The sequence below is a fragment of the Streptomyces sp. NBC_01525 genome (assembly GCF_045040405.1).
In the GTDB taxonomy this organism is placed as follows: domain Bacteria; phylum Actinomycetota; class Actinomycetes; order Streptomycetales; family Streptomycetaceae; genus Streptomyces; species Streptomyces benahoarensis.
This window is the reverse complement of sequence record NZ_CP109397.1, coordinates 662672-719292: the sequence shown is the minus strand read 5'-3', so window position 1 is coordinate 719292 and position 56621 is coordinate 662672. Positions and strand designations below refer to the sequence as shown.

The window sequence follows — 56621 nt, the reverse complement described above, 5'->3', positions numbered from 1 at the left end:
TCGCCGACGTCGTCGTACCGGAGCTGGCCGACCTCGCCGCCGTCGACGTCCTCGACAGCGTCCTGGAGGGCCGCAGCCCCCTCCCGCCCGTCCCGGACGGCCCCGTGCGCTTCCGGGCGCTCGCCGTCGCCAGCGCCCGGCCCACCGAGGCCGAGCAGGCCGTCGACCCGGCCGGGCAGCTCGCCGCCTACGACGCCGAGCGCGTCATCACCCAGTGCGTGACCACCGGCCGCCCGGTGCTCCTCGCCCGGGTACGCCCCGCCGACCTGCCGCGGATCGCCGCCGACGAGGACGGCGCCGCGGCCCTGGCGCGCGCCGGGCTCCGCTCCTACCTCGGGGTCCCGCTGATCGCCCGCGGCGAGGTCCTCGGCGCGGTGTCGCTCTACCGCGTCCGTCACGACGCGCCGTTCGACGAGGACGATGTGGTGCTCGCCGTCGAACTCGCCGCCCGCGCCGCCGTCTGCATCGACAACGCCCGCTCGTACCAGAGCGAACGCCGCACCGCGCTGACCCTCCAGCGCCATCTGATGAGCGAGGCGCCCGCGCAGCCCGCCGGGATGGCCATCGCCCACCGCTACCAGCCGGCCCGCGCCGCCGTGGAGATCGGCGGCGACTGGTTCGACGCCCTCGCGGTGGCCGGTGACAAGACCGCCCTGGTCGTCGGCGACGTCATGGGCAGCGGCATCAACGCCGCGGCCACCATGGGGCAGTTGCGCACCACCACCCGCGCCCTGGCCGACCTCGATCTGGAGCCCGCTGAGGTGCTGCGCCACCTCGACCACGCCGCCGCCGGACTCGATCCCGCCTTCGCCACCTGCATCTACGCCGTCTACGACCCGCACGCCGGGGAGTGCCGGATGGCGAGCGCCGGGCATCTGCCGCCCGTCGTCGTCCGCCCCGGGCCGCGCCCCGCCCTCGTCCACCTGCCGACCGGCGCACCGCTCGGCGTCGGCGGCGTCCCCTTCGAGCAGACCGCCGTCCCGCTGCACCCCGGCGACCGCCTGGTGCTCTACACCGACGGACTGGTGGAGACCCGCGACACCCCGATCGACCGCCGCCTGGGCTGCCTCGTCGACCTGCTCGCCGCCCCGCACGACGACCTGGAGGAGCTGTGCGACCACCTGCTGGCCGCGCTGCGCCATCCGCAGGACCACGACGACGTCGCCCTGCTCATCGCCCACGCCACGGGCCTGTCCCCGCGCACCTGACCGCCCGGCGCGCGGGGGACGCCGTCGTTACTTCACCGCCCCCAGGGACAGCCCCTGCACCAGTTTGTCCTGGGCGGCGAAACCGGCGGCCAGCACCGGCAGCGAGATCACCGTGGCCGCCGCGCAGACCTTGGCCAGGAAGAGGCCCTGGCTGGTGACGAAGCCGGTCAGGAACACCGGCGAGGTGCCCGCCACCACGCCGGTCAGCACCCGCGCGAAGAGCAGTTCGTTCCAGCTGAAGAGGAAGGAGATCAGCGCGGTGGCGGCGATACCGGGCAGCGCGACCGGGCCGACGATGCGCAGCAGCGTGGTGGCCAGACCCGCGCCGTCCAGCGACGCCGCCTCCAGCATCTCGACCGGCACCTCCGCGAGGAACGACCGCATCATCCACACCGCGATCGGCAGGTTCATCGAGGTGTAGAGGACGACCAGCAGCCAGATGTCGTCCAGCAGCCCGGTGTTCTGCGCGACGAGGTAGACCGGCAGCAGCCCGGCCACCAGCGGCAGCATCTTCGTCGACAGGAAGAAGAACAGGACGTCGCTCCACTTGCGCACCGGCCGGATCGACAGCGCGTACGCCGCCGGGACGGCGAGCAGCAGCACCAGCAGCGTGGAGAGGACCGACGCGGTGAGCGAATTGACCAGCGGCGGCCAGGGGCTGAGCCCGCCGCCGCCCGCGCCGAAGAACTCGCGGTAGCCGTGGAGCGTCAGCGGGGCGGTGAGCGAGGGCGGGTTGGTCGCCGCGTCCTGCTCGCTGTGGAGCGACGTCAGCACCATCCAGGCGACCGGCAGGAAGAACGCGATCCCGCAGAGCCAGGCCACCAGCCCCAGCAGGCCGTTGGCGCGGCGGCGGCGCCGCAGGGAGGCGGGCGCGGTGGTCGGGGTCATCGGGTGATCTCCTCGCGGAGCAGGGACGACACGGTGCGCAGCGCGAAGGTCGCCACCAGCAGCGAGCACAGCACGACCACCACCCCCTGCGCGGACGCCCGGCCGTAGTCATGGGCCTGGTAGAAGGTCTGGTAGAGGGTGTACGGGAGAGTGGCGGTGCCCAGGCCGCCCGAGGTGATCGTGAACACCGCGTCGAAGTTCTGCACCACGTACACCGTGCCCAGCAGCGCCGCCAGCTCCAGGTAGCGGCGCAGATGCGGCAGCGTCAGATACCGGAAGATCGCGAACGTCCCGGCGCCGTCCATCCGCGCCGCCTCGATCGCGTCGGCCGGACGGGACTGGAGCCCGGCCAGCAGGATCAGCATCATGAACGGCGTCCACTGCCAGATCAGCGCCGTCTCGACGGCGGCCAGCGGCGACGACGTCATCCAGTCCGGCTGCGGTGCGCCGTCACTGCCGAACAGCCGCCACACCGCGGTCAATGCGCCGTTGAGCAGCCCGTACGACGCGTTGTACAGCGCGTGCTTCCACAGCAGCGCGGCGGCCACCGGGACGACGAGGAACGGCGTGATCAGCAGCGTGCGCACGAGGCCCCGGCCGAAGAACTTCCGGTCCAGCAGCAGCGCCAGCCCCAGCCCCAGCACCAGGCTGACCAGGACCACCGTCACCGTCAGCAGCACCGTCGTGGCGACCGAGGCGCGCAGCGCCGGGTCGGTGAAGACCGCGGCGTAGTTGTCGAGGGCGGCGAAGCCGCGGCGGTCGGGGGCGAGCGCGTTCCAGCGGGTGAAGGAGAGCACCACCGTGGCCACGAACGGCAGTTGGGTCACGATGATCAGGAACACCAGCGCGGGCAGCAGCGGCGCGCGCCGCGCCCACTCCTTCGCCCGCCGGGCGGCCGCGCCCCGCACGGGCACGGCGCCACCGGACGCGGCGCCACTCCGCACGGTCTCAGCGGTCGGTGTAGGCATCGGACACCTCCTGGGCGAGCCGCCGGCTCTCGGCGAGGGCCGCGGCCACGCTCTGCTTGCCCGCGAGGGCCGCGCTGATCTCCTGGGACACCTTGGTGCCCAGGTCGGAGAACTCGGGTATGCCGACGAACTGGATACCGGGCGCCGGACGCGGCTGCACCCCCGGGTCGTCGGGCCGCGCGGTGCGGATCGCCTCCTCCGTCGCGGCGGCGAAGGCGCCCGACTCCTTGCGGTACTCGGGGTCGCGGTAGAGCGAGGCGCGTTTGCCGCCCGGCGCCCGCGACCAGCCCCACTCCTTGCCGACCAGCCGCTCGTAGCCCTTGCCGGACGCCCAGGAGACGAACTTCCAGGCGGCGCCTTGATGGCGGCTCGCCTTCTGCACGCCCCAGGCCCAGGTGTAGAGCCAGCCCGCGCTCTTCGTCTTCTCGACCGGCGCCGGCACGTAGCCGATCTTCCCGGCAACCTTGGAGCCGTCGCTCTCCAGCGACCCGGCGCCCGCCGTCGCGTCGTACCACATGGCGACCTTGCCCTGCTGCATGTCGTTGAGGCACTCGGTGTAACCCGCCTGCGGGGCGCCCGCCTCGCCGTGCTCACGGACCAGATCGACGTAGAACTGCGTGGCCCGGGTGAACTCGGGGGAGTCGACGCCCGGTTTCCAGTCCTTGTCGAACCAGGTGCCGCCGAAGGTGTTGACGACGGTGGTCAGCGGCGCGGCCAACTGGCCCCAACCGGGCTGGCCGCGCAGGCAGATGCCCTTCATTCCCTTACGGGCGCCGTCCAGCTTCGCGGCCAGCGCGGCGACCTGACGCCATGTCGGACGGTCGGGCATGGTCAGGCCCGCGTCGGCGAGGACGTCCTTGCGGTACATCAGGAACGATGACTCGCCGTAGAACGGCTCGGCGTAGATCTTCCCGTCCGCCGCGGTCAGCGAGGAGCGGACCGGCGCCAGGATGTCCCGCTGGTCGAACTCCGGGTCCTTCGCGGCGCGTTCGCCCAGCGGGGTCAGCCAGCCGTTGCGGGCGTAGATCGGCGTCTCGTAGTTGCTGAGGCTGGCGACGTCGTACTGTCCGGCCTGGCTGGAGAAGTCCTGGCTCATCTTGTCGCGCAGATCGTCCTCCGGCAGCAGCGTGAAGTGCACCTTGATGCCGGTCTTCGCGGTGAAGTGCCGGGCGGTCAGCCGCTGGAGGTCGACCATCTGCGGGTTGTTGACCATCAGGACGTTGATCGTGTCGCTGCCGTCGTTGCCGGTGTCACCGGCGCCGCGGTAGCAGCCGGTGGTGGTCAGCGCCAGGGCCAGGGCGAGGGCGGCCGGTGCCGCCGTGCGGGCCCGGCGGTTTCCGGGGGAGCGTGCTCTCACGGCTCGTACCTTTCTGGACGTGTCCGGGCCGCCGCGCCCGGGGACGCGACGGCCCGCACGGGGCGAGGGGCGGCCGACGGCCGCGGCGGCGGACGGAGGCGGCGGTGCCGGGCGCGGCCCGCCCGGGTCAGACCCGGAGCACCTGCGGCCCCAGGAGGGAGTAGCGGTGGGCCTCCGGCGCGGACAGTCCGGCGTCGGTGACGACGGTGTGCACGTCCCCGATCTCCGCGAACCGGCAGAAGCTGCTCGCCCCGAACTTGCTGTGCACCCCCACCAGCACCCGCCGCCGCGAGGACCGCACGGCCTGCTCCTTGACCTCGGCGACCGCCGGATCGGGCGTGGTCAGTCCGCGTTCGCGGGAGATGCCGTTGGCGCCGAGGAACGCCAGGTCGATGACGAACCGGGCGAGCATGTCCCGCGCCCAGGAGCCGACGGTCGCCTGCGTCCCGCCACGGACCCGGCCACCGGCCAGCAGCACGGTCGTGGACTCGTTGGCCGACACCAGGGACGCGGTGCGCAGCGACGGGGTGATCACGGTCAGCGGCCGGTCGGCCGGGAGCAGCCCGGCGACCAGCTCCGGGGTGTACCCCTCGTCGACGAAGACCGTCTCCGCCTCGCCGAGCAGCTGCGCCGCGGCCGCCGCGATCCGGCGCTTCTCGGGGACCTGCTGGGTCTCCCGGCGCGCCAGCGTCGTCTCGAAGCCCGCGCTCTCGACCGGGTAGGCGGCGCCGTGCGTGCGCCGCACCAGGCCGCGCCGCTCCAGCTCGCTCAGGTCCCGCCGTACGGTCTCCCGGGCGACGGCGAACTCCTCGGCGGCGTCGGCGACCTCCACCCGGCCGGTCTGCCGGGCGAGCACGAGGATCCGGTGCTGGCGTTCCTCGGCCCTCATGGCTCTCTCCTGCGCTGTACGGTCGGCCCGCTCGGGCACGGATCAGGGGGCGCGCGCCGATCCGTTCGGTCATGGACCTGCCCGTTTCTGCCCGCCCGAGGTTTATAGCAACCGATCCTGGGCGTCTCGCTGCCCGCAGGGAGAGAAAAGTTGCCTGCTTCTGCCCGCACTTTTCCGCTCCGTGACGGCCTTGTGATTCGATGGCTGCCCGTTTGGCCGCTCCGGGCGGTCCGCGGACATCTGCGGGCGCGCGGACCCCGGCGAATTCCGGCCGGACCGGCTGACCGAATCGCTCCCGAATGACCGTAAAAGATCATCCAGGGCCCCGGATGATCACTCGTGCGAGGGGTTCGGCACGCCCCTGGAACGGCCCTGAGCGGCGGCGGAGCACCCGCCCGCACCGCCGCACACCGGCCCGCCCGCCGGGGGCACGCCCCGAGCGCGCTCCCGGCCGCGGCGGCGAGGCCCACCGCCGGGCCGCTTACGCTGGACGGCATGAGTGCGGATATGCGGTCGCTGGCGGTCACGGCACTCGTCCAGGCGGACGAGTGCGCCGTGCTGCGTGTCACGGGGGAGCTGGATCTCCGCACCGAGCAGGCATTTCTCGCCGAGGCCCGGTCCGTCGTCTCGGCCGGACACCGCTTCCTCGTGCTCGATCTGACCGCGCTGCGGTTCTGCGACTCCCGAGGCCTGAGCTGCCTGCTCGCCCTGGAATGGCTCTGCCGCCGCCTGGAGGGCCGCCTCCTCCTCGCCTCCCTGGGCGTGCGGATGCTGCGCCTGCTGGTGGGCACCCAGTCGCTCGGCGTCTTCTCCTGCTTCCCGACCGTCGGCCACGCCCTGACGGCCGTCCCGTACGCCAGCCGCCCCGTCTGGCCCCCGGAGCCGGACGACCCGCAGACGCCCGACGCCACGGACCGGGAACCGCACACCGGCGGCCCGGCCCCCGCCTGACCGCGGGCCCCGCTTCGCGCCCGCCGGACGGCACCCGGCCGTGTCATGTCCGATTGATACGCTGCGCCCGGCCGTAACGGGGAGAGGGGCATCAGGTGCCGGGTGCTGAGGTGGCGCAGGCGCGCCGCGGACGGTCGTCGCTCCGCCAGGAGGTCGCGGACGAGATCAAGCGCCATATGCTCGACAACCGCATGCGCCCCGGCGACCTCCTCCCCACCGAGTCCGCACTGTGCGCCACCCTCGGCGCCAGCCGCTCCAGCGTCCGCGAGGCGGTCAAGTCCCTCGCCGCGCTCGACATCGTCGAGGTCCGCCACGGGCACGGCACCTACGTCGGCGGCCTTGGCCTTTCCGCGCTCGCCGAGAGCGTCACCTTCCGCGGACTGCTCAGCCCCGACGACGACTTCCGCGCCTACGCCGACCTCGTCGACGTCCGGGAACTCTTCGAACGCGGCAACGCCGATGGCATCGTCGCCGCCCTGACCCCCGCTCAGCTCGACGCGCTGGACGACCTGGTCACGGAGATGGCCCGCCACCCCGCGGGCGGCGACGGCTTCACCGCCGCCGACCGCGCCTTCCACACCCTCCTCGTCGCCCCTCTCGGCAACGACCTCATCAGCCAGCTCACCCAGGCGTTCTGGGACAGTTACGCGACCGTCGGCCCGCAGCTGGACATGGTCACCCTCGACGACGAACGGCAGACCCTCGCCGCCCACCGCGCGATCGTCGACGCGGCCCGCTCCGGCGATGCGAGCGCCTTCGCGGCGGCGATCGGGGCGCATTACGCGCCGGTACGGGGGCGGGTGGCGGCGGCTCGGGGGCCTGCGGCGCGTTCGTAGCCGTCGCTGGTCGCGGTACTCGTCGGCCTGTCCGCACGGCCTTCGGCACCGGGCCCTGGGATCTCCTGCGGTGCTCCCGGGGCCGGGGAAGGCGGCGCGCCGTCCGTGGAGCCCGCGCCAGGGGCGTCCGGGCCGTCCGGGGCCGGGGGATCCGCCGGGCCGCCCGTACGGTCCGCGCCAGGGGCCTGGGGCGCGTCGCCCGACCCGCCCGCGTCCGGGAGCGCCGCCGCGGCGCCCGGCCCGCCCGCCTCCTGGAACCCCACCGCGCCCTCCGGCACCGCCCCCTCCCCCAACGCCCTGATCAGCGCCGCGACCGGTGGACGCCGCCGGGCCACCGCGTCCACCGCCACCACGAGATGCCGTTCCAGCGCGTCCGTCAGCGGCACCACGGTGACGCCCTCCGACCGCAGCCGCAGCATCAGATCCGTCACCGGTGCCACGCCCAGCCCCGCCGCGACCATCGCCAGTGACGTCGCCGTGTCGGTGACCTCGTGCGCCACCCGCGGCTCGAACCCGGCGCGGCGGCACGCGGTGCGCACCGCCCGCCCGTAGTACGACGCGGGCGCGGGAAGGATCCATGCCAGTTCCGCCGCCCGGGCCAGCCGCAGCGCGCCGCCTGACGGGGCGGGCACCCGGCCGGGACCGCCAGCGCGAACCGCTCGGTCCGCAGCCGCACCAGCTCCACCTTTCCGTCGCGCGGCAGCGGAGCGTCCGGATAGTCCAGCCCCAGCGCCAGATCGACCCGCCCCGCGCACACCTCCGCGTACGCCTGGTCCACGTCCACCTCGCGGCTCACCACCCGTACCGCCGGATGGCGCGACCGCAGCCGGTGCAGCGCCGGTGGCAACAGCACCGCCGCCGCGCTGCCGAACACCCCCAGCACCAGCCGCCCGCCGACCTCGCCCCGCCCGCGCTCCACCGCCGCCAGCGCCTCCGCCTGCGCCGCGAGGATCCGTTCGGCGTGCACCGCGAGGGTGCGTCCGGCGTCGGTCAGCTCCACCCGGCGGCCCGCCCGCCGCACCAACTCCGCGCCGGTGGCCCGCTCCAGCGCGGCGATGTGCTGCGACACCGCGCCGGGCGTGTACCCGAGCGCAGCGGCGGCCGCGTCGCGACCGGGCGGCCGCCGCCCTCGCCCGCTGCGGCGCCACCCTCGCCCTCGATCCCGCTGCCACCCCGCCCGGCGCCGCGCTCACTGCCCGTACGCCGCTGACCGGCGGCATCCTCGGGACGCTGCCGGCCACCGGAGCCGACGAGGCGGACGCCGCGCTCGCCGACGCCCACCGCGCCTTCCACGCCTGGCGGACCGTCCCCGCGCCCCGCCGCGGCGCGTTCGTCAAACGGCTCGGCGCGCTGATCGACGTCCACCAGGACGACCTCGCCGACCTGGTGACCATCGAGGCGGGCAAGATCCGCTCGGAGGCGCTGGGCGAGGTCCGCGAGATGACCGACATCTGCGACTTCGCCGTGGGCCTCTCCCGCCAGCTGTGCGGCCGCACCATCGCCGGTGAACGCCCCGGCCACCGCCTTGGCGAGACCTGGCACCCGCTCGGCGTCACCGGCGTCATCACCGCCTTCAACTTCCCCGTCGCCGTATGGTCCTGGAACGTCGCGCTCGCCCTCGTCTGCGGCGACCCCGTCGTCTGGAATCCGTCCGAACTCACCCCGCTCACCGCCCTCGCCTGCACCGCCCTGCTGGCGCGGGCGGCCGCCGGCACCGGCGCGCCGGACGGCCTGCACCATCTGCTGCTCGGCGGCCCCGACCTCGGCGCGCTCCTCGCCGATGACGCCCGGGTGGCGCTGGTCAGCGCGACCGGCTCGGTACGGATGGGCCGCGCCGTCGCGCCCCGCGTCGCCGCCCGCTTCGGCCGGACCCTGCTGGAGCTGGGCGGCAACAACGCCGCCGTCGTCGCCCCCTCCGCCGATCTCGATCTCGCCGTCCGCGGCATCGTCTTCGCCGCCGCCGGGACCGCGGGCCAGCGCTGCACCAGCCTGCGCCGCCTCCTCGTCCACGAGGACGTCGCCGACTGCCTGCTGCCGCGCATCGCCGACGCCTACCGCGGCCTCACCGTCGGCGACCCGTTCGCCGACGCCACCCTCGTCGGACCGCTCGTCCACCGCGCCGCCCGCGACGCCATGGACGAGGCGCTGGCCGCCGCGCGCCGCGACGGCGGCACCGTCCTCGCCGGGGGCGAGGCGTGCCTGACCGGCGAGGCACCGGACGCCGCGTACGTCCGCCCGGCGCTGGTCCGCATGGACCGGCAGACCACCGTCGTCCGCACCGAAACCTTCGCCCCGATCCTCTACGCGCTGACCTACCGCACCCTGGACGAGGCCATCGCCCTCAACAACGCGGTCCCGCAGGGTCTTTCGGCGAGCATCTTCACCCGCGACCAGCGGGAGGCCGAACGCTTCCTCGCCGCCGACGGCTCCGACTGCGGCATCACCAACGTCAACATCGGTACCTCGGGCGCCGAGGTCGGCGGCGCGTTCGGCGGGGAGAAGGAGACCGGCGGCGGCCGCGAATCGGGCTCCGACGCCTGGCGCGGCTACATGCGCCGCGCCACCAACACCGTCAACTACTCCGACGCGCTCCCGCTCGCCCAGGGCGTCACCTTCCTGTGACGGCACCGCTCCCGGGCCCGACCGCTCCCGGGCCCGACCGCTCCCGGGCCCGACCGCTCCCGGGCCCGACCGCTCCCGGAACCCGGGCCCGCCCGGGACCCGGGAGCGGCCGGTCAGCAGGGTCCGCCCAGATCTCGTACCAGCGTCGGCGAGGGCCGCGGGATCTCCCCGAAATCCTCGTCGTCGCCGTCCACCGTCAGCCGGTTGATCACGCCCTCCAGCGCGGGCGGCAGCGTCGGCGCGAGCCCGCTGTGCCACTGCACGAGAAGGTTGTGGCGGGCGGCGTCCGGCAGCAGCTGACGGGTGTCGAACGCCGGGATCTGCCGCCGCTCCTCGTCGGGGGAGTGCGCCGCCTGCTCCCGCCAGTACGCCGCGTCCCGGAAGTCGCCGTTGCGGCGGTGCGCCAGATAGAGGCAGTACGCCGCGGTCCGGCTGCCCGCCCCGGCACCGAAGTGCCACCAGAAGTGCGCCGCCTCGCTCCGCCCCGTGATGTGCAGCAGACACGCGAAGACCAGCGCGCCCTCCGGGTCGATGCGGTGCTCATCGACCAGCCGCTCCAGACTGGCCGCCGCCGCTGCGGCGTTCACCACCAGCGCACACGCCAGCTCCAGCTCGTGCGTCGCCTCGTCCCGCGCACTGGGATACGCACTGGGCGCGCCCCGCTCGGGCCGGACCGCCGGGGGCACGCCGGGCGCCGCACCCGCCCCCGGGCCGTCGCCGTCCAGCAGCCCGAAGCCGTCGAGGACGCCGCGGTCGTCCAACTCCCCGAAACTCTCCAGGTCATCGATGTCGGCGACCGCCGCGGCGGCGTCGAGCAGCGCCTCGACGGTGTCACGCCGACCGGTCCCGTGCGTGAAGGTCATGGCCGGTTCCCCCTTGCGTTTCCCTGATCCATTCCGAGCGCCGCGGCGAGCCTGCGCCTGCCCCGGCTGGCGTGCGAGCGGACGGTGGCCTCGTCGACGCCCAGCAGCGCCGCGATCTGCGCGTCGCCGTACCCGATCACATGCCGCAGCACGATCACGTCGCACTGCCGCTCCGGCAGCCGGGCGATGGCCGCGTACAGCCCCAACTGGCTCTCCAGTAACGCGAACTGCGCCTGGAATTCCCGCAGCAGCGCCTTGGTGACCACCGCGAAGGCCGCGGTCTCGGTGAGCGCGGTGGGCTGCCGGTGGTCGTACAGCCACTCCACGACGCACTCCTTGAGAAGCGCCCAGGCGAATGCCTCCACCGACGCCTGCCGCAGCGCGTGCGGCCACACGGCGGCCAGCCGGCGGAAGGCGCCGCGGGTCACCTCGACGGCGGCGTCGCGTCCCCCGGTGTGCAGATAGGCGTACTTGAGCCACTTCCGCGCATGGGTGGCGTGGAACGCCTCGAAGGAGAGGGACAGGTGACGGTCCGTCTCGGTGCCCTCATCCGTGTCCGTGGTCCCGAAGACGCGCGGCCCGGCGTACCGGCTCATGTACGCCCCTCGCCTGCGCGCCGGGTATGTCGCTGCCGGGCGCGCTGGCACGCCCCGCGTACGCCGGTGGGGAAAGGGGAGCGCGCGGGCAGTTCGGTGCGGGCGGCGGCCGGGGGCCGCCGGGCCCTGGTGGCCTTCCGCCGCGCCGCCGCCGGATGGGCGTGCGCCCCCGCGGATACGGGCGGGAGCCGGTGCCGGTATGCGCTCACGAGCCGTCCTCGTTCCGTTCGCCGTGCACCGCCGTCCCCGGCGCGTCAGATGGCGGGGGAGCGGCGGGAGGACGGTTGTCCTCCCTTCCAATCAACAGGAAAGTGCACCCATTTGTGGCATGGGGGCGAAGAAATCCGCCGCCGGGTATTCATATGACCGCGCGCGACCGGGGTGCGGGCGCCGGGCATCCGCGCGCGCCCCGCGCACGCCGTCCACCCCGCCGTGCGCCCCGGCCGTCCAGGTGCCACGGTGCGGTCCGCGCGGGCCGTGACGGGGCGAGCCCCGGTGTCACAATCGATCATGGTCGCCGGTGCGGCGGCTCACCGGACAGGGGAGGCTGCACACGATGAGCGACCACACCGCATCAGGGGTGGACCTGCGGTTGGACCGGGCCCATTCGGCCCGTATCTACGACTACTTCCTCGGCGGGAAGACCAACTTCCTGGCCGACCGGATGGCGGCCGGAAGCGTCCTCGGCGTCTTCCCCGCGGCGCTGGTCGCCGCCCGTATCAACCGCGAGTTCATGCACCGCGCCACCCGCTTCCTCGCCGAAGCGGGCATCCGCCAGTTCCTCGACATAGGCACCGGCATCCCCACCTCGCCCAACCTCCACGAGATCGCCCAGTCCGTGGCGCCCGACGCCCGCGTCGTCTACACCGACAACGACCCGATCGTCCTCGCCCACGCCGCCGCACTGCTCCAGAGCACCCCCGAGGGCCGCACCGCCTACGTCCAGGCCGATGCCCACGACCCGGGCGGCATCATGGCGGCCCCCCCACTCCTCGAAGCCCTGGACCTCACCCGGCCGGTGGGCCTGAGCCTGAACGCCCTGATGCACTTCGTCACCGACGACGGCCGGGGCCGCGCGCACGCCATCGTCGACACCCTCAAGGACGCGGTGCCCAGCGGCTCCACCCTCGCCATGACCCACGCCACGCCCGACTTCGCGCCCGAGGCGATGCGGGGGATCATCGAGATCTACGCCGACGCCGGGACGGAGCTGCAGTTCCGCTCCCGTACGGAGTTCGCCCGCTTCTTCGACGGCTGGGAACTGCTGGACCCCGGCATCACCCTCTCCCACCAGTGGCGCCCCGACCGCCCCGAGGACGCCACCCACGTCACCGACGCCGAGGCCGCCTGCTACGCGGCGATCGCTCGCAAGCCGTAGGTCGCGGGGCGCGTCCTGCTCGTGTCCGACCCCGGCCCTCCGCCGATGGCGCCCTCACTCCTTCCGGTACCCGTACGCCTCCCCGGCCGCGGCCGACACCGCCACCAGGTCGGCGCCGGTCGACGCGGTGACCACGGCGGCCACCGCGCCCTCCAGGAACGGCGCGTCCACCAGCCGCGCCCCCTCGGGCAGTTCATCGCCCTCCGCCAGCATGGCCTTCACCGTCAGCACCGCGCTGCCCAGATCGACGAGGAGCGCGACGCCCGCCCCGCCGTCCACCGAGCGCGCCGCCTCGGCGATCAGCTCCGCGCTGGTGCCAAGACCGCCGTCCGGTGTGCCGCCCGCCGGGGCCACCGGCGCGCCCGCCCCGGCGCCCGCCAGCCCGGTGGCGAGCGCCGCCACCGACTCCGCCACCGGCCCGCTGTGCGATACCAGCACGATGCCGACCGTGCCTGCCACCGCCGCCCGCCCCGTCACCGCGCCACCTCCGCGAGCGCCGCGAACAGCAGCGCCGACGACGCCGCCCCGGGATCCTCGTGCCCGATGCTGCGCTCCCCGAGATAGCTGGCGCGCCCCTTACGGGCCTGGAGCGGTACGGTCGCCCGCGCGCCCTGCCCGGCGGCCTCGGCCGCCGACGCGAAGCCGTCCGCCAGCGCCGTGACCGCCGGGTCCAGCGCGTCCAGCATCGTCTTGTCGCCCGGCGCCGATCCGCCGAGCTGCCCGACCGCGTCCACCCCGGCGCGCAGCCCGTCCCGCAGCTGCTCCAGGTCGACCCGTTCCGCGTCGCCGAGCGTTTTGCCGGTCCGCCGCAGCAGCGTGCCGTACAGCGGACCGGACGCACCGCCGACCGTGGAGACCAGCGTCCGCCCCGCGGCCATGAGGGCGGCGCCGGGCATCGCCGGGGGCTCCTTCTCCAGGAGGGTGCGCACGGCGGTGAAGCCGCGCTGGAGGTTGCTGCCGTGGTCGGCGTCGCCGATCGCGGAGTCCAGGTCGGTGAGGTGACGGGCCTCCCGGTCGACGGCGGCGGCGACCTCCGTCATCCACCGGACGAAGAACGCGGCATCCAGGGCCGTTTCGGGCACGTGACTCTCCTCTGCTCGTAGCGCTGCGGGCGGTGCGAACGGTACGGGCACCCGGGCGGCGCCCGGGCGCGGGACGGTGACGCGGCTCAGCGGCCCCATCGCAGCCCCGCGGTCTGCACCGGCGCGTCCCACAGCCGCAACAGCTCCTCGTCCACCTGGCAGAGCGTCACCGAAGCGCCCGCCATGTCCAGCGAGGTCACATAGTCGCCGACGAGGGTACGGGCCACCGCCACCTCACGGTCGGCGAGCCGCCGGTGCACCTCGGCCGCGAAGCCGTACAGCTCCAGCAGCGGCGTCGCCCCCGCGCCGTTGACCAGCACCAGCACCGGCAACTCCGGTTGCAGATCGTCCAGGACGGCGTCCACCGCGACCTCGGCGATCTCCCGGGACGTCATCATCGCGCGCCGCTCCCGCCCCGGCTCGCCGTGGATGCCGACCCCCAACTCCAGCTGCCCGGACGGCAGATCGAAGGTCGGGCTGCCCTTGGCCGGGGTGGTGCAGGCGGCGAGCGCCACCCCGAAGCTGCGGGACGCCCCGACGACCCGCCGGGCGATTGCCTCGACCCGCTCCAGCGGCGCGCCCTCCTCGGCCGCCGCCCCGGCGATCTTCTCCACGAAGAGGGTGGCGCCGGTGCCGCGGCGGCCCGCGGTGAACGTCGAGTCGGTCACCGCCACGTCGTCGTCGACCAGCACACTGGCGACCGTGACGCCCTCGTCCTCGGCCAGTTCCGTCGCCATCCGGAAGTTCAGCACGTCGCCGGTGTAGTTCTTCACGATGAACAGCACGCCCGCGCCGCTGTCCACGGCGGCGGCCGCCCGCACCATCTGGTCGGGCACCGGGGAGGTGAACACCTCCCCGGGACACGCCGCGTCCAGCATGCCCGGTCCGACGAACCCGCCGTGCAGCGGTTCGTGCCCGCTGCCGCCGCCGGAGACCAGCGCGACCTTCCCGGCCACCGGCGCGTCCCGCCGCACCACCAACCGGTTCTCGACGTCCACGACCAGCTCGGGATGGGCCGCCGCCATACCGCGCAGCGCGTCGGCCACGACGGTCTCGGCGACGTTGATGAGCATCTTCAACGGTTCCTCCTGCGGTGGGTCCCGGCGGCCCCGTACGAGGTCCGGCCGGACGGCGGACGACACCGTCCAGTATCGAAGAGCCGGGCCCGATCGGTGGGGCGACGCGGGGATTCCGTCGCCCGGACGGTCCGGAAGCGGCGGCGACGGCCCGTCCCGCCGGTCTCAGCGGGTCGTGTAGCCCCCGTTCAGGAAGAGCGTCCGACCGTTGGCCCACCAGCCGTCGGTCAGCAGCATCCGCACCCACGGTGCGATGTCCTCGATCCTGGTGAGGTCGCCGTTCATCGCGGACGCCTTGTGGAACGCGACGGAGTCGTCGTCCTCCGCCGGATAGAAGAACGGGGTGTCCATCGGCCCCGGCGCGATGTTGTTGACCGAGATGTTCCGCCCGAACAGCTCCTTCGACAGGGCCCGCGCGAAGTGCTCCACGGGCGCCTTGCTCCCCGCGTACGAGGAGTACAGCCCGGTGTAGGCGGCCAGCAGCGAGGTGACGATCGTGACGATCTTCCCGCCGTCCTCGATTCGCCGGGCGGCCTCCTTCATCACGAAGAACGCCGCCTTGGAGTTGACCGCGACCAGGGCGCCCTCCGCGCCGAGCGTGCCGGCGATCAGCCCGCCGAGATTGCGCGACGCGCCGCCGATGAAGGCGGCCTTCCCCTGGAGCGTGATGTCGGGCTTGCTGACCACGTCGGCCTCCTGCGGTGGTGGCGAACGGTGTGGCACGGCCCGGCCGTGCCCTTGTCCCACCAGCCTCATCGGCCCCGGCGCCGCCGGTCTTGAACGTTCCGCTCACTGCCGTTGGCGCCCGCCGTCGCGCAGCACCTGCGGGGTGGCCCCTTCGTAGCGCCGCATCATCCGCGTCGGCCCCCTGCCACGGCGGCCGGCTCCGCCGGCGTGATCCGCCGCCCGGCCCGCACACGGCAGCGGCGGCCCGGGGAGGTCCCCGGACCGCCGCTGCGGCCCGCCGGTGGCGACGGACCCGCGGGCGTTCCCGCCCGTCAGCCGTTGCAGCGCGCGGCCTCGGCGAGGTAGCGCTCCGCCTCCTGGTGGTAAGCCTGCGCCTTCTCCTTGTACGCGGCGGCCTGCTGTGTGTTGCCGCGGGCCGCTTCCTCCCGCGAGCGGGCCTCGGCCTCGTCGGACAGGCGCCGGTACTCGTTCGCCTTGTCCCGCAGCTGCTGCGCGTCGCAGGAGAGCTTCGCGGCGGGGGCGGAGACCGTGGCGGCGGGCTGCGCCGCGCTCGCCGAGGCCGCGCCGACGGCGACCGGTGCCGTCGCCGCCACCGTGACGACGGCCGCGGAGACGAGAACACGCCTGAACTTGCGCATGAAACGCACCTTTCGTTGGTGGTGTGCCGTGAGGGTTTCTGCCGAAGCCGGCCCCCTCGGGGCGAGAGTAGCGGGGCGATGGATTGCGAGGACGCGAGGTGACGGGCGGAGGTGCTTTTGGAGACGGAAGCCCAATACGGCGCATTCGTAAGGGCGTTGACGGCTCGTCCGCGCGCCAGGACGCCGAGACCGGCGCCTGCCGCCCGCGCCCCTCACCCCGCCAGCCCCAGCTCCCTCGCCAGCCGCCCCCGGTGCCAGGCCGCCGACCCGAAGAGCTGGGCGGAGGTGTAGGCGCGTTTGAAGTAGTGGTGGGCCTCGTGTTCCCACGTGAGGGCGATGCCGCCGTGGAGCTGGAGCATTTCGCCGGCCACGGCCGTGAACGCCTCCGAGCAGGCGGACTTGGCGGCGGCGGCCAGGCGGGGCAGGGCGGGGGAGCGGTCGTCGGCGGCGCAGGCGGCGGCCAGGGCGGCGGTGCGGGCGGCCTCGACCTGGACGTAGGCGTCGGCCAGCCGGTGTTTGATCGCCTGGAAGGAGCCGATCGGGCGGCCGAACTGGCGCCGCGTACCGGTGTAGGCGACGGTGCGTTTCAGGCAGTGTGCGGCGGCGCCGGTCTGTTCGGCGGCGAGGGCGGTGGCGGCCAGGTCCAGGACGCGGGCCAGCACCCGGGTGCCGTCGCCGTCGGTGCCGAGCAGCCGCCCCTCGGCCCCGTCGAGGACCATCCGGGCCTGCGCCCGTGTGGAGTCGACCGGGACCAGGGCCTCGCGCCGGGCCCGCGGGTCGCCGGCGGGGACCTCGAAGAGCGCGACGCCGTGCGCCGTCCGCGCCGCCACGAGCAGCAGCCCGGCATCGGCGCCGTCCAGGACGTGTTCCTTGACGCCGGTGAGCCGCCAGCGCCCGTCCGGCCCGGCGACCGCCCCGGTCCGGATCCGCACCGGGTCCCACGATCCGTCCTCCGCCCAGGCCAGGGCGCCCACCACCGCCCCGGACGCCAGGCCGGGCAGCAGGCGGGCGCGGGCCCGTTCGTCCCGGGTGGCGAGGACGGCCTGCGTGGTCAGGACCGCCGAGCCGAGGAACGGCAGGGGGCTCAGCGTCCGGCCCAGCTCCGTCAGCACCACATGGAGTTCGCGGGCGCCGCCGCCGGAGCCGCCGTACGCCTCGGGGACGCCGAGCCCCGCGACGCCGATCTGTTCGGTCAGCGGCCGCCAGGCGTCCGCCCTGCCGTGCCGGGCGAGCACCGCGCGTACCGCGGAGCCCAACTCCCGTTGTTCCGCCGTCAGTCGCACCGTCCACTCCTTCGCTGATGCCGCGGTGCCGGTTCCCGTACCGGACCGGTCGTCACGGGGCCAGGACGCGGGCGCGGTGCGCCGCGGGGGTGCCCCAGGCGTCGCGCAGCGCGCGTGCCTTGCGGATCCACAGGGACAGGTCGGGCTCCTCGGTGTAGCCGAGGGCGCCGTGCAGCTGGAGCGCGGTGCGGGCCGCCGCGTACGCCGCCTCACCGGCCGCGACCTTCGCCGCCGGGACGCTGCGGTCGTCCGCCGCGCCCCGCGCCAGGGCGAGCGCCGCCGCGTACACCAGCGGCTCGGCGAACTCCAGGCCCAGCAGCGTGTCGGCCAGCCGGTGCTTGACCGCCTGGAACGAGCCGACGGGCACGCCGAACTGCCTCCGGTCGCGGACGTACCCGACGGTCGCGTCGAGCAGTGCGCGGCCCAGCCCCAGCGCCTGGGCGGCGGTCGCCAGCGCCGCCACATCGGCCGCCCGGTCCGCCGCCGCCCGCACCCGTGGCCCGCGCGCGAGGACGGGCCCCGGGCCCGGCCGGGCCAGCCGCCGCGCCGGATCGGCGGAGCGCTGCACCGGGCCCGCGGACTCCGCCCGTCGCAGCGCGTCCCCCTCGACGACCAGCACCGCGTCGGCCGCGTCGGCGTCCAGCGCGTACGGCTGGGCCGGGGTGAGGAGGCAGAGGGAGACGAGGGAGTGCCCGGCCGCGATACGGGGGAGGAGGCCGGCCGCGTCGCCGCCGGGGCGGGAAACGGCCCGGCCCGGCCCGCCCGCGGGGGCGTCCAAGGCGGCCAGCAGCGTCGCCGCCGCGACCGTCTCGACGAGCGGGCCCGGCACCGCATGACGCCCCAACTCCACGAAGACAGCGGCCAGTTCAACAGGGTGCGGGCCCAGGCCGCCGTCGCGTTCGGGGACAGCGAGAGCGAACACCCCAACGGCGGCGAGCTTCCCCCACAGGGCGCGGCCGGGCCCCGGATCGCCGGCCGCCCAGGCCCGTACCGCCGCGGGGGTGTCCGCCGCGCCGAGCATCGTGTCCAGCGTCCGGGCGAACTCCCGCTGCTCGCGGTCGAGGAGGAACCGCATCAGCGTCGTCCCTTCGGCAGGCCGAGCAGCCGCTCGGCGATGATGTCGCGCTGGATCTCGTTGGTGCCCGCGTAGAGCGGACCGGCGAGCGCGAAGACGTATCCCTCCGCCCAACGGCCGTGCGCGGGCGCCTCGTCGGCGTCGTCGGCGAGTGCGCCGTACGGGCCGAGCAGATCGAGCGCGGTCTCGTGCAGCGCGAGATCCAGCTCCGACCAGAAGACCTTGTTCAGGCTGGACTCCGCGCCGATCGGCTCCCCGGCGGCGAGCCGGGCGGCGGCCGCGTGGGTGAACAGGCGGTACGCCTCGGCGCCGATGACCGCGTCGGCGACCCGGTCGCGCAGCGCCGTGTCCTCCGGGGTGCCGCGCTCGTGCCACAGGGCGGCCAGCCGGTGTGCGGCGGCGGTGAACCGGCCGGGGCTGCGCAGCGTCAGCCCGCGTTCGTTCCCGGCGGTGGACATCGCGACGCGCCAGCCGTCGCCGGGGGCGCCGATGACGTCCTCGTCGGGGACGAAGACGCCGTCCAGGAAGAGTTCGGCGAAGGCGGGTTTGCCGTCGAGGCGGCCGATCGGCCGGACCGTCACCCCGGGCGCGTCCAGCGGGAACATCAGATACGTCAGGCCGTGGTGCGGGCGGGCGCCGCGGTCGCTGCGGAAGAGGCCGAAGGCGCGGTCGGCGAAGGCGGCCCGGGACGACCAGGTCTTCTGCCCGTCGAGCAGCCAGCCGCCGTCGGTGCGGGTCGCCGTCGAGCGCAGCGCGGCCAGGTCCGATCCGGCCTCCGGCTCCGACCACGCCTGCGCCCAGATCACCTCGCCGCGCGCCATCGGCGGCAGGATCCGGGCGCGCTGGGCGTCGGTGCCGTGCTCCAGCAGGGTGGGGGCGAGGAGGTTGACGCCGTTCTGCGCGACCCGGCCGGGGGCGCCCGCCGCGTGGTACTCCTCCTCGAAGAGCAGCCATGCGACGATGCCGACGCCCCGGCCGCCGTACCGCTCGGGCCAGGACACCGCCGACCAGCGGCCGGCGCCCAGCGTCCGCTCCCAGGCACGGTGGGCGGCGAAGCCCCCGGCCGTCTCCAGGGACGGCAGCGGCGTCGTGGGGACATGGCGGGCGAGCCAGGCGCGGGCCTCGTCGCGGAACGTGCACTGGGCCGCGGTGAGATCGAGATCCATCAGGATCCGGCCTCCTTCATGGCGCGGATGTCCATGCCGCCGAGCGCATCCCGTGAGGTCTCCGCGTTGTGCGCGTGCGCGAGGTGGTGCAGGCCGAAGACGGAGTCCAGGCCGGTGTGCAGGCCCTGGAGGTCCTCGGCCTGGTTGACCGCCCGCTTGGTCAGCGCCAGCCCCATCCGCGGCTGACCGGCGATCCGGGTCGCCAACTCCACGGTGTGGTCGAGGAGTTGGTTGCGGGGGACGACGCGGTTGACCATGCCCAGCTCGTAGGCGCGGGCGGCGCTCATCCGGTCGCCGGTGTAGAGGAATTCCTTGGCGATACGCGGCGGCATCACCCAGGGATGGGCGAAGTATTCGACGCCGGGGATGCCCATCCGGACCACCGGGTCGACGAAGAACGCGTCCTCGGCGGCGATGATCAGGTCGCAGATCCAGGCCAGCATCAGCCCGCCCGCCACGCAGGCGCCCTGGACGCAGGCGAGCACCGGTTTGGGCAGCTCCCGCCACCGTCGGCACATGCCGAGGTAGATCTCGGACTCGCGGGCGTAGCGGCTCTCGGCGCCCTGCTTGTCCGAGTGGTCCCACCACAGTCCGGCCGCGCGGTTGAACGGGAGGTGGGCGTCGCGTTCCGGGGTGCCGATGTCGTGGCCGGCCGAGAAGTGCGCGCCCGCCCCGGCGAGGACGACCGCGCCGACCGCGTCGTCGGCGGCGGCACGGTAGAAGGCCCGGTCCAGCGCGTACGTCATCGCGGAGTTCTGGGCATTGCGGTAGGCGGGGCGGTCCATGGTGATCAGGGCCACCGGGCCCCGGGTTTCGTAGCGGACAGGCTCCGTCGGGGCAGTGGACATCCGCCCTCCTTCCCTAACAAGTGTTTGGTAGGTTAACGTACCGGCCGGTGGCCGTCGAGATCCGTGGGGGAGCCGGCAGATGAGCGCGGTGGAGGAGTTCCGGACACGGGCGCGGACCTGGCTGGACGCGCAGCTCACCGGCGCGTTCGCGGAGCTGCGCGGCCTCGGCGGGCCGGGCCGGGAGCACGAGGCGTTCGCCGAACGGCTCGCCTGGGAGCGCCATATGGCCGCCGCCGGGTGGACCTGCGTCGGCTGGCCCGAGGAGTACGGCGGCCGCGGCGCCACCCTGGAGGAGCAGGTCGCCTTCCACGAGGAGTACGCGGAGTCCGGCGCGCCCGCGCGCGTGGGCCACATCGGCGAACAGCTGGTCGGCCCGACCCTGATGGCGTTCGGCACACCGGAACAGCGCGCCCGCTTCCTCCCGGCCATCGCCGCCGTCGACGCACTGTGGTGCCAGGGCTACAGCGAACCCGACGCCGGATCCGACCTCGCCGCGGTCCGCACCCGCGCCGAGCGGGACGGCGACGCATGGGTGCTCACCGGCCGCAAGATCTGGACCTCGCTGGCCCGCGAGTCCCGGTGGTGCTTCGTCCTGGCCCGTACGGAGCCGGGGTCCACCCGCCACCGGGGCCTGTCCTACCTCCTGGTGCCGCTGGACCGGGACGGCGTCGAGATCCGGCCGATCACCCAGCTCACCGGCACCGCGGAGTTCAACGAGGTGCTGTTCGACGGCGCCCGCACCGACGCCGGGAACCTCGTCGGCGAGGAGGGCGGCGGCTGGGCGGTGGCGATGGCCACCCTCGGGTTCGAACGCGGTGTCTCCACCCTCGGGCAGCAGGTCGGCTTCCGCCGCGAATGGGAGGCGCTGGCCGCCCTCGCGGTCCGCACCGGCGCGGCCCGCGACCCGCTGATCCGCGACCGGCTCACCCGCTCCTGGATCGGCCTGGAGACCATCCGCGGCAACGCCCTGCGGATGCTGGAGGGCGCCGCCGCCGGGGCGCCGGGCCCGGAGGCGTCCATCGGCAAGATCTACTGGGCGACCTTCCACCGCGAACTGGGCGAACTCGCCATGGAGATCCGCGGCGCGGGCGGCACGCTGGCCGCCGGGGCGCCGTACGACCTCGACGAGTGGCAGCGGCTGTTCCTCTTCTCCCGCGCCGACACGCTCTACGGCGGCTCCAACGAGATCCAGCGGAACATCATCGCCGAGCGGGTGCTGGGACTGCCCCGGGAGGCCCGGCCGTGACGGGTGCCGCGCGGCGCCCGGATCCGCTCACGGGGCCGCGGGCCGCCCCGCGCCGGACCGTCCGCTCCGCTCCGTACGCCTCCGGGCCCGGCCCGGTCCCGGCGCCGCGCGGGCGGGGGACGACAATGGCGGTGTGCCGAAAAGCAACGCGCCCGACAGCGGCAAGAAGAAGACGATGACCCCCTCGCCCGCGCGGCGCCGGGAACTGCTCGGCGTGGCCGCCGACGTGTTCGCCGCGCAGGGGTACAACGCCACCACCGTCCGCAAGATCGCCGACGCGGCCGGGATGCTGGCGGGGAGCCTCTACTACCACTTCGACTCCAAGGAGTCGATGCTCGACGAGATCCTCTCCACCTTCCTCAATGAGCTGTGGGCGGGCTACGACGCCGTCCTGGCCGCCGGGCTCGGCCCCCGGGAGACCATCGAGGCGCTGGTCACCGAGTCGTTCCGGGAGATCGACCGGCACCACTCGGCGGTCGCCATCTACCAGAAGGAGTCCCGCCACCTCTCCGTCCAGCCCCGGTTCACCTATCTCGCCGACTCGCAGCAAAAGTTCGAGAAGGCGTGGCTGGGCACCCTGGAGCGCGGCGTCGCCGACGGCGTCTTCCGCGCCGACCTGGACATCCGCCTCACCTACCGCTTCGTCCGCGACACCGTCTGGGTCGCCGCGTCGTGGTACCGGCCGGGCGGACTGCACAGCCCCGACGAGATCGCCCGGCAGTACCTCTCGATGGTGCTCGACGGCATCGCCCTCGGGGAGCGCACCCCCTGACGCATCTTCCCTGAGGAGCCCCCGATGCCCGAGGCGTATCTCGTCGAAGCGGTCCGCACTCCCGTCGGCCGACGCGGCGGCGGGCTGTCCGCCGTCCACCCGGCGGACCTCGGGGCGCAGGTGCTGACGGCCCTGATGGCGCGCTCGGGCGTGGACCCGGCCGCGGTGGAGGACGTCGTGTTCGGCTGTGTGGACACCGTCGGACCGCAGGCGGCGGACATCGCCCGCACCTGCTGGCTGGCGGCCGGACTGCCCGAGGAGGTGCCGGGCGTGACCGTCGACCGGCAGTGCGGCTCTTCCCAGCAGGCCGTCCACTTCGCCGCTCAGGGCGTGCTCTCCGGCACCCAGGACCTGGTCGTCGCGGGCGGCGTCCAGAGCATGTCGCAGATCCCGATCGCCTTCGCCGGCCGCCGGGCGGCCGAACCGCTGGGATTCACGGAGGGTCCCTACGCCGGATCGACGGGCTGGCGCGAGCGGTACGGGAACCGGCCCGTCGACCAGTTCCACGGCGCCGAACTCATCGCCGCGCAGTGGGACATCGGCCGCGAGGAGATGGAGGAGTTCGCGCTCCGCTCGCACCGGCGGGCCGCCCGCGCCCTCGACGAGGGCCGCTTCGCCCGCGAGACCGTGCCGTACGGCGCCGTCACCGCCGACGAGGGGCCGCGCCGCGACACCAGCCTCGCGAAGATGGCGGCGCTGGCACCGCTGACCGAGGGCGGCCGGCTCACCGCCGCCCTCGCCTCCCAGATCTCCGACGGCGCCGCCGCCCTCCTCCTCGCCTCCGAGCGCGCCGTCCGCGACCACGGGCTGACGCCGCGCGCCCGCGTTCACCACCTGTCGGTGCGCGGCGAGGATCCGATCCGGATGCTCTCCGCGCCGATCCCGGCCACCGCGTACGCGCTGCGCAGGGCCGGGCTGACGATGGATGACATCGATCTGGTGGAGATCAACGAGGCGTTCGCCTCCGTGGTGCTCGCCTGGTTGCGGGAGACCGGCGCCGATCCGGCGAAGGTCAACGTCAATGGCGGCGCCATCGCCCTGGGCCACCCCCTCGGCGCCACCGGCGCGAAGCTGATGACCACGCTCCTGCACGAACTGGAGCGCACCGGCGGCCGGTTCGGCCTCCAGACCATGTGCGAGGGCGGCGGCCAGGCCAATGTGACGATCATCGAACGGCTGTGAGGGGTTGGGGGTGTCCGGGGCGGGCGGGCCCGACGCCCGCACCGCCTCACCCGGGCGGCACACGGCCCGACGCCCGCTGGGACCACGCCCGTACCGCTCCCGCGACGCTCAGCCCCTCGTCTCCCGCGACGCGACGAACGCCTCCCGGTGGCGGTCGGCGACGCCGCTGAGGTTGGCCTCGAAGGTGAAGCCCTGCTCGAAGCGGTAGCTGCGGCGGACGTCGACGGGGTCGATGCCGTTGAGCGCGGCCTTCGCCAGCCGCAGCAGCGCCCCGTCCTTCGCGGCGATCTCCCGCGCCAGCTCCAGCGCCGCCGCCCGCAGCTCCGCCCGGGGCGCCACCCGCCACACCGAGCCGTGCGCCCGCAACTCCTCGGCGGTGACGGTCCGGGAGGTGTAGTACAGCGTCCGCATCAGGTGCGCCGGGACCAGCCGGGCGAGATGGGTCGCGGCGCCGAGCGCCCCGCGGTCCAGCTCCGGCAGGCCGAACACCGCATCGTCGCTCGCCACGATCGCATCGGCGTTCCCGGCCAGCCCGACCCCACCGCCCAGACAGAACCCCTGGATCGCGGCGACGACCGGTACCTCGCAGTCGTAGACCGCGGCGAACGCCGCGTAGCAGCCGCGGTTGGCGCCGAGCAGTGCGGTGTGGCCGGGCGTGCGCTGCATCTCCTTGAGGTCGACCCCTGCGTTGAAGCCGCGCCCCTCGGCGGCCAGCACCACACAGCGCGCCCCGGGGTCGGCGCCCGCGGTGCGCACCGCGTCGGCGAGGTCGTACCAGCCCTGTACGGGAAGGGCGTTGACCGGCGGGACATCGACGGTGACGACGCGGACGCCCTCTTCGGGACGGGAGACGGAGACACCCATGAGGCGTTCGACCACCTTTCCATCTAACGTTTGTTAGGTACGCTAGCAGCTCGACGGACGGCGGCGGAGGGGTCGGCGCCCGTCGTCATCAGTGGACGGAGGGAACGCCATGGCCGGACTGTGCGCGCAGCGCGTCGTCGCGATCACCGGAGCCGGACGCGGACTGGGCCGCGCGCACGCGCTCGCCTTCGCCGCCGAGGGGGCGCGGGTCGTCGTCAACGACCTCGGCGTCGGGCTCGACGGCACCGGCGCGGTCACCGGACCCGCCCGGCGGGTCGCCGAGGAGATCCGGGCCCTCGGTGGTGAGGCGGTGGCGCACGACGGCGACATCGCCACACCCGAGGGCGCCGCGTCCCTCGTCGCCACCGCCCTGGAGTCCTTCGGCCGCCTCGACACCCTCGTCAACAATGCCGGATTCCTGCGCGACCGGATGCTCGTCAACCTCGGCGAGGACGACTGGGACGCCGTCGTACGGGTCCATCTCAAGGGGCACTTCCTGACGCTCCGGCACGCCGCCGCGCACTGGCGGGCGGAGGCCAAGGCAGGCCGTACCCCGCACGCCCGGATCGTCAACACCAGCTCCGGAGCTGGTCTGTTGGGCAGCGTCGGGCAGGGAAACTACGCGGCCGCCAAGGCCGGGATCGTCGGGCTGACGCTCGTCGCCGCCGCCGAACTCGCACGCTACGGCGTCCAGGTCAACGCCCTCGCCCCCGCCGCCCGCACCCGGATGACGGAGCACGCCTTCGCCGAGACGATGGCGGCCCCGGCGCCGGGGGAGTTCGACGCGATGGCCCCGGAGAACGTCTCCCCGCTCGTGGTCTGGCTCGGCTCCGCCGACTCGGCGGGCGTGACCGGCCGCGTCTTCGAGGCCGAGGCCGGACGCATCACGGTCATGGAGGGCTGGCACCCCGGCCCGAGCGGCGACACCGGCGCCCGCCGCACCCCCGCCGAGGCCGGTGCCGCGGCACGTGCCCTGCTGGCGACGGCCCGGCCGCCGCTGCCGGTGTACGGGGCGTGAGCAACCGTCAGCTTGCGGGCCCCGGTCGTCCGGTCAGATGGCGGGCGGGCGGTTCGCCGCCGCCGTGGACGGCCAGATCCGCGCCGTTGATGTACCCGGCCGCCGCGCCCGCCAGGTAGAGGCAGGCGTCGGCGAGGTCGGAGGGGAGCGCCAGGCGGCCCAGCGGGACGATCCCGGCGAGGGCCGCCTCGCGCTCCGTCCCTGGGGGAGCGGTCCGGACCGGCCCGGCGCTGAGGTGGTTGACCCGGACTGCCGGCCCCCACTCCAGGGCCAGCGCCCGGGTGAGCATCAGCAGACCGGCCTTGGCGGCGGAGTAGGCGGCGGTGCCGGGCTGCGGATGGTGCGCCGAGACGCTGCCGATGTTGAGGATGCAGCCGCCGCCGTCCTGGCCGTGCATATGGCGGTGCGCGGCCTGGGACGCGTAGAACGGCGCGAGCAGATTGAGCGCCACCACCTTCTCGACGAAGCGCGGGGAGACGGTGGCCGCGTCGGCGTCCGGTGAGCCACCGGCGTTGTTGACGAGGACGTCGAGCCGCCCCGAGCGGCGGGCCGCGGCGTCGACGAACTCCCGGGCCGCGGCCGGGTCGCGGACATCGGCGCACATCACGTGCGCGGTGCGCCCGCCCGCGCGCGGCGGTGCGGACGGCGCGGTGCGCCCGCAGACCGTGACCTCCGCACCGGCCGTCAGAAATGCCTCCGCGAGGGCCCGTCCGATGCCCTTGGTGCCGCCGGTGACGGCCACCGCCCGGCCGGTGAAGTCCCGCGGATCGCCGCCCATGGCCCGCCCCTCTCCGTCCGTGTCACGGTGCCCGGCCGGGCACCGCGGGCCCTTGACACCTGGCCGCGCGGCCACCGTAATCTCTCTACCAAACGTTTGCTAGGTGCATGCGGCATGGAGCCGCCCGGCACGAGCCCGCCCACGGCACACACCGTCAGGAGCTGCGTATGGCCGACAAGACGATGACCGCGCCGGAGGTGGTCGCCCGGCTCCGCTCCGGTATGACCCTCGGCATCGGCGGCTGGGGCTCGCGCCGCAAACCGCTCGCCCTGGTCCGCGAGATCCTCCGCTCCGATCTGCGCGATCTGACCGTCGTCTCCTACGGTGGCCCCGACGTCGGCCTCCTCTGCGCCGCCGGGAAGATCCGCAAGCTCGTCTTCGGCTTCGTCTCGCTCGACTCCATCCCCCTCGATCCGCACTTCCGCGCCGCCCGGCAGAGCGGCCGTATCGAGGTCGCGGAGTACGACGAGGGGATGCTCCAGTGGGGTCTGTACGCCGCGTCGCTGCGGCTGCCGTTCCTGCCCACCCGCGCCGGACTCGGCTCGGACGTCCTGACCGTCAACCCTGAACTGCGGACCGTCGCCGACCCCTACGGCGGCGGTGAGGAACTGCTCGCCATGCCGGCGTTGCCGCTGGACGCCGCGCTGGTCCACCTCCACCGCGCCGACACGGCGGGCAACGCCCAGTGCCTGGGCCCCGATCCGTACTTCGACGACCTCTTCTGCGGCGCCGCCGAGCACGCCTTCGTCTCCTGCGAACGGATCGTCCCCACCGCCCGCCTCACCGAGGACGCCCACCCGGCCACCCTCGTCGTCCGCCGCCTCGCCGTCGAGGGCGTCGTCGAGGCGCCCGGCGGCGCGCACTTCACCTCCTGCGCACCCGACTACCCGCGCGACGAGGCGTACCAGAAGGAGTACGCCGACGCCGCCCGGTCGCCTGCTGCCTGGGAGGCGTTCCACCACCGCTATCTCACCGGCGACGGTCACCACCGCGCGCTGGGCCACCACGGAGAGGGGCAGCCGGTATGAGCGACGCGACCCGGGCCGAGATCTGCGCCGTCGCCTGCGCCGAGGCGTTCCGCGGCAGCGGCGAGATCCTGGCCAGCGCCTTCGGTACCGCCCCCACCCTCGGCGTCAGGCTGGCCCGCGCCACCTTCGCCCCCGACCTGCTGCTCACCGACGGCGAGGCCCGGCTGGTCCAGGGGACCTGGCCGCTCGGCGCCGCGCCCGACGGGCCCGTCGAGGGCCATGCGCCCTTCCGCACGATTTTCGACCTGGTCTGGAGCGGGCGGCGGCACGCCATGATGATGCCCACCCAGATCGACGCCCACGGCAACGTCAACATCTCCGCCATCGGCCCGTACGACGCACCCGAAGTGCAGCTCGTCGGCGTCCGCGGCGCCCCCGGTAACACCCTCTGCCACCCGGTGAGTTACTGGGTCCCGCGCCACTCCACCCGGGTCTTCGTGCCCCGGGTCGACATGGTCTGCGGCGTCGGCACCGCCGCGGCGGCGGCCGTGGGGCGCGCCGCCCGCCACCATGATCTGCGCCGCGTCGTCACCGACCTCGCCGTCCTGGACTTCGCGCCCACGACCGGCACGCTCCGGCTGGTCTCCGTCCACCCCGGCGTCAGCGCTGAGGACGTCGTCGCCCGCACGGGCTGCCCCCTCGTCATCGAGGGCGACATCCCCGCCACGCGTCTGCCCACCGCCGCCGAACTCCGCCTGATCCGCGAGGTCATCGACCCGGCGGGCCTGCGCGACAAGGAGATCGCGGCATGACCCCGCACCCGGCGCTGCGCACCCGGATCTGCGGCCTGTTCGGCGTCGCCCACCCGATCGTCCAGACCGGCATGGGCCACGTCTCCGACGCCACCCTCACCGCGGCCACCGCCAACGCCGGGGGACTGGGCATCCTCTCCGCCGGGCTGCTCGACCTCGACGGGCTGCGCCGCGCCGTCGACGCGGTCCGCGCCGCCACCGACCGGCCCTTCGGCGTCAACCTCCGCGCCGACCAGCCCGACGCCGAGGCCCGCATCGACCTGCTGATCCGCGGCGGCGTGAAGGTCGCCTCGTTCGCCCTCGCGCCCCGCCGCGACCTCATCGCCCGCTGCAAGGACGGCGGGCTGCTCGTCGTCCCCTCCATCGGCGCCCGCCGCCACGCCGAGAAGGTCGCCGCCTGGGGCGCCGACGCGGTGATCGTCCAGGGCGGCGAGGGCGGCGGCCACACCGGCGCCGTCCCCACCGGCCTGCTGCTGCCGCAGGTCCGCGACGCCGTGGACCTGCCGGTCATCGCCGCCGGCGGCTACTGCGACGGCCGCGGCCTGGTCGCCGCCCTCGCCTACGGGGCCGACGGCATCGCCATGGGCACCCGTTTCCTGCTCACCCGCGACTCGCCCGTCGCCCCCGCCGTCAAACAGGTTTACCTCGACAAGGGCGTCCACGACACCGTCCTGACCCGGGAGGTCGACGGCGTCCCGCAGCGCGTGCTGCGCACCGGGCCGGTCGCCCGCCTGGAGAAGACCTCCGGCGCCGGGCGGCTGTTGCGCGCCGCCCGTAACGCCGCCGCCTTCCGGAAGCTCTCCGGCACCCCCTGGCCCGACCTCGTCCGCGAGGGCCTGGCGCTGCGCCGCCGCCACGGCCTGACGTGGAGCCAGGTCGTCATGGCGGCCAACGCCCCGCTGCTCTACCGCACCGGACTCCTCGACGGCCGCCCCGACCTCGGCGTCCTCGCCACCGGCCAGGTCGTCGGCCTCATCGACGACCTGCCGACCTGCCGGGAGCTGATCGACCGGATCATGACGCAGGCCGACGAGGTCCTGCGGCGCCTGGAAGACCCGCCCGGCGGGGCATCGCACCCCGCCGCACCCGACGAGGGAGCCGTGTGACCGTGCCCGAGATCACCGGGGCGCCCGCCCCTCAGCCCGAGACCGACCGGCCCCGCTCCCACCACTTGCTCGACGGCCGGACCGTCGTCGTCACCGCGGCTGCTGGTACCGGTATCGGCTTCGCCGCCGCCCGGCGGTGTGCCGAGGAGGGCGCCCGGCTCGTCATCAGCGACCGCCACGCCCGCCGCCTCAGCGAGGCCGCCGACCGCCTCGCCGCCCACACCGGCACCCGCCCGCTGGCCGTGCCCTGCGACGTCACCGACGGCGGGCAGCTCGACCGGCTCATGGACACCGCGGTGCGTGAGTGCGGCGCCCTCGACGTACTGATCAACAATGCCGGGCTCGGCGGCACCGCCTCCGTCGCCGAGATGACCGACGCCCAGTGGGACGCCGTCCTCGCCACCACCCTGACCAGCACCTTCAAGGCCACCCGCGCCGCGCTGCGCCATATGATCCCGGCCGGTCACGGCGTGATCGTCAACAACGCCTCGGTCGTCGGCTGGCGGGCCCAGCGCGGCCAGGCCCACTACGCCGCCGCCAAGGCCGGGGTGATGGCGCTGACCCGGTGCAGCGCCCTCGACGTCGCCGCCCACGGCATCCGCGTCAACGCCGTCGCCCCCAGCCTCGCGATGCACCCGCACCTCGCCAAGGTCGCCGGGGAGGAGTTGCTCGCCGAACTGAGCGCCCGTGAGGCGTTCGGCCGCGCCGCCGAGCCCTGGGAGGTCGCCAACGTCATGGTCTTCCTCGCCAGCGACTACGCCTCGTACATGACGGGCGAGGTCGTCGCGGTCAGCAGCCAGCACCCCTGACCGGGGCCCGAGATCAGGCCGGGACGTCGTGCCCGAGGTCGAGCAGCTCCTCGTGGAAGCCGCCGAACCCCCGCTCCCGGTCGACGAGATGGATCTCCAGGATCCAGTGGCAGCGCCGCCCCTGCCCGTCGGTGCGCCGCATCGGGCGGGCGCTGCCCGGCGCGATGTACGAGTCGGTCTCGGCGCCGTCCACCTTCTCGTGCGGGAACTCGCCCAGCAGATGGCCCGAGTGCGGCCCGCCGAACCCCCAGCCCGCCGCCTCGGCCAGCCGCACCACCTCGGCGTACAACTCCTCACCGGTGATGTCCGGACGCGCGGCGAAGTGGCGGCGGCCCGCCTCGAAGAGCACCGGCAGATCGTCCCGCAGCCGGTGCTTGACGGGGTCGTCGCCGAGGACGAAGGTCCGGCCGAAATCCGCCTCCCACTCCTCGAAGAGCGGGCCGAAGTCGCAGAAGACGATGTCGTCCTCGGCGATGATCCGGTCCGGCGGGTTCTGCCGGTAGGGCTGGAGGGTGTTGGGTCCGGAACGGACGATCCGCTTGTGCCAGTACCGCCGGACACCGAACATCTCGTGGGCCAGGTCCCGTACCGCGTCGCTCACCTCGCGCTCGCCGCGCCCGGGGGCGACCAGCCCGCGGCTGCCGATCTCCGCGAAGAGCGCGGCCGCCTGTCCCTGGGCCGCCAGCAGCGCCGTCGCGCGCGCGGACTCCTCGGCCGTCCCGCTTCCCCGGTCCTGCGTGCCCGCTTCCTGGGTCATGCCGCACAGGCTAGGAGAGATCGGCACATCCGGCACGGCGGGCTCCGCATCCGGGGGGCGCAACGCGCCAGGCCGGGGCCGCCCCGGACACCCCACGCATCCCGCCCGTCACATTCAGGTAACCCCGGCGAAACCCTTGACGGCTTTCTGATCCGTTCTTAACCTCGCTCGTAGTTCGTACTTTGCAGTAAACGTGCTGCGGCGCTTTCCGCAGATTTTTGGACAGGCACAGACATAGACCACCTGTCGGTGGTTTCGTCATGCCTGTCTTTCTTCTTTCCCCGCCACCGATGGGTCCTTCCTTCAGAGGCGGATTCATGGCACAACGTCCGAGCGTCAACGGCGTCGCCGACGTCGTCGGCCTCATCGATGGCCTGGGAAAGATCACCGGCCGCGCGCAGGTCGTCTGGTTCCTCGTCTTCGGCGGGCTCTTCCTCGACGCGTACTCCAACGCCGCGCTCAGCGCCGGTCTGGGCCCGATGACGACCCAGATGCACCTGTCGAGCACCCAGGTCTCGGTCCTCACCGCCACCGCCCCGGCGCTGGCCATCCTCTTCAACCCCGCCGGCGGCTGGCTCGCCACCCGCTTCGGCCGGGTCCCCCCGCTGCTGCTCGCCAAGGTCTTCGCCATCGCCGGTGCCCTGCTCGCCGCGTTCGCCGGGGACTTCACCGTCGTCTGGCTCGGCCGCGTCCTCGTCGGCGTCGCGTACGGCATCGACTTCGCGGTGGCGATGGCGCTGCTCGCCGAGTACACGCCCGCCAAGCAGGGCGGCCGGCTCAACCTCTGGCAGGCCGTCTGGTACGTCGCCACCACCAGCAACCTCGCCCTCGCGCTGCTCTTCTTCCACCTGGACGCCGGCGCGGACATCTGGCGCTGGTCCGTCGGCTCCGCCGCCGTCGTCGCCGTCGTCCTGCTGATCGGCCAGTGGGCGATGCTGAAGGAGAGCCCGGCCTGGCTGGCGGGCAAGGGACGCCTGGACGACGCCGTCGCCAACCTCGACAAGCTCTACGGCATCAAGGCCGTCGCCGGACGCCCCGACGAAGCCACCCGCGCCGCCACCGAGGCCCCGGCCCCCGGCTTCCGCCAGGCCGGAGTCCTCTTCAAGGGCGCCTATCTGCCGCGCACCGTCCTCTCCTCGGCGATCTCCCTCGGGCAGTCGATGCAGTACTTCGCGGTCGGCTGGTACCTCCCGGTCATCAGCCTGTCGATCTTCGGGGAGAGCTTCGAGAAGGCCACCGTCGGCTCCATGGTCTTCAACGCCTTCGGCATCATCGGCGGACTCCTCTCCGCCTACGCCGGGCGCCGCCTGGGCCTGCGGCTCAGCTCCGCCGCCGGGTTCGCCGGGGTCTTCGTCGCCCTCGTCGTGATGGGCCTGACCTTCGGGAAGGTCCCGCTGGCCGTCGCGTTCCTGCTGCCCGTGGTGTTCATCCTCTGCCATGCGGCGGGCCCCGGCGCCAACGGCAAGTCCATCGCCGCCCTCTCGTACAGCAGCGACGTACGGGCCCTGGGCACCGGCGTGACCGGCATGGTCGGCAGCTTCGGCAGCGTCGTCGGGCTGTACGTCTTCCCGCAGATCAAGGACGCGCTCGGTCTTGCCGGGACCTTCCTGGTGCTCTCCGTCGTGCCGCTGCTCGGCCTGATCACCTGCCTGCTGATCAAGTGGGACCCCACCAAGGCCGGGATCTCGCCCGACGAGGCCGCCGCCCACGACCTGGCCGCCGCACCGGAACCCGCACCCGCCACCCCCGCGCGCTGACCGGGACCGGTCCCCGCCCCGGCACACGATGGTCCCGCCCCGCTCGCCCCCGTACCGCACGCTCGTAAGTGAAAGGGCCGCTATGACGCAGACGTTCACCGGCGCCGCCTGTCGGCGCGGTGTGCTGGCCATCGACGAAGGCACCACGGGCACCCGGGCCGGAGTCGTCCTCGACTCCGGCGCCGCCCACCAGGTGTTCTACCGCTCGATCGCGGTCAGCCACCCGGACGACCTGGCCGTCGAGCAGGACCCGGCGGAGATCTGGACCGCCACCCTCGACGTGGCGCGGCGCGCCGTCGCCCGCGCCCACGAGGACGGCATCGAGATCACCGCGGTCGCCCTCTCCACCCAGCGGGCCACCGCGATGCTGTGGGACGGCGCCACCGGCGAACCGCTGCTGCCCGCCGTGGTGTGGCAGGACCGGCGGTACGCACAGGAACTGACCGGCTACGAGGCCGAGTGGGACGCCCGTCTGCTGGCCCGGCAGGGACGGCCGGTCGGCGCCCGCGCGCCCTTCCTGTGGGCCGCCCGGCAGATCGCCGCCCACCCGGAGGTCGCCGCCGCCCACCGCGCCGGACGCCTCCGCTTCGGCACCGTCGACACCTGGCTGATCTGGCAGCTGACCGGCGGCGCCGTCCACGCCACCACGCCCACCAATGCGGCGTCCAGCGGCGGCTACCTGCTCGGCGCCCACGCCTGGGACGAGGAGTGGATCGGCCACCTCGGCTTCCCCCTCGACCTGCTGCCGGAACTCCGCTCCGACGACGCCGGGTTCGGCACCACCGACCCGGCGGCCCTCGGCATCGCCGTCCCGCTCGCCGCCTCGATGGGCGACCAGCACGCAGCCCTCATCGCCCTCGGCGGCCTCGCCGCAGGCCAGGGCATGTGCATGTACGGCACCGGCGCCTTCGTCGACGCCGCGACCGGCACCGAACCCGCCCTGCCCCGGCCCGACATCTCCGGGGTGCTCGCCCAACCGGGCCGGCGGCAGGGCGACACCAGCCACTTCAGCCTGGAGGCGTACACCTCCACCGCCGGGTCCGCGCTGCGCTGGCTCTGCGACGACCTCGGCCTCTTCGCCTCCCCGAAGGAGCTGGGGGAGGAGGCCGGGCGGGTGCCGTCCCGGCCCGGCCGCACCCCGCGCTTCGTCCCGGCGCTCGCCGGGGTCCGTACGCCCGTGTGGCACCCGGAGGCCACCGCGGCGCTCACCGGACTCACCCTCGCCACCACCCGCGCCGACCTGGCCCGCGCCGTCCTGGAGGGCATCGCCCACTCCGTCTGCGACCTCATCGACGGCGTCGCCGACACCATGGGCGCACCCTTCACCCGCCTGCGGGTCGGCGGCGGCGTCTCCGGCAGCGACCCGCTGATGCAGATCCAGGCCGACCTGACCGGACTGCCGCTGGAGCGCGCCGCCGACTCCGCCACCGCCAGCCTGCGCGGCACCGCCTACCTCGCGGGCGTCGCCCAGGGGCTGTGGTCCTCGCTCGACGAGATCGTCGAGGCCCAGCCGCAGGGCCGGATCTTCACGCCCTCCCTCGACCCCGCCGAACGCGACCGCCGCCGCGCCGACTGGTACGACCTGCTCGCCGCCCACCTGCACGAAAGTGCCCTGCCCCCGCACACCCCCCACTGACGGCCCGCGCGCCGTCACCCGGACGGGCCGGCCGACCCCCGGGCCGTCGCCAAGGAACACCAGGAGTTGATGTTGTGATCACCATGCCCGCCCGGAAGCCGCGGCGCAGTGCCGCGGCGACCCGCCGCACGGCCCTGCTGCTCGACCGCGCGGCCATCAAGCGCGACCTCGCCGACGAGACCTACGACGTCCTCGTCATCGGCGGCGGCGTCACCGGGGCGTACGCCGTGCTCGACGCGGCCTCGCGCGGGCTGCGCGCGGCGCTGATCGAGAAGGACGACTTCGCCTCCGGCACCTCCTCGAAGTCCTCGAAGATGATCCACGGCGGACTGCGCTACATCGAGCAGGGCAACGTCAACCTCGTCCGCCACTCCCTCCTGGAGCGCCACCGCTTCCGCAAGAACGCCCCGCACCTGGTGCACCGGCTGCCGTTCCTCTTCCCGATCCTGGAGAAGGAGGGGGTCTTCGATGCCCGCCTCGCCAAGGGCTTCGAGGGCCTGCTGTGGACGTATGACCTGGTCGGCGGCTGGCGCATCGGCAAGCTCCACCAGCGGCTGACGGTCCCCGAGGTCCTGGCGCAGGCCCCGACGCTGCGCGCGGACAACCTCAAGGGCGGCTTGGTGTACTTCGACGCCCGCACCGATGACGCCCGCCTCGTCCTCACTCTCGTGCGGACCGCCGCCGCGCTCGGCGCGACGATCCTCAACGGCGCCGCGGCCACCGCGCTGCTCATGCAGGGCGGCAAGGCGTCCGGCGCCCGCGTCACCGCCGACGGCGACGCGTTCGACGTCCGCGCCCGCGCCGTCGTCAACGCCACCGGCGTCTGGGCCGACCAGGTCGACGCGATGGCCGACGAGCACCACGCGCCGCAGGTCCGCCCCGCCAAGGGCGTCCACATCGTCGTGCCGTGGGACAAGGTCCGCATCAACTGCACCGTCACCGTGCCGATCCCCGGCCGCGCCCGCCGCGCCACCTGCACCCGCTGGGGCAACAGCGTCGTCCTCGGCACCACCGACGAGGACTACCAGGGCTCGCCCGACGATGTGCACTGCACCCGGCAGGAGATGGAGTTCCTGCTGGAGGGCGCCAACACCGCCTTCGAGGGCAAGCTCACCCCCGATGACGTCGTCGGCTCCATCGGCGGCCTGCGTCCGCTCGTCGGCGGCAAGGAGGGCGCCACCCTCGACATGCGCCGCGACCACCACATCACCCTCGGCACCGGCGGCATGGTCACCGTCACCGGCGGCAAGCTCACCACCAGCCGCCACATGGGCGAGCTGGTCATCGACAAGGTGATGACCGTCCTCGGCCGCAAGGCCCCCAGCCGCACCGCCAAGCTCCCGCTGCTCGGTGGCGCGGGCTACGACGCCGAGGCGGTCGCCGCGTCCGGCGGCCTCGCCGCCCACCTCGGCGAGCGCTACGGCACCGAGGCCCGCTTCGTCGGCGACCTCATCCAGGACGACCCCGCGCTCGCCGAACCCGTCGTCGCCGGGCTGCCGTACACCAAGGCCGAGGTCGTCTACGCGGCCCGCGCCGAACTGGCCCGCTCCGTCGACGACGTCCTCTCCCGCCGCACCCGCGCCCGGCTCTTCGCCCGCGACGCCTCCGCCGCCGCGGCACCCGTCGTCGGCGCCCTGCTCGGGCAGGAACTCGGCCTCACCCAGGACGAGGTGGACCGCTCGGTCGCCGCGTACCTCGACTCCGTCCGCCACGAAAAGACCGTCCTCCTCGAAGGAGCAGCAGCATGATCAGCCGTCAGACCATCACCCACCCCTTCAACCGCGGCAACTACACGGTCGGCGCCCCCAGCTTCGCCAAATGGGCCAAGGACCGGCCGGTCGGCGACGGCCCGGCCGCGCTCCAGGGCGACCCGGTCGAGGTCCCGGAGGCCGTGATCGAGGCGCTGCGCGGCGCCGCCCGCGCGGTGCACACCACCCGCGACGAGGTCGTCACCCGCACCCGCGACTGGTGGGCCGGTTCGATGATCGGCGAGACCGAGGGCCGCCCGGCGACCCCCGACGCCGTGATCGTCGAGGCCGCCGACGCCGACCAGATCGCCGCCGTCCTGCGCATCTGCCACGAGGCCGGCATCCCCGTCACGCCGTCCGCCGGGCGCTCCAACGTTACCGGCGCGGCGCTGCCCGTCTTCGGCGGCGTCGTCCTGGACGTCTGCGGCCTCGACGCCATCACCGGCTTCGACGCCGAGTCGAACGTCGTCGATGTCCAGGCGGGCATGTTCGGCGACCTCTTCGAGAAGCAGCTCCAGGAGGAGTACGGCGTCACCACCGGCCACTGGCCGTCCGCGTTCGCCGTCTCCACCGTCGGCGGCTGGATCGCCTGCCGCGGCGCCGGTCAGCTCTCCACCCGCTACGGCAAGATCGAGGACATGGTCGTCGGCCTCGACGTGATCCACGCCGACGGCACCCGCGCCACCTACGGCGACTACACCCGCGCCGCCGTCGGCCCGGACCTGCGCCAGCTCTTCATCGGCTCCGAGGGCACCCTCGGCGTCATCGTCGGCGCCCGGCTGCGCGTCCACCCGCTGCCCACCTACGCCAAGGCCGTCGCCTTCGGCTTCGCCACCTTCGCCGAGGGCCTGGACGCCTGCCGCAAGATCATGCAGCGCGGCGCCACCCCGGCCGTCCTGCGCCTGTACGACACCCTGGAGTCGGGCACCCACTTCGGCCACCCCGAGACCAACCTCCTGCTCATCGCCGACGAGGGCGACCCCACGATCGTCGACGCCTCGATCGCCGTGGCCGCCGACGTCTGCGCCGCGTACGGCCCCGAGCTGGACAGCGACGCGGTCTTCGCGCGCTGGCTGGACGAGCGGATGCTGGTCGGCAAGTCCGCGGACGGCTTCACCCCCGGCCCGGGCTTCGTCGCAGACACTCTGGAGATGGCCGCCTCCTGGACCGATCTGCCGGTCATCTACGACGAGGTGGTCGCCGCCATCCAGTCCGTCGAGGGCACCCTCGCGGCCTCCGCGCACCAGTCCCACGCGTACACCGACGGCGCCTGCGTCTACTTCTCGCTCCGCGGCGACGTCGCGCCCGAGGCGCGCCGCGACTGGTACCGCGCGGTGTGGGACGCCGCCAACGCCGTCCTCATCAAGCACCGCGCGGCGCTCAGCCACCACCACGGCTGCGGACTGCTGCGCGGCCCCTACCTGGAGGAATCGCTCGGCGCCGGCTTCGCGACGTTCGTCGCCGTGAAGAACGCCCTGGACCCGGAGGGGATCCTCAACCCTGGCAAACTGGGCCTCCCCAGCCGCTTCGGGACGTCCCCGCTGAGCTGACCCGGAACGCCCCGGCGGGCCCGGTCCACCGGCCCGCCGGGGCGCCCGGCGGCTCCCCCCTTCCCGCTCCACCGGAAGGTCCCTTCACCGGAAGGCTCCGCCATGGCCCCCTCTTCCCGGTCCGGCGCCCCGCTCGACCCCCGGCTCACCTCGGTCCTCGCCGAGGTCCCGGTCGTCGCGTCGGTTGTCGGCAGCCAGCCGCTGCGGCAGTTCCTGACCGCACCGGCCAAAATGTGCATCCTCGCGTCGTTCGCCGTGGGGCAGCTGCCCCAGGTCGTCCCGGCGCTGGGCCGGGCCGGGAAGGCCGTGTTCGTCAACGTCGACTCCAGCCCCGGACTGGCCCAGGACCGGGGCGCGCTGGAGTTCCTCAAGGACCTCGGCGCGCACGGCGTGGTGAGCACCCGGCTCTCCCTCATAGAGAAGGGCCGGCCGCTCGGCCTGCTGACCGTCATGAAGGTCTTCGTCACCGACCGTTCCAACCTGCGCCGCTCCCTGGACGCCGTCTCCCGCGGCGCGCCCGACCTCGTCGAGGTCATGCCCGCCCCGATCATCGGCCGGATGAGCGCGCAGTCCCGCCGTGCGATGTCCCCGTCGATCGCCGCGGGCTTCGTGGAGTCCCCGGGGGACGTCGCCCTGGCGCTGGCCCAGGGCGCGGCCGCCGCCGCCACCTCCGATCCCCGCCTCTGGCATCTGCGCCGTGACCAGCTCCCGCCGGTCCCGCCGTCCGCCCTCAAGAGGCCCGCCGCACCCCAGGAGTAACCCCATGACTTACGTGGTCATCGCCCGCTACCGCACCCTGCCGGACGCCCAGGACACCGTTCTGCCGCTCCTCGACGCCATGGCCACCGCCTCCCGTGCCGAGGAGGGCTGCCTCGGCTACCGGGTCCACCAGGGCACCGAGGACCCCCGCGACCTCGCGCTGTACGAGGAGTACCGCTCCGAGGCCGACTTCACCGCGCACTGCGCCTCCGGCCACTTCCGCGACATCGTCCTCGGCAAGGTCGTCCCGCTGCTGGAGAGCCGCGAGGTGCTGCGCTGCGCGCCGCGCGTGGAGGTGGCCGCGTGAAGACCCGCGCCGCCGTCCTGCGGACCGTCTCCACCGACCGTCCGTACGCCACCACCGCCCCGGTCGCCGTCGAGGAGCTGGAGCTGGGGGCGCCCCGCGAGGGCGAGGTCCTGGTCAAGATAGCCGCGGCCTCGCTGTGCCACTCCGACCTCTCCGTCGTCAACGGCGACCGGGTCCGCCCGCTGCCCATGGCGCTCGGCCACGAGGCCGTCGGCGTTGTCGTGCAGACCGGCCCCGGTGTCCGCCGGGTCACGCCGGGCGACCATGTCGCGCTGGTCTTCGTGCCGAGCTGCGGCTCCTGCGCCGACTGCGCCCAGGGCCGCCCCGCGCTCTGCGCCGCCGCCGCGACGGCCAACGGCTCCGGCGGGCTGCTGCACGGCCCGTCCCTGCTGACCGACGCGGCGGGCGAGCGGGTCCACCACCAGCTGGGCGTCTCCGCCTTCGCCGAACATGCCGTCGTCGCGCAGGAATCCCTCGTCCCGATCCCGCGCGACGTGCCGTTCGCCGTCGCCTCGATGTTCGGCTGCGCGGTCCTCACCGGCGCCGGCGCGGTCATCAACACCGCGGCGCTCCGCCCGGGCCAGTCCGCCGTCGTCTACGGGCTCGGCGGCGTCGGCCTCTCCGCGGTGCTCGGCGCCCGCGCCGCCGGGGCGTACCCGGTCGTCGCCGTCGACCCGGTGGCCGAGAAGCGCGAGCTGGCGCTGCGCCTCGGTGCCTCGCACGCGTACGCCCCCGACGAGGCCCCGGCCGCGATCCGCGAGCTGACCTCGGGCGGCGCGGAGATCGCCGTCGAGGCGGTCGGGTCGCCCGCGGTGATGGCCGCCTGCCTGGACGTGGTCGGCCGCGGCGGCAAGGTCGTCTCGGTGGGACTGCCCGCCCCCGGCCGTACGCTGGAGGTACCGGCGCTGGCCTTCGCCGGTGAGGGCAAGTCGCTGCTCGGCTCGTACATGGGTGACGCGGTCCCCAGCCGCGACATCCCGCGCTTCCTCGACCTGTGGCGCGCCGGTCTGATGCCGGTTGAGCTGATGCACACCGGCACGCTGCCGCTGACCGGCATCAACGACGCCCTGGAGGAGCTGGCCTCCGGCCGTGCCATCCGCCAGGTCCTCGACACCAACGGTCTGCTGGGCGGCTGACCCGCCCTCTCGAACGCGCGCCCGGCATGGTTTCCCCCGAACCTGCCGGGCGCGCCCCGTTTCCGCCCGGTCGCGGCGCTTCCCGGGACGGCGCACGGTGAAAGGGAGGGCCGCGCGTCCGTGAGACGGCCCGGCGGGTGTGCGGAGCATCAGCGGTGAGCAGGTGCCATCGTGAGACGACGGGCCGAGCCGCGAGGAGGAGTCACCATGACCGTCCCGCAGCCGCCCGGGCGACCCGGGCCGACCCACCCCGACCCCGTGCCGCCCACCCCCGGCCCGGGCCCCGGACCGCCCGGACCGATGCCCGGCCCCGGGCCGGGACCGGTACCCGCACCGGGACCTGATCCCGTGCCCGGCCCCGTACCGGCCCCCGAGCCCGACCCCATCCCGCCGCACCCGGCCCCGCCGACCCCGGGCCCCACGCCCGGTCCGGCCCCCGACCCGGTACCGGCGCCGCACACACCCTGAGCCGGGATGCGCGGTCCCTTCCGTATTTCTGGAACGCGTTCTACTGTGCCCTGGCCCGGTATCCGACGGGGCGTCAGAATCCGTCGGTCCGGGCTCTGTTGAGGGCCTGACCACACGGACACGGAACGTACGGGATGAAGGGGAGGGGCCGTGCACCTCGCATACACCCCCGCACAGCAGCGGTTGCGCGCCGAACTGCGCGGCTACTTCGCCGCGCTGGTGCCGGAGAACACCTACGCCCAGGACGCCGACCCTGCCGCCCGCAAACGCTTCTACCGCGACACCGTGCGGCGCCTCGGCGCGGACGGCTGGCTCGGCGTCGGCTGGCCCAAGGAGTACGGCGGCCGGGGCATGACGCCGATGGAACAGTTCCTCTTCTTCGACGAGGCGGCCCAGGCGGGCGTCCCGCTGCCGCTGATGGCGCTCAACACCGTCGGCCCCACCCTCATGCGGTTCGGCACCGACGAGCAGAAGGCGTACTTCCTGCCCCGCATCCTCTCCGGCGAGATCGACTTCGCCATCGGCTACAGCGAACCGGACGCCGGAACCGACCTCGCCGCGCTCCGCACCCGCGCCGTCCGCGTCGGCGACGAGGACGGCGGCCACTACGTGGTCGACGGCCAGAAGATCTGGACCACCAACGGCGACACCGCCGACTGGGTCTGGCTCGCCGTCCGCACCCGCAGCGCCACCGACGGCACCCCGCCCCACAAGGGCATCACCCTGCTCCTCGTCCCGACCGACGACCCCGGCTACTCCTGCACCCTCATCAACACCCTCGCCTCGCACGACACCACCGCCAGCCACTACGACCACCTCACCGTGCCCGCCTCCCGCCGCGTCGGCCGGGAGAACGAGGGCTGGCGGATCATCACCAACCAGCTCAACCACGAACGCGTCACCCTCGCCGCCCACGGCACCATGGCCATCCGCGCCCTCCACGACGTCCAGCGCTGGGCCGCCGCCACCCGCCTCACCGACGGCCGCCGCGTCATCGACCTCGGCTGGGTCCGCAACCGCCTGGCCCGCACCCACACCACGCTCGACGCCATGAAGCTCCTCAACTGGCAGATGGTCGACGCCCTGGAACGCGACGCCCTCACCCCGCAGGACGCCTCCGCCGTCAAGGTCCACGGCTCCGAGGCCCGCCGCGACGCCTACGCCTGGCTCATGGAGATCGTCGCCGCCGCGGGCCCCCTCAAGGAGGGCTCCACCGGCGCCGCCCTCCACGGCGACCTGGAACGCGGCTACCGCTCCGCCGTCATCTTCACCTTCGGCGGCGGCAACAACGAGATCCAGCGCGAGATCATCACCTGGATCGGGCTGGGGATGCCTCGGGTGCGGCGGTGAGGCGGGTGCGACCACAGATTTTAGCTGCCCCACCGTCACCCCCTACGGATACGCCCAGGTGCGCGGCCTGGAATCAAGAGCCTTCGCCCACCTGGCCAAGGTCACCAAGATGGACGGCATGACGGCTCGCCGTCACGGCGACGCTCGCCACAGAACACGGTCTCCTGCGGCGCGCCCCTGCCCCGGCCGACCCCGGAGAGATCGCAGCACGGATCGCCGTCGAACGTGGCATCGCCCCGCCGGCCGGTTCTCCTGCCGTATCTCGGTCCCCTACCCAGGCTCCCTCCGCCGTGCCGCGTGCAAGTCCTGCTCTGCCCATCTCCAGGACACCGCCCTTACGTTCTGACGGTTCGGTCGTTCCGTGTGGGATGGTCGCTTCAGCCGGTCAGGGCATGATCTGTGGGGAGCTCTTTGCCATACCGCGGCGCCGCTCGGCGACCGTTCCTCACGAGGCTTCCGCCCCTGGTTGTCGGGAGACATGGCGGATGCCACCCGTACCGGCGAGCGCGCATCCGGACTGCGCCCGTGCCGCAGAGGAACACGGGACCTCATTACATGATCGATGACTCGTGCTGCCGTACGGGCATGCGGTGGCCGTCGGTCAAGCCCTGTTGGCGGCAGGTGCTGAGGGCGCGCTCGCGCGGTCTGGATGCGGGGCGTCCTGGCACTTCAGGGACCATGAAGGGATGGAGAGGCACAGCAGATGAGAATTCTGGAAGCGGTCCGGTTCGGCACAGTCATCGATCACTTCGCCGAGGCACACCCCTTCGACGCCTCTGATCAGGCCAACACCAACGATGAGGCCGAGGGGCACCTCCGCAACGCGCATCGGGAGTTGGGTGGCCGTTGGCACCACGTCCTGCTGGAAGGTCCGGAAGTGCGCGGTGTGGTGCTCCCCTGGCACCTGGGTGAGGAGGGCGGAGCGGAGCTCATTCCCAAGAGCGGGCTCACGGTGGCCGACGCAGCGGAGCGACTTGCGATGTGGGGAACCTCCTACGCGCTCTCCAACCCGTTGTGCGCGTTCAAACTCGCCAGGCAGAGCGCGGCCTCTGGCGGGCCGCTGTTCCTGAGCACCCGGCCCGTCTCGGGAATCGACTACGAGGGCTTGGTTGCCCGCGAGGGGCTGATTCATCTGGACGGGCTGCACCGCATGCTCGCCTGGGCCCGGGCCGGGCACCTGGCGCCCGGAAACTGGTTCCCTGCCTACGTGGCCGGGCCGGCCCCGGCCGACGTACGGTCGGGCGCTGGGCATGAACAGGGCTGACGGGATGTTCTCCTCCCCGAGGGGCAGCGCGGCATGGTCCGCGCCGTATCAACGACGTGCCGCACGTCCATGCTCGGTGAACACGGCGGAGTCCGGCGGGGCCTGAGCGCAAGGAGCGCAGTTGTTGATGATCCGTCCCCTGCGCGGGGCCTGCTCCTCGCCTCGACGGTCTACGACGGACCGGGCAACGAGCACCCACCTGAACTCCCCTGAACAGGGTCAACTCCCGCAAGGCGCAGGCCTCGCCGCTGAGTCGGGAGTGCGACAACGTGCTGCGCCGCCTGCGCTTGACGGTGGGCATCACGACGGACAGTACACAAATGCTACGCATCGCCTCTAGAATGCTACTTAGTGTTATCTCTCTCAGGGCTTCGCTCGCTCGGACAGGAGACTCCGTGAACGACGACGAAGTGACCCTCGAACTCGGCATGGGCGGCAGTGCCATCAAACCGGCGCTCGTCGAACGGAGCGGGGCCGTCACGGCCGGGGGCGCCCTTCCCTCCAACTCCGGAGACGGAGCCGGCACCGTTCTGCGCTCCGTGTCCGGACGCGCCACGCGAGCCACCGGCAAGGCGGCGTCGGCCGGCCGGACGGTGCGCGCCTTCAGCCACGACATGCGAGCGGGCGATCTCGCCGAGGCGCCGCTCGCCGGCATCCCGCCACTCGATCCGGGAGCGGTGGATCTCGGCAGCGGACCGCCGGCCCGGAAACTGCTGGACGACGCGTCCTGGAGGCGGTCATGACCACGGACGCCAAAGGTGCACCTCAGACACCCTCGCGTCGGCTCACTGCCGCAGCCGGTGCCCGCCGCTTCATCGAGCAGCGCACCATCGCCGTCGTACCCGAAGACGAACGCTACGGACGGCCGCGCGACCTGTTCGCCGTCTGGTTCGCTGCCAACATCAGCCCGCTGACCATCGTTTCCGGCACCATCGCCCCCGCCGTCTACGGCCTGGGCCTGTGGTCCGGCATGGCCGCGGTGCTCGTCGGCAACCTCATCGGCGGTTTCCTCATGGCTCTGCACGCAGCTCAGGGGCCGCGCCTCGGTGTTCCCCAGCTCATCCAGAGCCGAGGGCAGTTCGGTAGCTGGGGATCCCTCCTGGTGACGGTGCTCGCCATGTTCATGTATGCGGGGTGGTTCGCCTCCAACCTCGTCATCGCCGGACAGGCGCTGCACCAGATCGTCCCGGAGCTGCCCACCTCGCTGTGGCTGATCCTGTGCGCCGCTGCCGGTCTGGTCATCGCCGCCGTCGGCTACGACCTCATTCACCGGGTAGGACGCTGGGGCACCCTTGTCTCGGCGGCTCTACTGGCCGTGTGTGCCGTCCAGCTCCTCAGCACGCCCCACATCCTGGAACGTGCCGGTGAGCACGGCGGCTTCACCCTTTCCGGCTTCGCCGGTATGGCCGGGATCGGCGTACTGCTTCAGCTCACCTTCGCGCCCTACGTCTCCGACTACACCCGATACATGCCCACCGACACCGCCGCCCGGCGCGCCACCCTGTGGTTCACGTACTGGGGCTGCGTCCTGGGCAGCGCCCTGCCGATGCTGCTCGGCGTGGTCATGGGCCTGGCAGTGTCCGACGACACCATCCGCGGGCTCGGGGCGGTCCTCGGCAGCACCCTGTCGGCCGTCGTCCTGGTGGGTTTCGCCGCGGTCGTCATCCACATCAACGCCATGAACCTCTACGGCACCGCCCTCTGCCTGGTCACCGCCGTACAGACGTTCCGGCACCGCTGGCTGCCCGGGCGTACCGTACGGGTGCTTCTGGTCTCCGCCCCGCTCGCCGTCGGCCTGACCATGGCCCTGGCCTTCCAGAAAACCTTCTTGGCCTCCTACACCGACTTCTTGGCCATCCTGCAGTACGTGCTGGTTCCGTGGACCGCCATCAACCTCATCGACTTCTACCTGATCCGGCGCGGTGAGTACGACGTGGGGTCCTTCTTCGCGCCCGACGGAGGGGTGTACGGGCGGTTCAAGGTACCCGCGCTCCTCGTCTACGCCGGCAGCTTCCTCGCCGAGATTCCGTTCATGCACACATCGGCCTTCACCGGGCCCGCCGCCCGCGCACTGGGCGGAACGGACCTTGCCTGGGCCGTCGGCCTGGCCACTGCCGCCGCGGGATACCGGGCCGTCATGAAACCGCAAACAACGGAGGTGAGCGAGCCGCTCCGTCCACCGACTCCATGACGGGCCGGCCGCACACCGAAGTCGTGCGGCCGACCCGCTGCCGGTGCCGTCCGACTCGGGGTCTCGGTGACGGCGACGACACCGGACTGCGCGGGGAGCTCGCCTTCTCGATCCCCGGCCGGCCGGACGCCGGGGCAGGCGGCGGATATGCGCTGCCGGGTGCTCCGGCCGTACCACCGGCCCTCTCGTTTCTCCGGGGAGTGGGTTACAGGGCGTCGAAGGCTTCCGTCACCGCCTCGCACGTCGCGTCCAGTTCGTCCTCGGTAACCGTGGCGGCGATGAACCAGCAGGCCATGCCGTAGGCGTTGGTGTGGATTCCGCGTTTGAGGAGTTCGTGGCGGAAGGCGTGGTAGCGGGCCTGGTCGGTGTGGAGCAGGTCGCGGTACTGGCGGGTGGGGGTGCCGTCGGTGGTGAAGACGGTCTGGAACATGGCGCCGACGCCCTGCACCGAGCAGGGGACGCGGTGGTCGTGGGCGGCGCGCCGGATCGTCTCCATGAGCCGCTGTCCGCTGTCCTCGATGCGCTTGGCGACCTCCGGCCGGTTCAGCTGTTGCAGGGTGACCAGGGCGGAAGTGGCGCACAGAGGCGAGGCGTTGTAGGTGCCGCCGTGCTTGACGTGCCCTCGTGCCAGGGGTTCCATCACGTGCCGCTGCCCCGCGAACGCGGCGATCGGCATGCCGCCGCCCAGGGCCTTGGAGAAGACGGCGAGGTCCGGGACCACGTGGAACAGCGACTGGGCGCCTCCGGGTCCGGTGCGGAAGCCGGTGCAGACCTCGTCGAAGATGAGCACGATCCCGCGTGCCGTGCATTCCTCCCGCAGCAGGTCGAGGTAGCCCGGTTCGGGCATGGTGCAGGCGTTGTTGGCAACGATCGGCTCGCAGATGACCGCCGCGAATTCCCCGCGGTGGGCGTCCAGGACGGCGCGGAGGGCCGCGGGATCGTTCCACGGGCAGACGATCACGTCGTCGACGACCCCGGCCGGGATGCCGGGGGAATGGGGCACAGGGTGCGGGGCGTCGTAGGGGCCGGCCTCCGCGGTGCCGGGGCGGTTGGAGATGGCCAGGGTGTCGGACCAGCCGTGATAGTGGCCCTCGAATTTGAGGATCTTGGAGCGCCCGGTGTAGCCGCGGGCGGCACGTACGGCCCCCTGTACCGCCTCGCTGCCCGAGTTGGCGAACCGGACGAGCTCCGCGCAGGGCACCATCTCGCAGATCAGCTCGGCGAGTTCCACTTCGGCGGTGTTGCAGGTGCCGAACATCGTGCCGGTGTGCAGGACAGCGGTGAGCGCGTCGGTGAGTTGCGGGGCGGCATGCCCCAGGACCGCGCTGCCGTAGGAAATGAGGTAGTCGATGTACTCGTTGCCGTCGACATCCCGGATGCGTGTCCCGGAGCCGCTGGCCATGTAGAGCGGGTACGGGTGCGGGCCGGTCGAGGTCAGCCGGGACGAGGAGCTGATGCCGCCGGCCAGTGAAGCCTGGGCCCGGTCGAACCAGGCTCGGCTGCCGTCGGTCCCGCCCAGCGCCGCTATCTGGCCAGTCATAGGAAACTCCTGTTTGGGAGAGGGGTGCTTGGGCACGTTCGGAGGACCCTTCGTACGAAAGGGTGTGCTGATCGAGAGGACGGGTGGGGAGTGGCAGGGAAGACGGCGGTTGTCACCGGAGCGGGCAGCGGGATCGGGCGGGCGTGTGCCCTCGGTCTGCTGGCGGATGGCTGGACGGTGGCCCTGGTGGGCCGGCGCAAGGAACCGCTGGAGGAGACCGCGGCCCTCGCGTCCGCCGCCGACCATGACCGCGCGCTCCCGTTCCCCGCCGACATCACCGAGGCCACCGCGGTGGACGACCTGTTCGCCTCCGTCGTGGAGCAGTTCGGGCGATTGGACGTGCTGTTCAACAACGCTGCCGACGTCATGCCCTACACCCCGACCGAGGACGTGAGTGTCGAGGACTGGCACCGCGTGATGGACTCCATCGCCACCGGGACCTTTCTGTGTTCCCGCGCCGCCTTCAGGGTGATGAAGCAGCAGACGCCGCGCGGGGGGCGGATCATCAACAACGGTGCGCCGTCCGCGCAGGCGCCCCGGCCGGACTCCGTCGCGTTCACTGCGGCCAAGCATGCGGTCGCCGGGATGACGCGTTCGCTGTCCCTGGACGGTCGCCGTTACGACATTTCCTGCGGCCAGATCGACATCGGCAACGTCACTCCGGAGGACCGCCCGCAGCCGGCCGTCCTGCAGGCTGATGGGTCACGGCGGGTCGAACCCACCATGGACGTGCGGCATGTCGTCGACATGGTGCGGACCATGGCTGCTCTGCCGCTCGGGGTGAACATCCAGTCCGTCCTGGTCATGCCCAGTTCCATGCCGTACGTCGGCCGGGGTTAGCCCGGCCACGTAGGCGGGGAACCAGTTGCCGGGCACCAGGTGCCCGGCCTGGGCCCAGCCGAGCATGCGGTGCAGCCCGTCCAGATGGATCAGCCCCTGGCGGATCGTCATGCACGCATAGTCGGGTCCCGAAACGGGCCGGGTGCTCAGGAACAGCGGGCGGCGCCGGCCCGTGTGCTGCCGGGTGAGCTTGAAGGAGCACAGCGGATTGGAGTGCGCGTACGAGGTGCCCAGCTCCGCGAGCCGGTCCGCGGCCGAGGCCACGGTCAGCCCGGTGTCGGGGATCAGCTCGACCTCACCGTCCTCCCCGAGGTGCCAGGGGAGCACCACCTTCCGCACCTCCGGGCCCTCCAGCAGGACCTGGTGCCATCGGCCGCCCAGCTCCCGTTGCGCGTTGCGGAGGTGTCCCTCGGCCTCATCGTTGGTGTTGGCCTGGTCGGAGGCGTCGAAGGGGTGTTCCAGGGTGAAGTGGCGGAAGACCGCCTCGAACTGCACCGCTTCCCTCACTCTCATCTGCTGTGCCTCTCCGCCGCTGCGTACTCGCTGAAGTGCCGTTCGGCGAACAGCTGCGGACGCCCCGCATCCAGACCGCGCGAGCGCGCCACGGCCAGCACCTGCCGCCAGTACGGTTTGACCGGCGGCCACAGCGTGCCCGTGCGGCAGTAGGAGCCATCGATCAGGTAGCGCGGTCCTGCACCCGCAGGCACCGCGGGCGCGGCCCGGCGCGCATGAAAGAGCGCTGAGTGGAGTATGACGGTGGATCCGGGCGGCAGGTCGTCGATGACCACTTCGCCCGGCAGGACCCCCGTGCCCAGATGGCTGTGGGTGCCCTTCTCGGCCACCTCCCGGTGCGAGCCCGGCAGCACTACCAGGCCACCTGACCCTGGCTTGAGTCCGCCTAAGTAGTGCAACGCATGGATCATGGGGAAGCGGCGGTCCCGCTGGGGCCGTTGTTCGTAGTCGTGGTGCCAGGGCTTGCCGGCTCCACCGGCCGGTCGCCGGTCGCTGTGCAAGTGGTGGAAGACGAAGGACTCGCCCAGCAGATCGGGGTGTGCGAGCAGGTCCATCAGCGGCGGGAACGCCGCGAGCTCACCGTGTGCCTCCAGATCCATTTCGACCACCTGCGGCGGCTCGGCTCCCGGAAGCGTGCAGGCGTCGATGGACTTCTGACGCCAGCCTGTCTCCATCCACTTGTCCACCTCCGGCATGAGCCGGTCGACGAGGCCTTCGGGTATGAACCCGGGTAGTACAAGGAAGCCGTTCGCGATGAAGTCCGATATTCGAACCTCGTTGGTACGAGTGCCTCTCACCTGTAGGAACCCCCGATTCACTCAACTGTTGCCTTACGGACGCCATGGTGCTCGGCGTTTCTTATCCAGGGCAGATATGCGCCATGCGCATGGCAAGATCAATGGCCAAAACCAGCAATCAAGTTGCACAGGTGCCCGTAGGGGCATAGGCACTGTCTGGCGGATCTGTGCCCCTGTGGGTTACCGGCTCGTTGTGTCCGGGACGGGGCGGGTGATCTGACGAATGCCGAGTGGGTCCGGTTGGGGCCGCACTTGCCGGTGCCGGGGCATGAGCAGAGCGACGAGGAAAGGCGAGCCACGAGGCCACCACGCCGTGCACGCCCTTGTCGCTCGGGTCAACGTGTCACCGTCGGGAAGCCCGTTGCCGGACTTGAGCTGTGGTCACAGGCGGGCGTGACTGCCCCGGCCGTCACCCTGCGCCCCGCCCCGCGTTGTCCCGGTCGAGCGGTTCCCGCGGACGGAACCGCGTACGGCTTCCAGGAGGTGTGGCACAGGTGACGGACGGTGCTGAGGGGACGGGGCCCGCCATGCGGTCGGCGGTGCGGGAGACCTACGGTCCGGGCGATCTGGGCGGGCAGCCGATCTTCGGCGGCGGATTCATCAACTTCGGGTACTGGCGCGCCGTCGACCTGGACCGCCCGCTCGGCGAGGCGGAGCGGATCCGCAGTCAGGAGGACCTGTACCGGCATGTTCTGGGCGCCGCCGGGCCACGGCCGGGCGCGAAGGTGCTTGAAGTGGGCTGCGGCCTCGGCATGGGGTGCGCGGTGATGCTGCGGGAGTACGGTTCCGCCGCCGTCACCGGCATGGACATCCATCCGCAGCAGCTGAGCCGGGCGCGCGCGGCCCATGCGGAGCTGCTGCGGGACGAGCCGGAACGGCTGCGGTTCGTGCAGGGGGCCGCCGAGCGGATGCCGTTCGAGGACGGCGAGTTCGACGTGGTGATCAGCGTGGAAGCCGCCCAGCACTTCCCGGATCTCGGGGCCTTCGCCGCACAGACCGCGCGGGTGCTGCGGCCCGGCGGCCGGGCGGCGGTCGCCAGCTTCTTCACCGTGGACGACGCGCCGGACCGCCCCGGACACCTCGCCCGGCTGCTGGAGACCTTCGACAGCGGGCTGGACATCGCCCGGCCGGTGACCGCCCTCACGGACGCGTTCACCACCGCCGGGCTCACGCACGTGTCCGCCACATCGATCGGCCCGCACGTCTGGCCCGGGTGGGACCGCTGGCTCGCCCACTGGTGGACCCCGGACACCTGGCCGCGCAACTTCCTGCGCGCCTATCAGGAAGGGATCCTGGACTATTACGTCGTCACGGCGGACCGGCCGCGGTAGGGCCGTGAGGTGAAGGTGGCGGCCCGGTGACGTGGCGCGGGAACGGGAACGCGGGGCAGCCGGAATCCGCGGGCGGACCGGCCGTCCGCCCGGCTGCAGGAAACGTCCGGTCGCCCCCGGCGCTCGGTGCCTTCCGGCGGGCGGGGGGCGGCGATAGCCTCGCCGGTGGCGGCCCCGAGCGCCGCCACCGGCAGGCCGCTGGGCCGGGGCCGGGAGGCGGCACAGACGAGGAGCGGACGCCGTGGCCGACGAACCGAACGAGACCCCGGACAGCACCGCCGTACGGGTCGCCCTCTGGCGGGCGCTGCACGTGCGGGTGGACGCGGCGCCCCCGGTCCTCGACGACGAGACCGGGCTGCGGCTGGCGGACCCGGGGGAGGGGTGGCAGCGGCGCGGGGACATGGACCCGCGCGCCACGAGCGGCTTCCGCGCCGCCGTCGTCTCCCGCGCCCGGTTCGTCGAGGACCTCGTCACCGACGAACTCGCCTGCGGCGTCGGCCAGTACGTCATCCTCGGCGCCGGTCTTGACACCTTCGCCCAGCGCCGCCCCGAGACCGCCGACCGGCTGCGGATCTTCGAGATCGACCAGCCGGGCACCCAGGCGTGGAAGCGCCGCCGCCTCACCGCCCTCGGCCACGGCGTCCCGGAGCGGCTGCGGCTGGTGCCGGTCGATTTCGAAGCGGGCGACGACTGGTGGGCGCGGCTGGTCGACGCGGGTTTCGACCCCGCCCGGCCCGCCGTCGTCGCCTGCACCGGCGTCACCATGTACCTCACCGAGGAGGCCGTCGCGGCGACCTTGCGCCGCCTCGCCGGTCTCGCCCCGGGCTCGACGCTCGCCATGACGTTCCTGCTGCCCGCCGAACTCCTCGACGCCGCCGACCGCCCGGCGCTGGAGGCCACCACACCGCAGGCCCGGGCCTCCGGAACGCCGTTCCGCAGCTTCTTCACCCCGCGGCAGATGCTGGCGGCAGCCCGCGAGGCCGGTTTCCGCGACGTCCGCCATGTGGCCGGAACCGAACTCGCCGCCCGCTACTTCGCCGGCCGGCCCGACGGCCTCCGCCCGTCCAGCGGCGAGGACTTCCTGGTGGCCACCGTCTGACGACCGACGTCCGCCGGGCCCGCGGTGGTCCACCCCGGCTCGGCACCCCGAGACACGGAGGACGATCCGCGATGACCGGCCGTCAACTCGCAGCGGCCCCGGAACGGGCCGCCGCACCACGTCTCCGGCTGGGCCTCGCCACCGTGCTGACCGGGGCGTTCATCGCCATGATGGACACCTTCATCGTCAACGTCGCGGCGCCCGCCCTCCAGGCCGATCTGCACGCGGACGCCGCCGCCACGGAGTTCGTCATCGCCGGGTACACCCTGGCCTACGCGATCGGGCTGATCACCGGCGGACGGCTGGGCGATGTGTACGGGCGGCGGCGGATGTTCGCCGTGGGCCTGGCCGGGTTCACCCTCGCCTCGTCGCCTGCGGGCTGGCCCGTACCCCGACGGAGCTGATCGTGGCCCGGCTGGTGCAGGGCTGCGCCGCGGCCCTGCTCACCCCGCAGGTCCTGGCGATCATCCGGGTGGCGTGCCCGGACCCCGGACAACGCGCCCGTGCCTTCGGACTCATGGGCGCGGTGCAGGCGCTGGCGAGCGTGCTGGGACAGGTCCTGGGCGGGGCGGTGACCCAGGCCGATCTGCTGGGTCTCGGCTGGCGTCCGGTGTTCCTGATCAATGTGCCGATCGGCATCGCCGCGCTCCTGCTCACCCCGTACGCGGTACCCGAATCGCGGGCGCCGGACGCCGACCGGATCGACTGGGCCGGATCCGCGCTGGGCGCCGTCGGGCTGGGCGCGCTGCTGATGCTGCTGATCGAGGGGGAGCGGATCGGCCCGCCCGTCCGGCGGGTGGGGCTGCTGGCCCTTGCCGTGGTCGCACTGGCGGCGTTCGTGGCCACCCAGGTGCGCCGCACCCGGCGTGACGACGCTCCGCTGCTGCACACCGGGCTCTTCGGCGACCGCGCCTTCGCCGGTGGTTCGGCGCTGATCCTGCTGTTCGCCGCCACCATGCCACCGCTCTACCTCGGCTACACCCTGCTGCTGCAGGACGGCCTCGGCGCCTCCCCGCTGCGCGCGGGCCTCTTCTTCGCGCCGCTGGCCCTGTCCGTCGCGGTCGCCTCGTACGCCACCGGACGGCTCGGCCGCCGGTTCGGCGCCCGCGCGGTGCTGCTGACCGGGGCGCTGCTGCACACCACCGGCGGCTGCCTGGCGCTGCTGCTCTGCCTGGCGGCCCCCCGAGGCGCCCCCGGCAATCTGCTCCCCGCGCTGGTGATCCTCGGCGTGGGCGAGGGATTCTTCGTCACCCCGAGCCTCAACGCGGTGCTGGGCACCGTCGCCGACCGGCACATCGGCGGCGCCTCCGGCCTGCTCAGCGCGGTGCAGCGGCTGGGCAACGCCCTGGGCATGGCCGTGCTGATGCTGCCGTTCCTGGCGGTCCACGCCCGTGCGCGGGCCGCGGGCGCGCCGCAGGAGAAGGGCTACACCGAGGCGTTCGCCGCGCTCTGCGGGGCCGTCGCGGCCCTCTCGCTGCTCACCGCGGTGCTGCTGTGGCACCTGCCGCTCGGGCGCCCGGCACCGCGGCGGACGCCCGTACCGAGGGTGGAGCCGCGGCCCGACGAGGCGTAGCGGCACCGGCGGATGGGCCACGGCCCCGCCCGCCGACGCCGTGCCCGCTACTCCGCGCTCACCCGGTACAGCGCCGTCGCGTGCGGCGCCAGCGTGGTGGCGGTGAGGGGGCCGGTGGTGCGGGTGGTGCGGCCGGTGGTGAGGTCGCGTACGCGGTAGGAGCGCGCGGCGGGCAGTCCGGCGACGGCCGCCGTGGTGGACACCGTGCGGGGCGTGTCACCGGAGTTGAACAGCGCCACGGCCCGGTCGCCGCCGCGCAGCGGCTTCGACAGCACCGCCGCGTCCTCGTCGTGCCGCACCAGCTTGCCCTGGACGCCCAGCGGGTCCTGGTCGACGGCGATGATCTCCTTGTTGCCGAGGACCCGCAGCGCGGCGGGGGAGAGGTGGGTCAGATCGGTGCTGGAGATCAGCGGTGCGGCCATCACCGCCCACAGCGCCATCTGGCTGTGGATCTCCGTCTCGGTCAGCCCCGAGTCGCCGGCCAGCAGAAAGTCCGGGTCGTTCCACCGGCCGGGGCGCTGCAACGCCGCCAACTGGGCGTTGTAGTCAAAGTTGTAGCGGATCGAGGACCACTTCGCGGCCGGGGTGTGCTTCTCCACCGCGATGTCCCGCCCCTCCCGCCAGAGGTTGCCGACCTCCCCGGACCAGCCGATGACCCGGTGCCAGAGCGCATCGCCCTCGTACTGGAAGTACGCCGGGGCGGACACCGAGAAGGCGATGGGACGGCCGGTGGCGCGCAGCGCCCGGCTCATCTGCCCGTAGACGTCGCGGTAGGTCTCCTCCTTGGTGCGGCCCGGCGCCGTCGGTACGTTACAGCCGTCGAACTTCAGGTAGTCGACCTTCCAGCTCGCGAACAGGTCGGCGTCCTGCTGGAAGTGGCCGAGGCTGCCCGGGTACTTCTCGCAGGTCAGCGTCCCGGCGTCGCCGTAGATGCCGAACTTCAGGCCCATCCGGTGCAGTTCCCGCCCGACGTACGCCATACCGTGCGGAAACTTCGTCCGATCGGTCACCAGCTCGCCCTGCGGACCGCGCTGTTTCCGCGTCCAGCAGTCGTCGACGGTGACGGTGTCGTACCCCTTCGCCGCCAGCCCGGTGCGGACCAGCGCCCGGGCGTTGTCGAGGATCACCTTCTCGTTGACGTCGCACATGTAGTACGACCAGTTGTTCCAGCCCATCGGCGGGGTCGGCGTCAGATCGGGGTACCGCTCCGCGCTCTGCCGGGCGGCGGGCGCCGGGTCCGCGGACGCCGGGGCGGTGGCCGCCGGCAGGCCGGTCGCGCAGACGGCCGCGGCGGTCAGTCCGACGACGGCACGGCCGGGACGGGAAATCGGAGGAATACGCACAGGGCACCTCACGAGGGACGAAGCGGGGCGGGATCGGCCGGAGGTTAGGACCGCACCCGGGGCCGGTCAAGACACCCCGCCGCAAGCTGACGGGGATTCAGTCGCCGGGCCCGGCGCATGGCCGGGGCGGGGCGCTGCCCGTCCGGCCCGTCGGGCGTTGCCTGTCCGGTCGGCGGTGCTGCCCTCATGGCCATGGCGCCCCGGCGCGCCGTCGGCTATCCAGGAAGCCCACCCGATTCGTTCCGTAGAGGGATTCCATGCGCGCCCGCGACGCGGCCGACCGGCCCGCACCCACCGCCCCTCCCACCCGCTCCGTCGCCCGTCCCCCCGTCTCCCGCGCCTCCGAGCCGCCGTCGCACGCCGCCGGTGCGCCGCCCCAGGCGCTGGCGGCCCTCCAACGCACCGCGGGGAACGCCGCCGTCGTGCAGATGCTCCGCGCGGACGGCCACCCCTGGGCCCAGGAGGAGCACCGTCACGGCCCCGGCTGCGGGCACCCCGCGGTGCAGCGCTCCGCCGTCCACGAGGTGCTGCGCACCCCCGGTCGGCCCCTGGACGAGGACACCCGCACGGACATGGAGGCCCGGCTCGGCGCCGACTTCTCCGACGTCCGCCTCCACACCGACCCCGCGGCCCGCAGCTCCGCCGCCGAGGTCGGCGCCCGCGCCTTCACCTCCGGCAACCACATCGTCATCGGCGACGGCGGCGGCGACCGGCACACCCTCGCCCACGAACTCACCCACGTCATCCAGCAGCGCCAGGGTCCGGTCGCCGGAACCGACAACGGCCAGGGCCTGAGCGTCAGCGACCCCGGCGACCGCTTCGAACGCGCCGCGGAGGAGAACGCCCACCGGGTCCTGTCGGGACCGGCGGCCGCACCGACGGAGGAGCGGGCCACCGCCTCCGGGCCGGTGGAGCGGGCGGGGGCGCCGGTGCAGCGGAAGACGGCGGCGAAGGGCGGCGCACTGGTCAAGGCCGGTCGCCACGATTTCAGCACCGGCCTGCAGAACGCTATGCCGGTGGGGCCCGGGCAGGCCCGGTGCCACACCGTTTCGTACGAGACCATCACTGCCGGTGTGATGGAGGCCGTCAACAAGTGCCTGAACGGTGAGGACGCGGTCGGTTATCTCTACGGAGTGGTTGACGCGGTCTACCCGAAGGGCGGAAACCTCCTGGTGCACCAGCAGGGCCTGCCGACGGCGACGCAGTTGGCGGCGGTCTGCAAGACCGAGTTCAAGGCCGCGGAGACGGCGCTGAACGCGCTGAAGAAGCTCTTCCCGAAGGCGGGTTCGGGCTCGGCCGCCCAGGCGGCCCAGGCCGACAAGCTGGCCAACGACCTGATCAAGGCCCTCAACAACTCCCCGGCCAACCTCCGGCTCGGCGACGAGAACACCAACAGCTCCATCCAGAGCGGCCTCGACCTCGCACCGGCGCAGGCCGGTGCCGTGGAGACGCTGGGCCCCGCCACGCTCGTTGTCGACCAGTCGAAGCAGCCGATCGACGAGACGGCCCCCAAGACCAAGAAGCTCGGGAAGAGCCTGAAGGTGCTGCGGGCCGAGCCCGCCCACGAGCAGCAGGTCTGGACGCTGCTCACCCGGACCACGAGCAAGGCCGGCCAGCTGCACCTGTTCAGCTCCGGCCCGCTGCTCCAGAGCTCCGATCAGAAGGGGATGAAGACGGCCACCATGACCGCGAACCACCCCACCCCGACGGCCATCAAGGTTCCCGGGTCGAGCCCCGAGGTGTACTTCGTGTTCGATCTCTGACGCCCGAGGACCCCGGCGCACCGGCGCGCCGGGGCCCGGTGGCCGCCGGTACGGCTCGGACTGACGCTGCGTCAGAAAACCTCTTCCCTCCTGCCGCCCCCTACGGCATCCTGCGCCCATGCAGACCGAGCTGAGCACCACGCTGGGCGTCGAGCACGCCGTCTTCGGGTTCACGCCGTTCCCCGCGGTCGCCGCCGCGATCACCCGCGCCGGTGGCTTCGGCGTCCTCGGCGCGGTCCGCTACACCGCGCCCGATGAACTCGCCCGCGACCTGGACTGGATGGAGGCGCACACCGAGGGCCTGCCGTACGGGCTCGACGTCGTCATGCCCGCCCGCAAGGTCGAAGGTGTCACCGAGGCCGAGGTCGAGGCGATGATCCCGGAGGGCCACCGCCGCTACGCCGCACGGATTCTCGCCGAGCACGACGTACCGCCGCTCCCGGAGGGCGAGGTGTCCGGCTGGCGGATCACCGGCTGGATGGAGGAGGTCGCCCGCGGCCAGCTCGATGTGGCCTTCGACCACCCGATCAAGCTCCTCGCCAACGCCCTCGGCTCGCCGCCGCCCGATGTCGTCGCCCGCGCCCACGACCGTGGCATCCGCGTCGCCGCGCTGGCCGGGAGCCCCCGCCACGCCCGTCACCACCGCGACGCCGGGATCGACATCGTCGTCGCTCAGGGCTACGAGGCCGGCGGTCACACCGGTGAGATCGCCACGATGGTGCTCACCCCCGAGGTCGTCGCCGCCGTCGATCCGCTGCCGGTGCTCGCCGCCGGGGGCATCGGCACCGGCGAACAGATCGCCGCCGGGCTCGCCCTCGGCGCCCAGGGCGTCTGGCTCGGCTCGCTCTGGCTGACCACCGAGGAGGCCGAACTCCACTCGCGGCGCCTGACCGCCAAGCTCCTCGCCGCCGGTCCCGGCGACACCGTCCGCTC

50 protein-coding genes and 4 pseudogenes (2 of these 54 running past the window's edge) are annotated in these 56621 nt (G+C 73.4%); 31 read left to right on the top strand and 23 right to left on the bottom strand.

Features of this window, described 5'->3' with window-relative positions; genetic code table 11:
• Positions 1 to 1208: the 3' portion of a SpoIIE family protein phosphatase gene (locus OG422_RS03170; RefSeq protein WP_405739400.1), read on the top strand. 883 nt of this gene lie to the left of the window's left edge; only the last 1208 of its 2091 coding nucleotides appear in the window; the start codon falls outside the window, past its left edge; its stop codon occupies positions 1206 to 1208.
• 27 nt (positions 1209 to 1235) lie between these two features.
• Here OG422_RS03170 and OG422_RS03165 read toward each other — a convergent pair whose 3' ends face one another.
• From OG422_RS03165 to OG422_RS03150, 4 genes are all read right to left on the bottom strand, one after another.
• Positions 1236 to 2096, bottom strand: coding sequence for a carbohydrate ABC transporter permease (locus OG422_RS03165; protein WP_143943749.1), 861 nt, complete (start codon positions 2094 to 2096; stop codon positions 1236 to 1238).
• On the bottom strand, positions 2093 to 3064 hold the full coding sequence (locus OG422_RS03160) for a carbohydrate ABC transporter permease (RefSeq protein WP_251076842.1): 972 nt from the start codon (positions 3062 to 3064) through the stop codon (positions 2093 to 2095). Before OG422_RS03160 ends, OG422_RS03165 begins: the two co-directional genes overlap by 4 nt.
• Complete coding sequence (locus OG422_RS03155) at positions 3045 to 4421, bottom strand: ABC transporter substrate-binding protein (protein ID WP_405739395.1); 1377 nt, start codon at positions 4419 to 4421, stop codon at positions 3045 to 3047. Before OG422_RS03155 ends, OG422_RS03160 begins: the two co-directional genes overlap by 20 nt.
• Before the next feature lie 127 nt (positions 4422 to 4548).
• Entirely contained in the window at positions 4549 to 5310 is a 762-nt protein-coding gene (locus OG422_RS03150; protein ID WP_143943751.1) for a DeoR/GlpR family DNA-binding transcription regulator, read from the bottom strand.
• A 507-nt stretch (positions 5311 to 5817) separates the two neighbouring features.
• On the opposite strand from OG422_RS03150, the gene OG422_RS03145 reads away from it, so the two are divergent.
• Positions 5818 to 6261, top strand: coding sequence for an STAS domain-containing protein (locus tag OG422_RS03145; RefSeq protein ID WP_405747619.1), 444 nt, complete (start codon positions 5818 to 5820; stop codon positions 6259 to 6261).
• Positions 6262 to 6371: 110 nt separating this feature from the next.
• A complete protein-coding gene (locus tag OG422_RS03140) occupies positions 6372 to 7097 on the top strand; it encodes a FadR/GntR family transcriptional regulator (RefSeq protein WP_405747617.1) in 726 nt (241 codons plus the stop codon).
• On the opposite strand, the pseudogene OG422_RS03135 reads toward OG422_RS03140, so the two are convergent.
• Positions 7040 to 8166: pseudogene (locus OG422_RS03135) on the bottom strand (LysR substrate-binding domain-containing protein). The gene OG422_RS03140 and the pseudogene OG422_RS03135 overlap by 58 nt on opposite strands.
• Positions 8167 to 8204: 38 nt before the next feature.
• Between OG422_RS03135 and OG422_RS03130 the strand changes: the two are divergent.
• Positions 8205 to 9719: pseudogene (locus OG422_RS03130) on the top strand (aldehyde dehydrogenase family protein); the annotation flags it as partial.
• Between the two features lie 113 nt (positions 9720 to 9832).
• On the opposite strand, the gene OG422_RS03125 reads toward OG422_RS03130, so the two are convergent.
• Together OG422_RS03125 and OG422_RS03120 are read right to left on the bottom strand one after the other, a co-directional pair.
• Positions 9833 to 10582, bottom strand: coding sequence for a hypothetical protein (locus OG422_RS03125; RefSeq protein WP_405739392.1), 750 nt, complete (start codon positions 10580 to 10582; stop codon positions 9833 to 9835).
• On the bottom strand, positions 10579 to 11178 hold the full coding sequence (locus tag OG422_RS03120; RefSeq protein WP_405739389.1) for an RNA polymerase sigma factor: 600 nt from the start codon (positions 11176 to 11178) through the stop codon (positions 10579 to 10581). Before OG422_RS03120 ends, OG422_RS03125 begins: the two co-directional genes overlap by 4 nt.
• A gap of 556 nt (positions 11179 to 11734) precedes the next feature.
• On the opposite strand from OG422_RS03120, the gene OG422_RS03115 reads away from it, so the two are divergent.
• Positions 11735 to 12556 carry an SAM-dependent methyltransferase gene (locus tag OG422_RS03115; protein WP_405739386.1) on the top strand — a complete coding sequence of 274 codons (822 nt, stop codon included), beginning with the start codon at positions 11735 to 11737 and terminating at the stop codon, positions 12554 to 12556.
• Positions 12557 to 12610: 54 nt separating this feature from the next.
• Here OG422_RS03115 and OG422_RS03110 read toward each other — a convergent pair whose 3' ends face one another.
• From OG422_RS03110 to OG422_RS03070, 9 genes are all read right to left on the bottom strand, one after another.
• Entirely contained in the window at positions 12611 to 13033 is a 423-nt protein-coding gene (locus tag OG422_RS03110) for a PTS-dependent dihydroxyacetone kinase phosphotransferase subunit DhaM (protein ID WP_251076555.1), read from the bottom strand.
• Complete coding sequence (gene dhaL / locus OG422_RS03105) at positions 13030 to 13638, bottom strand: dihydroxyacetone kinase subunit DhaL (RefSeq protein WP_405739383.1); 609 nt, start codon at positions 13636 to 13638, stop codon at positions 13030 to 13032. The genes OG422_RS03110 and dhaL overlap by 4 nt, the downstream gene beginning before the upstream one ends.
• An 86-nt stretch (positions 13639 to 13724) precedes the next feature.
• Complete coding sequence (gene dhaK / locus OG422_RS03100) at positions 13725 to 14717, bottom strand: dihydroxyacetone kinase subunit DhaK (RefSeq protein ID WP_405739380.1); 993 nt, start codon at positions 14715 to 14717, stop codon at positions 13725 to 13727.
• Between the two features lie 162 nt (positions 14718 to 14879).
• Positions 14880 to 15401: an SDR family oxidoreductase gene (locus tag OG422_RS03095; RefSeq protein WP_405739377.1), complete on the bottom strand. Its 522-nt coding sequence runs from the start codon at positions 15399 to 15401 to the stop codon at positions 14880 to 14882.
• A gap of 311 nt (positions 15402 to 15712) precedes the next feature.
• The gene (locus tag OG422_RS03090; protein WP_405739374.1) at positions 15713 to 16039 is read right to left on the bottom strand and encodes a hypothetical protein; all 327 of its coding nucleotides are present in this window, start codon (positions 16037 to 16039) and stop codon (positions 15713 to 15715) included.
• Between the two features lie 212 nt (positions 16040 to 16251).
• Entirely contained in the window at positions 16252 to 17322 is a 1071-nt protein-coding gene (locus OG422_RS03085) for an acyl-CoA dehydrogenase family protein (protein WP_405739371.1), read from the bottom strand.
• Between the two features lie 52 nt (positions 17323 to 17374).
• Positions 17375 to 18397 (bottom strand): acyl-CoA dehydrogenase family protein, encoded by a 1023-nt coding sequence (locus tag OG422_RS03080; protein ID WP_405739368.1) that lies wholly within the window; start codon positions 18395 to 18397, stop codon positions 17375 to 17377.
• Complete coding sequence (locus tag OG422_RS03075) at positions 18397 to 19563, bottom strand: acyl-CoA dehydrogenase family protein (protein WP_405739365.1); 1167 nt, start codon at positions 19561 to 19563, stop codon at positions 18397 to 18399. Before OG422_RS03075 ends, OG422_RS03080 begins: the two co-directional genes overlap by 1 nt.
• Positions 19563 to 20411 carry an enoyl-CoA hydratase gene (locus tag OG422_RS03070; RefSeq protein ID WP_405739362.1) on the bottom strand — a complete coding sequence of 283 codons (849 nt, stop codon included), beginning with the start codon at positions 20409 to 20411 and terminating at the stop codon, positions 19563 to 19565. The genes OG422_RS03075 and OG422_RS03070 overlap by 1 nt, the downstream gene beginning before the upstream one ends.
• A gap of 79 nt (positions 20412 to 20490) precedes the next feature.
• On the opposite strand from OG422_RS03070, the gene OG422_RS03065 reads away from it, so the two are divergent.
• From OG422_RS03065 to OG422_RS03055, 3 genes are all read left to right on the top strand, one after another.
• Positions 20491 to 21657: an acyl-CoA dehydrogenase family protein gene (locus tag OG422_RS03065; protein ID WP_405739359.1), complete on the top strand. Its 1167-nt coding sequence runs from the start codon at positions 20491 to 20493 to the stop codon at positions 21655 to 21657.
• Positions 21658 to 21832: 175 nt separating this feature from the next.
• A complete protein-coding gene (locus OG422_RS03060) occupies positions 21833 to 22429 on the top strand; it encodes a TetR/AcrR family transcriptional regulator (protein WP_143941237.1) in 597 nt (198 codons plus the stop codon).
• A 24-nt stretch (positions 22430 to 22453) separates the two neighbouring features.
• Positions 22454 to 23611, top strand: a complete 1158-nt coding sequence (locus tag OG422_RS03055; RefSeq protein ID WP_405739356.1) for an acetyl-CoA C-acetyltransferase — start codon at positions 22454 to 22456, stop codon at positions 23609 to 23611.
• A 108-nt stretch (positions 23612 to 23719) separates the two neighbouring features.
• Here OG422_RS03055 and OG422_RS03050 read toward each other — a convergent pair whose 3' ends face one another.
• Positions 23720 to 24475 carry an enoyl-CoA hydratase family protein gene (locus OG422_RS03050; RefSeq protein WP_405747615.1) on the bottom strand — a complete coding sequence of 252 codons (756 nt, stop codon included), beginning with the start codon at positions 24473 to 24475 and terminating at the stop codon, positions 23720 to 23722.
• 109 nt (positions 24476 to 24584) lie between these two features.
• Here OG422_RS03050 and OG422_RS03045 point away from each other — a divergent pair, with 109 nt between their 5' ends.
• Positions 24585 to 25493 (top strand): SDR family oxidoreductase, encoded by a 909-nt coding sequence (locus tag OG422_RS03045; RefSeq protein ID WP_405739353.1) that lies wholly within the window; start codon positions 24585 to 24587, stop codon positions 25491 to 25493.
• Between the two features lie 7 nt (positions 25494 to 25500).
• On the opposite strand, the gene OG422_RS03040 is transcribed toward OG422_RS03045, so the two are convergent.
• Positions 25501 to 26271 (bottom strand): SDR family oxidoreductase, encoded by a 771-nt coding sequence (locus tag OG422_RS03040; RefSeq protein ID WP_405739350.1) that lies wholly within the window; start codon positions 26269 to 26271, stop codon positions 25501 to 25503.
• 167 nt (positions 26272 to 26438) lie between these two features.
• Between OG422_RS03040 and OG422_RS03035 the strand changes: the two genes are divergently transcribed.
• Genes OG422_RS03035 through OG422_RS03020 form a run of 4 tightly spaced genes read left to right on the top strand, consistent with a single transcriptional unit; the run spans position 26439 to position 29966 of the window.
• On the top strand, positions 26439 to 27299 hold the full coding sequence (locus tag OG422_RS03035) for a CoA transferase subunit A (protein WP_405739348.1): 861 nt from the start codon (positions 26439 to 26441) through the stop codon (positions 27297 to 27299).
• The gene (locus tag OG422_RS03030; protein ID WP_405739345.1) at positions 27296 to 28051 is read left to right on the top strand and encodes a CoA-transferase subunit beta; all 756 of its coding nucleotides are present in this window, start codon (positions 27296 to 27298) and stop codon (positions 28049 to 28051) included. Before OG422_RS03035 ends, OG422_RS03030 begins: the two co-directional genes overlap by 4 nt.
• A complete protein-coding gene (locus OG422_RS03025) occupies positions 28048 to 29157 on the top strand; it encodes an NAD(P)H-dependent flavin oxidoreductase (RefSeq protein WP_405739343.1) in 1110 nt (369 codons plus the stop codon). The genes OG422_RS03030 and OG422_RS03025 overlap by 4 nt, the downstream gene beginning before the upstream one ends.
• An 11-nt stretch (positions 29158 to 29168) precedes the next feature.
• Positions 29169 to 29966: an SDR family oxidoreductase gene (locus OG422_RS03020; protein WP_221938122.1), complete on the top strand. Its 798-nt coding sequence runs from the start codon at positions 29169 to 29171 to the stop codon at positions 29964 to 29966.
• 13 nt (positions 29967 to 29979) lie between these two features.
• Here the strand turns inward: OG422_RS03020 and OG422_RS03015 are convergent, their stop codons facing one another.
• The gene (locus OG422_RS03015; RefSeq protein ID WP_143941216.1) at positions 29980 to 30723 is read right to left on the bottom strand and encodes a M24 family metallopeptidase; all 744 of its coding nucleotides are present in this window, start codon (positions 30721 to 30723) and stop codon (positions 29980 to 29982) included.
• Between the two features lie 317 nt (positions 30724 to 31040).
• Here OG422_RS03015 and OG422_RS03010 point away from each other — a divergent pair, with 317 nt between their 5' ends.
• The 11 genes and pseudogenes from OG422_RS03010 (at position 31041) to OG422_RS02960 (ending at position 44889) form a co-directional block, all read left to right on the top strand.
• Positions 31041 to 32480 (top strand): MFS transporter, encoded by a 1440-nt coding sequence (locus OG422_RS03010; RefSeq protein ID WP_143941215.1) that lies wholly within the window; start codon positions 31041 to 31043, stop codon positions 32478 to 32480.
• An 82-nt stretch (positions 32481 to 32562) separates the two neighbouring features.
• Positions 32563 to 34116: an FGGY family carbohydrate kinase gene (locus tag OG422_RS03005; RefSeq protein ID WP_143943707.1), complete on the top strand. Its 1554-nt coding sequence runs from the start codon at positions 32563 to 32565 to the stop codon at positions 34114 to 34116.
• A 74-nt stretch (positions 34117 to 34190) separates the two neighbouring features.
• A complete protein-coding gene (locus tag OG422_RS03000) occupies positions 34191 to 35864 on the top strand; it encodes a glycerol-3-phosphate dehydrogenase/oxidase (protein WP_143943708.1) in 1674 nt (557 codons plus the stop codon).
• Entirely contained in the window at positions 35861 to 37414 is a 1554-nt protein-coding gene (locus tag OG422_RS02995; protein WP_143943709.1) for an FAD-binding oxidoreductase, read from the top strand. Before OG422_RS03000 ends, OG422_RS02995 begins: the two co-directional genes overlap by 4 nt.
• A 102-nt stretch (positions 37415 to 37516) precedes the next feature.
• Positions 37517 to 38173: a glycerol-3-phosphate responsive antiterminator gene (locus OG422_RS02990; RefSeq protein ID WP_405739336.1), complete on the top strand. Its 657-nt coding sequence runs from the start codon at positions 37517 to 37519 to the stop codon at positions 38171 to 38173.
• Positions 38174 to 38177: 4 nt separating this feature from the next.
• Positions 38178 to 38390: pseudogene (locus tag OG422_RS02985) on the top strand (putative quinol monooxygenase); the annotation flags it as partial.
• Positions 38391 to 38476: 86 nt separating this feature from the next.
• Complete coding sequence (locus OG422_RS02980) at positions 38477 to 39616, top strand: zinc-binding dehydrogenase (RefSeq protein ID WP_405739333.1); 1140 nt, start codon at positions 38477 to 38479, stop codon at positions 39614 to 39616.
• Positions 39617 to 40234: 618 nt separating this feature from the next.
• Positions 40235 to 41434: an acyl-CoA dehydrogenase family protein gene (locus OG422_RS02975; RefSeq protein ID WP_405739330.1), complete on the top strand. Its 1200-nt coding sequence runs from the start codon at positions 40235 to 40237 to the stop codon at positions 41432 to 41434.
• A gap of 703 nt (positions 41435 to 42137) precedes the next feature.
• Positions 42138 to 42698, top strand: coding sequence for a DUF6309 family protein (locus OG422_RS02970; RefSeq protein ID WP_405739327.1), 561 nt, complete (start codon positions 42138 to 42140; stop codon positions 42696 to 42698).
• 395 nt (positions 42699 to 43093) lie between these two features.
• Positions 43094 to 43441: a hypothetical protein gene (locus OG422_RS02965; protein ID WP_405739324.1), complete on the top strand. Its 348-nt coding sequence runs from the start codon at positions 43094 to 43096 to the stop codon at positions 43439 to 43441.
• Positions 43438 to 44889, top strand: coding sequence for a purine-cytosine permease family protein (locus OG422_RS02960; protein ID WP_405739322.1), 1452 nt, complete (start codon positions 43438 to 43440; stop codon positions 44887 to 44889). The genes OG422_RS02965 and OG422_RS02960 overlap by 4 nt, the downstream gene beginning before the upstream one ends.
• A gap of 205 nt (positions 44890 to 45094) precedes the next feature.
• Here the strand turns inward: OG422_RS02960 and OG422_RS02955 are convergent, their stop codons facing one another.
• Positions 45095 to 46429, bottom strand: coding sequence for an aspartate aminotransferase family protein (locus tag OG422_RS02955; protein ID WP_405739319.1), 1335 nt, complete (start codon positions 46427 to 46429; stop codon positions 45095 to 45097).
• Positions 46430 to 46519: 90 nt separating this feature from the next.
• On the opposite strand from OG422_RS02955, the gene OG422_RS02950 reads away from it, so the two are divergent.
• Positions 46520 to 47269 (top strand): SDR family oxidoreductase, encoded by a 750-nt coding sequence (locus OG422_RS02950; RefSeq protein ID WP_405739316.1) that lies wholly within the window; start codon positions 46520 to 46522, stop codon positions 47267 to 47269.
• 36 nt (positions 47270 to 47305) lie between these two features.
• On the opposite strand, the pseudogene OG422_RS02945 reads toward OG422_RS02950, so the two are convergent.
• Both OG422_RS02945 and OG422_RS02940 read right to left on the bottom strand, forming a co-directional pair.
• Positions 47306 to 47782: pseudogene (locus OG422_RS02945) on the bottom strand (DUF6309 family protein); the annotation flags it as partial.
• Positions 47779 to 48579 (bottom strand): phytanoyl-CoA dioxygenase family protein, encoded by an 801-nt coding sequence (locus tag OG422_RS02940; RefSeq protein ID WP_405739313.1) that lies wholly within the window; start codon positions 48577 to 48579, stop codon positions 47779 to 47781. The pseudogene OG422_RS02945 and the gene OG422_RS02940, both read right to left, overlap by 4 nt.
• Before the next feature lie 494 nt (positions 48580 to 49073).
• On the opposite strand from OG422_RS02940, the gene OG422_RS02935 reads away from it, so the two are divergent.
• From OG422_RS02935 to OG422_RS02920, 4 genes are all read left to right on the top strand, one after another.
• Positions 49074 to 49910 carry a class I SAM-dependent methyltransferase gene (locus OG422_RS02935; protein WP_405739311.1) on the top strand — a complete coding sequence of 279 codons (837 nt, stop codon included), beginning with the start codon at positions 49074 to 49076 and terminating at the stop codon, positions 49908 to 49910.
• A gap of 241 nt (positions 49911 to 50151) precedes the next feature.
• A complete protein-coding gene (locus tag OG422_RS02930) occupies positions 50152 to 51009 on the top strand; it encodes a class I SAM-dependent methyltransferase (protein ID WP_405739308.1) in 858 nt (285 codons plus the stop codon).
• Positions 51010 to 51080: 71 nt separating this feature from the next.
• Positions 51081 to 51413 carry an MFS transporter gene (locus tag OG422_RS02925; protein WP_405739305.1) on the top strand — a complete coding sequence of 111 codons (333 nt, stop codon included), beginning with the start codon at positions 51081 to 51083 and terminating at the stop codon, positions 51411 to 51413.
• Between the two features lie 2 nt (positions 51414 to 51415).
• A complete protein-coding gene (locus tag OG422_RS02920) occupies positions 51416 to 52582 on the top strand; it encodes an MFS transporter (RefSeq protein ID WP_405739302.1) in 1167 nt (388 codons plus the stop codon).
• A 47-nt stretch (positions 52583 to 52629) separates the two neighbouring features.
• Here the strand turns inward: OG422_RS02920 and OG422_RS02915 are convergent, their stop codons facing one another.
• Positions 52630 to 53925, bottom strand: coding sequence for a glycoside hydrolase family 27 protein (locus OG422_RS02915; protein WP_405739299.1), 1296 nt, complete (start codon positions 53923 to 53925; stop codon positions 52630 to 52632).
• Between the two features lie 257 nt (positions 53926 to 54182).
• Between OG422_RS02915 and OG422_RS02910 the strand changes: the two genes are divergently transcribed.
• Together OG422_RS02910 and OG422_RS02905 are read left to right on the top strand one after the other, a co-directional pair.
• Positions 54183 to 55688, top strand: a complete 1506-nt coding sequence (locus OG422_RS02910) for a DUF4157 domain-containing protein (RefSeq protein ID WP_405739297.1) — start codon at positions 54183 to 54185, stop codon at positions 55686 to 55688.
• 118 nt (positions 55689 to 55806) lie between these two features.
• On the top strand, positions 55807 to 56621 hold the 5' portion of the coding sequence (locus tag OG422_RS02905; protein WP_405739294.1) for an NAD(P)H-dependent flavin oxidoreductase. 289 nt of this gene lie beyond the right edge of the window; the window shows 815 of its 1104 coding nt (coding positions 1–815); it begins with the start codon at positions 55807 to 55809; its stop codon lies beyond the right edge, outside the window.

Excerpts from the sequence above, each read along its gene's own strand:
- OG422_RS03160 (WP_251076842.1), bottom strand. The coding sequence starts at position 3,064 with ATGCCTACACCGACCGCTGAGACCGTGCGGAGTGGCGCCGCGTCCGGT.
- OG422_RS03150 (WP_143943751.1), bottom strand. The coding sequence starts at position 5,310 with ATGAGGGCCGAGGAACGCCAGCACCGGATCCTCGTGCTCGCCCGGCAG.
- OG422_RS03015 (WP_143941216.1), bottom strand. The coding sequence starts at position 30,723 with ATGACCCAGGAAGCGGGCACGCAGGACCGGGGAAGCGGGACGGCCGAG.
- OG422_RS03145 (WP_405747619.1), top strand. The coding sequence starts at position 5,818 with ATGCGGTCGCTGGCGGTCACGGCACTCGTCCAGGCGGACGAGTGCGCC.
- OG422_RS02925 (WP_405739305.1), top strand. The coding sequence starts at position 51,081 with ATGACCGGCCGTCAACTCGCAGCGGCCCCGGAACGGGCCGCCGCACCA.
- OG422_RS02910 (WP_405739297.1), top strand. The coding sequence starts at position 54,183 with ATGCGCGCCCGCGACGCGGCCGACCGGCCCGCACCCACCGCCCCTCCC.
- OG422_RS03080 (WP_405739368.1), bottom strand. The coding sequence starts at position 18,397 with ATGCGGTTCCTCCTCGACCGCGAGCAGCGGGAGTTCGCCCGGACGCTG.
- OG422_RS03035 (WP_405739348.1), top strand. The coding sequence starts at position 26,439 with ATGGCCGACAAGACGATGACCGCGCCGGAGGTGGTCGCCCGGCTCCGC.
- OG422_RS03065 (WP_405739359.1), top strand. The coding sequence starts at position 20,491 with ATGAGCGCGGTGGAGGAGTTCCGGACACGGGCGCGGACCTGGCTGGAC.
- OG422_RS03070 (WP_405739362.1), bottom strand. The coding sequence starts at position 20,411 with ATGTCCACTGCCCCGACGGAGCCTGTCCGCTACGAAACCCGGGGCCCG.
- OG422_RS03120 (WP_405739389.1), bottom strand. The coding sequence starts at position 11,178 with ATGAGCCGGTACGCCGGGCCGCGCGTCTTCGGGACCACGGACACGGAT.
- OG422_RS02955 (WP_405739319.1), bottom strand. The coding sequence starts at position 46,429 with ATGACTGGCCAGATAGCGGCGCTGGGCGGGACCGACGGCAGCCGAGCC.
- OG422_RS02995 (WP_143943709.1), top strand. The coding sequence starts at position 35,861 with ATGATCAGCCGTCAGACCATCACCCACCCCTTCAACCGCGGCAACTAC.
- OG422_RS03050 (WP_405747615.1), bottom strand. The coding sequence starts at position 24,475 with ATGGGTGTCTCCGTCTCCCGTCCCGAAGAGGGCGTCCGCGTCGTCACC.
- OG422_RS03075 (WP_405739365.1), bottom strand. The coding sequence starts at position 19,563 with ATGGATCTCGATCTCACCGCGGCCCAGTGCACGTTCCGCGACGAGGCC.
- OG422_RS03090 (WP_405739374.1), bottom strand. The coding sequence starts at position 16,039 with ATGCGCAAGTTCAGGCGTGTTCTCGTCTCCGCGGCCGTCGTCACGGTG.
- OG422_RS03025 (WP_405739343.1), top strand. The coding sequence starts at position 28,048 with ATGACCCCGCACCCGGCGCTGCGCACCCGGATCTGCGGCCTGTTCGGC.
- OG422_RS03030 (WP_405739345.1), top strand. The coding sequence starts at position 27,296 with ATGAGCGACGCGACCCGGGCCGAGATCTGCGCCGTCGCCTGCGCCGAG.
- OG422_RS03125 (WP_405739392.1), bottom strand. The coding sequence starts at position 10,582 with ATGACCTTCACGCACGGGACCGGTCGGCGTGACACCGTCGAGGCGCTG.
- OG422_RS03060 (WP_143941237.1), top strand. The coding sequence starts at position 21,833 with ATGACCCCCTCGCCCGCGCGGCGCCGGGAACTGCTCGGCGTGGCCGCC.
- OG422_RS02970 (WP_405739327.1), top strand. The coding sequence starts at position 42,138 with ATGAGAATTCTGGAAGCGGTCCGGTTCGGCACAGTCATCGATCACTTC.
- OG422_RS03005 (WP_143943707.1), top strand. The coding sequence starts at position 32,563 with ATGACGCAGACGTTCACCGGCGCCGCCTGTCGGCGCGGTGTGCTGGCC.
- OG422_RS03045 (WP_405739353.1), top strand. The coding sequence starts at position 24,585 with ATGGCCGGACTGTGCGCGCAGCGCGTCGTCGCGATCACCGGAGCCGGA.
- OG422_RS03055 (WP_405739356.1), top strand. The coding sequence starts at position 22,454 with ATGCCCGAGGCGTATCTCGTCGAAGCGGTCCGCACTCCCGTCGGCCGA.
- OG422_RS03010 (WP_143941215.1), top strand. The coding sequence starts at position 31,041 with ATGGCACAACGTCCGAGCGTCAACGGCGTCGCCGACGTCGTCGGCCTC.
- OG422_RS02960 (WP_405739322.1), top strand. The coding sequence starts at position 43,438 with ATGACCACGGACGCCAAAGGTGCACCTCAGACACCCTCGCGTCGGCTC.
- OG422_RS02990 (WP_405739336.1), top strand. The coding sequence starts at position 37,517 with ATGGCCCCCTCTTCCCGGTCCGGCGCCCCGCTCGACCCCCGGCTCACC.
- OG422_RS03115 (WP_405739386.1), top strand. The coding sequence starts at position 11,735 with ATGAGCGACCACACCGCATCAGGGGTGGACCTGCGGTTGGACCGGGCC.
- OG422_RS03165 (WP_143943749.1), bottom strand. The coding sequence starts at position 2,096 with ATGACCCCGACCACCGCGCCCGCCTCCCTGCGGCGCCGCCGCCGCGCC.
- OG422_RS03040 (WP_405739350.1), bottom strand. The coding sequence starts at position 26,271 with ATGGGCGGCGATCCGCGGGACTTCACCGGCCGGGCGGTGGCCGTCACC.